52 protein-coding genes (1 of these 52 only partly in view) are annotated in these 56577 nt (G+C 64.2%); 26 read left to right on the plus strand and 26 right to left on the minus strand.

Features of this window, described 5'->3' with window-relative positions:
• Positions 1-146: 146 nt before the first annotated feature.
• The 9 genes from C6A77_RS07970 to pilM all read right to left on the minus strand — a co-directional run bounded on the left by C6A77_RS07970 (position 147) and on the right by pilM (position 13490).
• Positions 147-1565 (minus strand): FAD-dependent oxidoreductase, encoded by a 1419-nt coding sequence (locus C6A77_RS07970; protein WP_019098286.1) that lies wholly within the window; start codon positions 1563-1565, stop codon positions 147-149.
• A 123-nt stretch (positions 1566-1688) separates the two neighbouring features.
• Positions 1689-6134 (minus strand): glutamate synthase large subunit, encoded by a 4446-nt coding sequence (gene gltB / locus C6A77_RS07975; protein WP_114168960.1) that lies wholly within the window; start codon positions 6132-6134, stop codon positions 1689-1691.
• Between the two features lie 372 nt (positions 6135-6506).
• Positions 6507-8138 (minus strand): AAA family ATPase, encoded by a 1632-nt coding sequence (locus tag C6A77_RS07980; RefSeq protein WP_114168961.1) that lies wholly within the window; start codon positions 8136-8138, stop codon positions 6507-6509.
• Between the two features lie 15 nt (positions 8139-8153).
• Positions 8154-9251 (minus strand): 3-dehydroquinate synthase, encoded by a 1098-nt coding sequence (gene aroB / locus C6A77_RS07985; protein ID WP_114168962.1) that lies wholly within the window; start codon positions 9249-9251, stop codon positions 8154-8156.
• Positions 9252-9347: 96 nt separating this feature from the next.
• Complete coding sequence (gene aroK, locus C6A77_RS07990; protein ID WP_025340956.1) at positions 9348-9866, minus strand: shikimate kinase AroK; 519 nt, start codon at positions 9864-9866, stop codon at positions 9348-9350.
• 4 nt (positions 9867-9870) lie between these two features.
• Positions 9871-11139 carry a secretin N-terminal domain-containing protein gene (locus C6A77_RS07995; protein ID WP_114168963.1) on the minus strand — a complete coding sequence of 423 codons (1269 nt, stop codon included), beginning with the start codon at positions 11137-11139 and terminating at the stop codon, positions 9871-9873.
• Positions 11063-12079: a pilus assembly protein PilP gene (locus tag C6A77_RS08000; RefSeq protein WP_114168964.1), complete on the minus strand. Its 1017-nt coding sequence runs from the start codon at positions 12077-12079 to the stop codon at positions 11063-11065. The genes C6A77_RS07995 and C6A77_RS08000 overlap by 77 nt, the downstream gene beginning before the upstream one ends.
• Positions 12076-12612 (minus strand): PilN domain-containing protein, encoded by a 537-nt coding sequence (locus C6A77_RS08005; RefSeq protein ID WP_114168965.1) that lies wholly within the window; start codon positions 12610-12612, stop codon positions 12076-12078. Before C6A77_RS08005 ends, C6A77_RS08000 begins: the two co-directional genes overlap by 4 nt.
• Entirely contained in the window at positions 12612-13490 is an 879-nt protein-coding gene (gene pilM / locus C6A77_RS08010) for a pilus assembly protein PilM (protein WP_114168966.1), read from the minus strand. Before pilM ends, C6A77_RS08005 begins: the two co-directional genes overlap by 1 nt.
• A 204-nt stretch (positions 13491-13694) precedes the next feature.
• Between pilM and C6A77_RS08015 the strand changes: the two genes are divergently transcribed.
• Positions 13695-16148, plus strand: a complete 2454-nt coding sequence (locus C6A77_RS08015) for a penicillin-binding protein 1A (RefSeq protein ID WP_114168967.1) — start codon at positions 13695-13697, stop codon at positions 16146-16148.
• 214 nt (positions 16149-16362) lie between these two features.
• On the opposite strand, the gene C6A77_RS08020 is transcribed toward C6A77_RS08015, so the two are convergent.
• From C6A77_RS08020 to rpmE, 3 genes are all read right to left on the minus strand, one after another.
• A complete protein-coding gene (locus C6A77_RS08020; protein ID WP_114168968.1) occupies positions 16363-17631 on the minus strand; it encodes a malic enzyme-like NAD(P)-binding protein in 1269 nt (422 codons plus the stop codon).
• A gap of 178 nt (positions 17632-17809) precedes the next feature.
• Positions 17810-18631 carry a thermonuclease family protein gene (locus C6A77_RS08025; protein WP_114168969.1) on the minus strand — a complete coding sequence of 274 codons (822 nt, stop codon included), beginning with the start codon at positions 18629-18631 and terminating at the stop codon, positions 17810-17812.
• 2 nt (positions 18632-18633) lie between these two features.
• Entirely contained in the window at positions 18634-18849 is a 216-nt protein-coding gene (gene rpmE, locus C6A77_RS08030) for a 50S ribosomal protein L31 (protein ID WP_027920990.1), read from the minus strand.
• Positions 18850-19016: 167 nt separating this feature from the next.
• Between rpmE and C6A77_RS08035 the strand changes: the two genes are divergently transcribed.
• From C6A77_RS08035 to C6A77_RS08045, 3 genes are all read left to right on the plus strand, one after another.
• On the plus strand, positions 19017-21236 hold the full coding sequence (locus tag C6A77_RS08035; RefSeq protein ID WP_114168970.1) for a primosomal protein N': 2220 nt from the start codon (positions 19017-19019) through the stop codon (positions 21234-21236).
• A 120-nt stretch (positions 21237-21356) separates the two neighbouring features.
• The gene (gene argS, locus C6A77_RS08040; RefSeq protein WP_114168971.1) at positions 21357-23093 is read left to right on the plus strand and encodes an arginine--tRNA ligase; all 1737 of its coding nucleotides are present in this window, start codon (positions 21357-21359) and stop codon (positions 23091-23093) included.
• 1 nt (position 23094) lies between these two features.
• Positions 23095-23793 carry an SPOR domain-containing protein gene (locus C6A77_RS08045; protein ID WP_114168972.1) on the plus strand — a complete coding sequence of 233 codons (699 nt, stop codon included), beginning with the start codon at positions 23095-23097 and terminating at the stop codon, positions 23791-23793.
• 55 nt (positions 23794-23848) lie between these two features.
• Here C6A77_RS08045 and C6A77_RS08050 read toward each other — a convergent pair whose 3' ends face one another.
• Positions 23849-24268 (minus strand): TM2 domain-containing protein, encoded by a 420-nt coding sequence (locus tag C6A77_RS08050; RefSeq protein ID WP_114168973.1) that lies wholly within the window; start codon positions 24266-24268, stop codon positions 23849-23851.
• Positions 24269-24432: 164 nt separating this feature from the next.
• On the opposite strand from C6A77_RS08050, the gene C6A77_RS08055 reads away from it, so the two are divergent.
• Complete coding sequence (locus C6A77_RS08055; protein ID WP_114168974.1) at positions 24433-25062, plus strand: C40 family peptidase; 630 nt, start codon at positions 24433-24435, stop codon at positions 25060-25062.
• A gap of 126 nt (positions 25063-25188) precedes the next feature.
• Here C6A77_RS08055 and C6A77_RS08060 read toward each other — a convergent pair whose 3' ends face one another.
• On the minus strand, positions 25189-26187 hold the full coding sequence (locus tag C6A77_RS08060; protein WP_114168975.1) for a PilT/PilU family type 4a pilus ATPase: 999 nt from the start codon (positions 26185-26187) through the stop codon (positions 25189-25191).
• A gap of 65 nt (positions 26188-26252) precedes the next feature.
• On the opposite strand from C6A77_RS08060, the gene C6A77_RS08065 reads away from it, so the two are divergent.
• From C6A77_RS08065 to C6A77_RS08105, 9 genes are all read left to right on the plus strand, one after another.
• Positions 26253-26939, plus strand: a complete 687-nt coding sequence (locus C6A77_RS08065; protein ID WP_114168976.1) for a YggS family pyridoxal phosphate-dependent enzyme — start codon at positions 26253-26255, stop codon at positions 26937-26939.
• Between the two features lie 38 nt (positions 26940-26977).
• Positions 26978-27796, plus strand: coding sequence for a pyrroline-5-carboxylate reductase (proC, locus tag C6A77_RS08070; RefSeq protein ID WP_114168977.1), 819 nt, complete (start codon positions 26978-26980; stop codon positions 27794-27796).
• 10 nt (positions 27797-27806) lie between these two features.
• Complete coding sequence (locus tag C6A77_RS08075; protein ID WP_114168978.1) at positions 27807-28397, plus strand: YggT family protein; 591 nt, start codon at positions 27807-27809, stop codon at positions 28395-28397.
• 88 nt (positions 28398-28485) lie between these two features.
• Positions 28486-29625: a homoserine O-acetyltransferase gene (locus tag C6A77_RS08080; protein WP_013974620.1), complete on the plus strand. Its 1140-nt coding sequence runs from the start codon at positions 28486-28488 to the stop codon at positions 29623-29625.
• 7 nt (positions 29626-29632) lie between these two features.
• Complete coding sequence (gene metW / locus C6A77_RS08085) at positions 29633-30253, plus strand: methionine biosynthesis protein MetW (protein ID WP_003249106.1); 621 nt, start codon at positions 29633-29635, stop codon at positions 30251-30253.
• A 22-nt stretch (positions 30254-30275) separates the two neighbouring features.
• The gene (locus C6A77_RS08090) at positions 30276-30713 is read left to right on the plus strand and encodes a DUF4426 domain-containing protein (RefSeq protein ID WP_114168979.1); all 438 of its coding nucleotides are present in this window, start codon (positions 30276-30278) and stop codon (positions 30711-30713) included.
• Entirely contained in the window at positions 30710-31303 is a 594-nt protein-coding gene (gene rdgB / locus C6A77_RS08095) for an RdgB/HAM1 family non-canonical purine NTP pyrophosphatase (RefSeq protein WP_114168980.1), read from the plus strand. Before C6A77_RS08090 ends, rdgB begins: the two co-directional genes overlap by 4 nt.
• A complete protein-coding gene (gene hemW / locus C6A77_RS08100; RefSeq protein ID WP_114168981.1) occupies positions 31300-32475 on the plus strand; it encodes a radical SAM family heme chaperone HemW in 1176 nt (391 codons plus the stop codon). Before rdgB ends, hemW begins: the two co-directional genes overlap by 4 nt.
• A gap of 9 nt (positions 32476-32484) precedes the next feature.
• A complete protein-coding gene (locus C6A77_RS08105) occupies positions 32485-32811 on the plus strand; it encodes a DUF3392 family protein (protein WP_114168982.1) in 327 nt (108 codons plus the stop codon).
• 427 nt (positions 32812-33238) lie between these two features.
• Here the strand turns inward: C6A77_RS08105 and trmB are convergent, their stop codons facing one another.
• The 4 genes from trmB to C6A77_RS08125 form a co-directional block, all read right to left on the minus strand.
• Entirely contained in the window at positions 33239-33961 is a 723-nt protein-coding gene (trmB, locus tag C6A77_RS08110) for a tRNA (guanosine(46)-N7)-methyltransferase TrmB (protein ID WP_114168983.1), read from the minus strand.
• A 9-nt stretch (positions 33962-33970) separates the two neighbouring features.
• Positions 33971-34765, minus strand: a complete 795-nt coding sequence (locus C6A77_RS08115) for a thiazole synthase (RefSeq protein ID WP_013974625.1) — start codon at positions 34763-34765, stop codon at positions 33971-33973.
• Positions 34766-34818: 53 nt separating this feature from the next.
• Positions 34819-35019 (minus strand): sulfur carrier protein ThiS, encoded by a 201-nt coding sequence (gene thiS / locus C6A77_RS08120; RefSeq protein WP_114169036.1) that lies wholly within the window; start codon positions 35017-35019, stop codon positions 34819-34821.
• A 103-nt stretch (positions 35020-35122) separates the two neighbouring features.
• Positions 35123-35494, minus strand: a complete 372-nt coding sequence (locus C6A77_RS08125; protein ID WP_114168984.1) for a DUF423 domain-containing protein — start codon at positions 35492-35494, stop codon at positions 35123-35125.
• 64 nt (positions 35495-35558) lie between these two features.
• Here C6A77_RS08125 and mtgA point away from each other — a divergent pair, with 64 nt between their 5' ends.
• Complete coding sequence (gene mtgA, locus C6A77_RS08130) at positions 35559-36269, plus strand: monofunctional biosynthetic peptidoglycan transglycosylase (RefSeq protein WP_114168985.1); 711 nt, start codon at positions 35559-35561, stop codon at positions 36267-36269.
• 180 nt (positions 36270-36449) lie between these two features.
• On the opposite strand, the gene rpoH is transcribed toward mtgA, so the two are convergent.
• The 4 genes from rpoH to ftsY all read right to left on the minus strand — a co-directional run bounded on the left by rpoH (position 36450) and on the right by ftsY (position 40573).
• The gene (gene rpoH, locus C6A77_RS08140; protein ID WP_003249083.1) at positions 36450-37304 is read right to left on the minus strand and encodes an RNA polymerase sigma factor RpoH; all 855 of its coding nucleotides are present in this window, start codon (positions 37302-37304) and stop codon (positions 36450-36452) included.
• A 112-nt stretch (positions 37305-37416) separates the two neighbouring features.
• Positions 37417-38442, minus strand: coding sequence for a permease-like cell division protein FtsX (ftsX, locus tag C6A77_RS08145; protein ID WP_114168986.1), 1026 nt, complete (start codon positions 38440-38442; stop codon positions 37417-37419).
• Positions 38439-39110 (minus strand): cell division ATP-binding protein FtsE, encoded by a 672-nt coding sequence (gene ftsE, locus C6A77_RS08150; protein WP_013974630.1) that lies wholly within the window; start codon positions 39108-39110, stop codon positions 38439-38441. The genes ftsX and ftsE overlap by 4 nt, the downstream gene beginning before the upstream one ends.
• A 2-nt stretch (positions 39111-39112) precedes the next feature.
• Complete coding sequence (gene ftsY / locus C6A77_RS08155; protein ID WP_114168987.1) at positions 39113-40573, minus strand: signal recognition particle-docking protein FtsY; 1461 nt, start codon at positions 40571-40573, stop codon at positions 39113-39115.
• Positions 40574-40804: 231 nt separating this feature from the next.
• On the opposite strand from ftsY, the gene C6A77_RS08165 reads away from it, so the two are divergent.
• The 6 genes from C6A77_RS08165 to C6A77_RS08190 all read left to right on the plus strand — a co-directional run bounded on the left by C6A77_RS08165 (position 40805) and on the right by C6A77_RS08190 (position 48064).
• A complete protein-coding gene (locus C6A77_RS08165) occupies positions 40805-42160 on the plus strand; it encodes a pitrilysin family protein (protein WP_114168989.1) in 1356 nt (451 codons plus the stop codon).
• On the plus strand, positions 42153-43652 hold the full coding sequence (locus C6A77_RS08170; RefSeq protein ID WP_114168990.1) for a pitrilysin family protein: 1500 nt from the start codon (positions 42153-42155) through the stop codon (positions 43650-43652). Before C6A77_RS08165 ends, C6A77_RS08170 begins: the two co-directional genes overlap by 8 nt.
• Positions 43652-44254 (plus strand): 16S rRNA (guanine(966)-N(2))-methyltransferase RsmD, encoded by a 603-nt coding sequence (gene rsmD / locus C6A77_RS08175; protein WP_114168991.1) that lies wholly within the window; start codon positions 43652-43654, stop codon positions 44252-44254. The genes C6A77_RS08170 and rsmD overlap by 1 nt, the downstream gene beginning before the upstream one ends.
• A 95-nt stretch (positions 44255-44349) precedes the next feature.
• On the plus strand, positions 44350-45642 hold the full coding sequence (locus tag C6A77_RS08180) for a pitrilysin family protein (RefSeq protein ID WP_114168992.1): 1293 nt from the start codon (positions 44350-44352) through the stop codon (positions 45640-45642).
• Positions 45635-47011 carry a pitrilysin family protein gene (locus C6A77_RS08185; RefSeq protein WP_114168993.1) on the plus strand — a complete coding sequence of 459 codons (1377 nt, stop codon included), beginning with the start codon at positions 45635-45637 and terminating at the stop codon, positions 47009-47011. Before C6A77_RS08180 ends, C6A77_RS08185 begins: the two co-directional genes overlap by 8 nt.
• A gap of 60 nt (positions 47012-47071) precedes the next feature.
• Complete coding sequence (locus C6A77_RS08190) at positions 47072-48064, plus strand: hydrolase (protein WP_114168994.1); 993 nt, start codon at positions 47072-47074, stop codon at positions 48062-48064.
• A gap of 152 nt (positions 48065-48216) precedes the next feature.
• Here C6A77_RS08190 and C6A77_RS08200 read toward each other — a convergent pair whose 3' ends face one another.
• On the minus strand, positions 48217-49071 hold the full coding sequence (locus C6A77_RS08200; protein WP_114168995.1) for a sulfurtransferase: 855 nt from the start codon (positions 49069-49071) through the stop codon (positions 48217-48219).
• 35 nt (positions 49072-49106) lie between these two features.
• Entirely contained in the window at positions 49107-49772 is a 666-nt protein-coding gene (locus C6A77_RS08205) for a TetR/AcrR family transcriptional regulator (RefSeq protein ID WP_114169037.1), read from the minus strand.
• A 151-nt stretch (positions 49773-49923) separates the two neighbouring features.
• Here C6A77_RS08205 and coaD point away from each other — a divergent pair, with 151 nt between their 5' ends.
• Together coaD and C6A77_RS08215 are read left to right on the plus strand one after the other, a co-directional pair.
• Positions 49924-50403: a pantetheine-phosphate adenylyltransferase gene (gene coaD / locus C6A77_RS08210; protein WP_114168996.1), complete on the plus strand. Its 480-nt coding sequence runs from the start codon at positions 49924-49926 to the stop codon at positions 50401-50403.
• 108 nt (positions 50404-50511) lie between these two features.
• Positions 50512-50763, plus strand: a complete 252-nt coding sequence (locus C6A77_RS08215; protein WP_009683359.1) for a YfhL family 4Fe-4S dicluster ferredoxin — start codon at positions 50512-50514, stop codon at positions 50761-50763.
• 132 nt (positions 50764-50895) lie between these two features.
• Here the strand turns inward: C6A77_RS08215 and mutM are convergent, their stop codons facing one another.
• Complete coding sequence (mutM, locus tag C6A77_RS08220; protein WP_114168997.1) at positions 50896-51708, minus strand: bifunctional DNA-formamidopyrimidine glycosylase/DNA-(apurinic or apyrimidinic site) lyase; 813 nt, start codon at positions 51706-51708, stop codon at positions 50896-50898.
• A 3-nt stretch (positions 51709-51711) separates the two neighbouring features.
• Positions 51712-52530 (minus strand): HDOD domain-containing protein, encoded by an 819-nt coding sequence (locus C6A77_RS08225; protein ID WP_178082381.1) that lies wholly within the window; start codon positions 52528-52530, stop codon positions 51712-51714.
• Positions 52531-52721: 191 nt separating this feature from the next.
• On the opposite strand from C6A77_RS08225, the gene C6A77_RS08230 reads away from it, so the two are divergent.
• The 3 genes from C6A77_RS08230 to ilvD all read left to right on the plus strand — a co-directional run.
• A complete protein-coding gene (locus tag C6A77_RS08230; protein WP_114168999.1) occupies positions 52722-53261 on the plus strand; it encodes a type 1 glutamine amidotransferase domain-containing protein in 540 nt (179 codons plus the stop codon).
• Between the two features lie 98 nt (positions 53262-53359).
• Positions 53360-54556, plus strand: a complete 1197-nt coding sequence (locus C6A77_RS08235; RefSeq protein ID WP_114169000.1) for a class I SAM-dependent rRNA methyltransferase — start codon at positions 53360-53362, stop codon at positions 54554-54556.
• A gap of 339 nt (positions 54557-54895) precedes the next feature.
• Positions 54896-56577 carry the 5' portion of a dihydroxy-acid dehydratase gene (ilvD, locus tag C6A77_RS08240; RefSeq protein ID WP_114169001.1) on the plus strand. Its footprint extends 160 nt past the window's final position, so only the first 1682 of its 1842 coding nucleotides appear in the window; its start codon is at positions 54896-54898; its stop codon lies off the right edge, out of view.

The raw sequence follows: 56577 nt of genomic DNA on the forward strand, positions 1-56577 counted from the left end.
TTTCCAGGCCCGGGCCCCCCCCGGCCAAAAAAAAACCGGGGGCAACGCGGGGCTTTTTTACCCACCCGCCCCCGTGGGGCCCCCCCCCCCCCCCCGGCCCCGCGCGGCCCCGGGGGGGGGGGGGCGTGCCCGCGAATGTTCGAAATTCAGACTTCGAGGTAGTCCAGGATACCTTCAGCGGCAGTACGCCCCTCGAAGATCGCCGTCACCACCAGGTCCGAACCGCGCACCATGTCGCCACCGGCAAACACTTTCGGGTTGCTGGTCTGGTGCTTGAACTTGCCCTTCTCCGGAGCCACCACGCGGCCCTGGCTGTCCAGCTGGATACCATGCTGCTCGAACCACGGCGCCGGGCTAGGGCGGAAGCCGAAGGCGATCACCACGGCATCCGCCGGCAGAATCTCTTCAGACCCCGGAATCGGTTCGGGGCTGCGGCGGCCACGGGCATCCGGCTCGCCCAGACGGGTCTCGACCACTTTCACGCCTTCGACCTTGTCCTCGCCGACAATGGCGATGGGCTGGCGGTTGTAGAGGAACTTCACGCCTTCTTCCTTGGCGTTCTTCACCTCTTTGCGCGAACCCGGCATGTTGGCTTCGTCACGGCGATAGGCGCAGGTCACCGACTTGGCGCCCTGGCGGATCGAAGTGCGGTTGCAGTCCATCGCGGTGTCACCACCGCCGAGCACCACCACCTTCTTGCCCTGCATGTCGACGAAGTCTTCCGGCGACTTCTCGAAGCCCAGGTTGCGGTTGACGTTGGCGATCAGGAAGTCCAGCGCGTCATGCACGCCCGGCAGGTCCTCGCCCGGGAAGCCGCCCTTCATGTAGGTGTAGGTGCCCATGCCCATGAACACCGCGTCGTATTCGGCGAGCAGCTGCTCCATGGTCACGTCCTTGCCCACCTCGGTGTTCAGGCGGAACTCGATACCCATGCCGGTGAAGACTTCGCGGCGGTTGCTGAGCACGGTCTTTTCCAGCTTGAACTCGGGGATGCCGAAGGTCAGCAGGCCGCCGATCTCAGGGTTCTTGTCGAACACCACCGGGGTCACCCCGGCACGCACCAGCACATCGGCGCAGCCCAGCCCGGCCGGGCCGGCACCGATGATGGCGACGCGCTTGCCGGTCGGCTTGACCTTGGACATGTCCGGGCGCCAGCCCATGGCGAAGGCGGTGTCGGTGATGTACTTCTCCACCGAACCGATGGTCACCGCACCAAAGCCGTCGTTGAGGGTACAGGCACCCTCGCACAGGCGGTCCTGCGGGCACACCCGGCCACACACTTCCGGCAAGGTGTTGGTCTGGTGCGACAGTTCCGCCGCCGCCAGGATGTTGCCTTCGGAGACCAGCTTCAGCCAGTTGGGGATGAAGTTGTGTACCGGGCATTTCCATTCGCAATACGGGTTACCGCAGCCCAGGCAGCGGTGCGCCTGCTCCACGGACTGCTGCGGCTTGAACGGCTCGTAGATTTCCACGAACTCCTTCTTGCGCTGGCGCAGCAGCTTTTTCTTCGGGTCCTTGCGGCCCACTTCGATGAACTGGAAGTCGTTGTTCAGACGTTCAGCCATTTTTCAAAACCTCTTTACAGCAGCTGCAAGCTACAAGCTGCAAGCCGCAAGACGATCACTTAAGCCGGGCAAACCTCGTACTGCTTTCACTTGCAGCTTGAGGCTTGCCACTTGCAGCTGTTTTTACTGCGGGTTGGCACGGGTGCTGGACAGCAATTGCTTCAGGTTGGCTGCCTTCGGCTTGACCAGCCAGAAGCGCCGCACGTAGTCGTCCAGGTTCTCCGAGAGCTCACGCCCCCACTCGCTGCCGGTCTCTTCCACGTACTCGGCAAGGACCCGCGCCAGGTGGCTGCGGTAGGCCTCCATCGCTTCACCACTGATACGCTGGATTTCCACCAGTTCGTGGTTGAGCTTGTCGACGAAGGTATTGTCCATGTCGAGCACGTAGGCGAAGCCGCCAGTCATGCCAGAACCGAAGTTGTAACCGGTCTTGCCCAGCACGCAGACAAAGCCGCCGGTCATGTATTCACAGCAGTGATCGCCAGTGCCCTCGACAACAGCGTGGGCGCCGGAGTTACGCACAGCGAAGCGCTCGCCCGCTGTACCGGCGGCGAACAGCTTGCCGCCGGTGGCGCCGTACAGGCAGGTGTTGCCGACGATGGCGCTGTGCTGGGTTTCGAACGGGCTGCCGGCAGGCGGCACGATGGTCAGCTTGCCACCGGTCATGCCCTTGCCGACGTAGTCGTTGGCATCGCCTTCCAGGTGCAGGTTCAGGCCACCGGCGTTCCACACGCCAAAGCTCTGACCGGCAGTGCCCTTGAAGCGGAAGGTGATCGGCGCCGCAGCCATGCCCTGGTTGCCGTGCAGGCGGGCGATCTCGCCCGACACGCGTGCACCGATGGAGCGGTCGCAGTTGCAGATGTCGAGGCTGAACGCGCCACCGGCCTGGTCGCGGATGGCCGGCATGGCCATCTCCACCATTTTCTCGGCCAATTCGCCCTGGTCGAACGGCGGGTTCTTGTCGACTTCACAGAACTGCGGCTTGTCTGCCGGGATATGCGAGCTGCCCAGCAGCGGGGTCAGGTCCAGGTAGTGCTGGCGCTCGGTGTCGCCTGGCAATACCTCGAGCAGGTCGGTGCGGCCGATCAGCTCGCCGAGGCTGCGCACGCCCAGCTTGGCCAGCCACTCACGGGTCTCTTCGGCGACGAAGGTGAAGAAGTTGATCACCATGTCGACGGTGCCGATGTAGTGGTCCTTGCGCAGCTTGTCATTCTGGGTGGCCACGCCGGTGGCGCAGTTGTTCAGGTGGCAGATGCGCAGGTACTTGCAGCCCAGGGCGATCATGGGCGCGGTGCCGAAGCCGAAGCTTTCGGCGCCGAGGATGGCCGCCTTGATCACGTCGAGGCCGGTTTTCAGGCCGCCGTCGGTCTGTACCCGGACCTTGCCGCGCAGGTCGTTGCCGCGCAGGGTCTGGTGGGTTTCGGCCAGGCCCAGTTCCCATGGGGCGCCGGCGTACTTGATCGAGGTCAGCGGCGAGGCGCCGGTACCACCGTCGTAGCCCGAGATGGTGATCAGGTCGGCATAGGCCTTGGCCACGCCAGCGGCGATGGTGCCGACGCCCGCTTCTGCCACCAGCTTGACCGAAACCAGGGCCTGCGGGTTGACCTGCTTGAGGTCGTAGATCAGCTGGGCCAGGTCTTCGATCGAATAGATGTCGTGGTGTGGCGGTGGCGAGATCAGGGTCACGCCGGGCACCGCGTAACGCAGCTTGGCGATCAGGCCGTTGACCTTGCCGCCCGGCAGCTGGCCGCCCTCGCCGGGCTTGGCGCCCTGGGCAACCTTGATCTGCAGCACTTCGGCGTTGACCAGGTATTCCGGGGTCACGCCAAAGCGGCCGGTGGCCACCTGCTTGATCTTCGAGCTCTTGATGGTGCCGTAACGCGACGGGTCTTCACCGCCCTCGCCCGAGTTGGAACGCGCACCCAGGCGGTTCATCGCTTCGGCCAGCGCTTCATGGGCCTCCGGCGACAGTGCACCCAGCGAGATGCCGGCAGAGTCGAAGCGCTTGAGGATGGCCTCCAGCGGCTCGATCTGCTCCAGCGCCAGCGGCTGCTCGGCCACTTTCACCTTCAGCAGGTCGCGAATCATCGATACCGGGCGCTGGTCGACCAGCGTGGTGTATTCCTTGAACTTGGCGTAGTCGCCCTGCTGCACGGCGGCCTGCAGGGTATTGACCACATCCGGGTTGTAGGCGTGATATTCGCCACCGTGGACGAACTTCAACAGGCCACCTTGCTGGATCGGCTTGCGCGCGCTCCAGGCTTCGGCCGCCAACAGCTTCTGGTCGCTTTCCAGGTCGGCGAAGCGCGCACCCTTGATGCGGCTGGACACGCCCTTGAAGCTCAGGCCGACCACTTCCTCGGCAAGGCCGATGGTTTCGAACAGCTGTGCGCCACGGTACGAGGCGATGGTGGAGATGCCCATCTTCGACAGGATCTTCAGCAGGCCCTTGGAGATGCCTTTGCGGTAATACTTGAACACTTCATCCAGGTCGCCCAGCACTTCGCCGGTGCGGATCAGGTCGGCCAGCACTTCATAGGCCAGGTACGGGTACACGGCCGAAGCACCGAAGCCCAGCAGCACGGCGAAGTGGTGCGGGTCGCGGGCGGTGGCGGTTTCCACCAGGATGTTGCTATCGCAACGCAGGCCCTGCTCGGTCAGGCGGTGGTGCACCGCACCAACGGCCAGCGAGGCGTGCACCGGCAGCTTGCCCGGGGCGATGTAGCGGTCGCTCAGCACCAGCTGGGTCTTGCCTGCGCGCACCGCTTCTTCAGCCTGGTCGGCAATGTTGCGGATCGCCGCTTCCAGGCCGACGCTCTCTTCATAGTTGAGGTCGATCAGCTGACGCTCGAAGCCTTCGCGCTCCAGGTTCATCAGCGAGCGCCACTTGGCGGGCGAGATGACCGGCGAGCTGAGGATGACCCGCGAAGCATGCTCCGGGGATTCCTGGAAGATGTTGCGCTCGGCGCCCAGGCAGATTTCCAGTGACATGACGATCGCTTCGCGCAGCGGGTCGATCGGCGGGTTGGTCACCTGGGCGAACTGCTGGCGGAAGAAGTCGTATGGCGAACGCACGCGCTGCGACAGCACCGCCATCGGCGTGTCGTCACCCATCGAACCGACCGCTTCCTGGCCCTGCTCACCGAGCGGGCGCAGCACCTGGTCACGCTCTTCGAAGGTGACCTGGAACATCTTCATGTATTGCTTGAGCTGGTCAGCGTCGTAGCTGGCCACACCCTGGTCGTCAGTCAGCGTCGCCTGGATGCGCGTGGCGTGCTGACGCAGCCAGCGCTTGTACGGGTGGCGCGACTTCAGGCGGTTGTCGATGGCATCGGTGTCGAGGATCTGGCCGGTCTCGGTGTCCACAGCCAGGATCTGGCCCGGCCCGACACGGCCCTTGGCCAGCACTTCCTCAGGCTGGTAACCCCATACGCCGATTTCCGAAGCGATGGTGATGTAGCCATTGGTGGTGGTCACCCAGCGCGCCGGGCGCAGGCCGTTACGGTCGAGCAGGCACACCGCATGGCGGCCTTCGGTCATGACGATACCGGCCGGGCCATCCCACGGTTCCATGTGCATGGAGTTGTATTCGTAGAAGGCGCGCAGGTCGGCGTCCATGGTCTCGACGTTCTGCCAGGCTGGCGGTACCAGCATGCGCACGCCGCGGAACAGGTCGATACCGCCGGTGACCATCAGCTCCAGCATGTTGTCCATGCTCGACGAGTCGGAACCGACGCGGTTGACCAGCGGGCCGAGCTCTTCGAGGTCGGGGATCAGGTCGTTGGCGAACTTGGTGCGCCGGGCCATGGCCCAGTTGCGGTTGCCGGTGATGGTGTTGATCTCGCCGTTGTGGGCAAGAAAGCGGAACGGCTGCGCCAGCGGCCATTTCGGCAGGGTATTGGTGGAGAAGCGCTGGTGGAACACGCAGATCGCGGTTTGCAGGCGCTCGTCGCCCAGGTCCGGGTAGAACGCCGCCAGATCGCGCGGCATCATCAGGCCTTTGTAGATGATGGTCTTGTGCGAGAAGCTGCAGATGTAGTGGTCGGCGTCGTGGGCGTTGGCCACGGACGAACGGCGACGGGCACTGAACAGCTTGATGGCGAATTCCTGATCGCTCAGGCCTTCACCGCCGATGAACACCTGCTCGATCTGCGGCAGGCGCTCCAGGGCCAGGCGGCCAAGCACGCTGGTATCGATCGGCACCTTGCGCCAGCCCACCAGCTTCAGGCCGGCAGCGAGGATTTCGCGGTCCATGTTGGCGCGGGCGGCTTCGGCTTTGACCGGGTCCTGGTTGAAGAACACCATGCCGACAGCGTATTGCCGGGGCAACTCGGCAGCGAAGTGCTCGTGGGCCACGGCACGCAGGAACTGATCGGGCTTCTGCATGAGCAGACCGCAACCGTCACCGGTCTTGCCGTCGGCGTTGATGCCGCCGCGGTGGGTCATGCAGGTCAATGCCTGCATGGCGGTTTGCAGAAGGTGGTGGCTGGGTTCGCCCGTCATATGGGCGATCAGGCCAAAACCACAGTTGTCCTTGAATTCTTCGGGATGGTACAGACCTGTTTTCATAGACACATTCTCACCAGGTTCACCTCTCAACGGAGGCAAATCTCTTTTTTAACAACCACTTACCATCCACGCCGATCAAACGCCAGCTTTTTGCGGTGGCCATGGAAAACCATTGTTGCACAGCGACAGCGACGCCCACAAATTTTCATGTCTCACCATTGAAAATTTATGTCGCAATTTTGAATGTTTTTACGCCGCGCGCCGTGATAGCGGCTTGGCTTGAGTCTGAAGCGTTTCAGCCATGACTGCAAGGTAGGCTTGTGGCCGGCAGTCTGGGACAGAAAAGCCTGCCGCGCTCGAGCGCAGCAGGCTAGTCGAAGTTCAGTAATCGCTCAGCAACTGGGCAGCGGGGTGATGCCGCCCGGAAGGTATTCAGCGAGCCGTGGCGAGCTCTTGTTGGACGCTGCCGACGGTACGTGGCCAAGGTTTACCAGCCTGGACCTTGGCTGGCAAGTTCTTGATTGCCGCAACCGCAGCGTCGCGGTTGGCGAAACTGCCGTAAGTCACGACGTACAGCGGCTTGCCCTGCAGGTTTTTCTTGAAGTAGCGATAGTCGCCACCCTGCGCCTTGACGAACGCCTGGGCCGACGCCTCGGAGCTGGTACCGAGGATCTGCACCACGTAATTGCCCGGTTTCTGCCCGGCGTACCAGCCGCTATTGCCGCTGCCACCCGCTGCTGGCTTGGCGGCTGGCTTGGCCATGGCGACCTGGGTCGGGGCTGGGGCAGGCTTGGCAGGCGCAACCGGTTTGGCGGGCTGGGTTGCGACAGATTTTTGCGCAGGCGCAACCGGCTGTGGTTGTGGCTGCACCGCCGGGGCCGGCTGGGCTGGCGCCGTGGCTACCGGCTGCGCAGGTACCGCCGCCGGGCCTGCCGGCACGCCTTGTGGTGGTGCGATGGTGGTCACGGTTGGCGGCGGGTTGCCAGGCTGCAGGGCGGTATCACCCGCCGGGCTGCCTTCTTCACCTTCGCCCATGCCGGCAGCCTGGGCCAGCGGCTCGCGCATTACTGGCTGCGACTGGCCAACCAGCGGCAGCGGCATCGGCTGCGACGACCCCGAGAACTCGATGGCCGGGTTGCCACCGTTGCCCTGGCCTTCACCAAGCGGCAACTGGGCCTGGGCTGCCGGCGCTTCGGCGGGCGCCTTGTCACCTTTCTTCGGCATCAACACCGCGGCCGCAACGGCGACCACAACCACAGCGGAGAGCGCGAGCACATGTTTTTTAGGCATCTTGAACCCCATGGATGGTCGCTTGGCCGTCGAACGGCTGGCGATCATGGCTTCGATCAAAGTGTCACGGGCGACCTGGTTGATGTTGCCAGGCCAACCGTCAGAGTTTTCATGGATATCGACGATCTGTTCGCGGGTGAACACCTCGATGCCCCGGCCAGCCCCTTCCAGGCGCTGTTCCAGGTACTCGCGGGTTTCTTCTTCACTGTAGGGGGCGAGCTCGATGATGTGGAAGCGCTCTTCCTCGATATTCAGCTCATCCAGCCCGGCAATCAGCGAAGGCTCACCGAACAGGAACACATGCGGGCGCCCTTCCGGTACGCCAGCGGCCAGTTCCAGCAACGCTTGGAGTGCCGACTCGTCGAGTTGTTCCGCATCGTCCACCAGCAGATACACTTCCTGGCCGGTCAGGGCCAACTGCACCACCTTGGCCAGGATCGCCTGCACTTCGGCCTGCGCTACATCCAGGCTCTGCGCGACCTGGCCGAGCACGCTGGCGGCATCGCTGGCACCACGGGCGGATACCACCACGCTCTGCACCGCCTGCTTGTTGGTGCTGGCCACCAGGGCCTGGCGCAGCAGGGTCTTGCCGCTGCCCAACGGGCCGCTGACAACCAGCATCAACTGGCTGTAGCGCGCCAGGTGGTGCAACTGGCCGAGCACCGGCTTGCGCTGGGCCGGGAAGAACTTGAAGCCGGGCACGCGGGGCGCGAACGGATCGTGGCTCAACTGGTAATGGTCGAGAAAGGCCTCATCGGCATGCAAACTGGTCATTGCGCTGTCACAACCTCAAAGCTGGGCCACGATCGCGCGGTAATCCGCCGACAGCGTGGCCTGTAGAATCTCTTTCGGATAGTCGTCGGTCACCACGGCCTCGCCCATCTGGCGCAGCAGCACCAGACGCAGGCGGCCATCGAGCACCTTCTTGTCGACCGCCATGTGCTCCATGAAATGCGCCGGGGTCATTTCCTGTGGTGGCACCACCGGCAAACCTGCGTCCTGCAACAGGCGGATACCGCGATCGCGCTCGGCCTGGTCGATCCAGCCAAGGCGCATGGACATCTCCAGGGCCATCACCGTGCCCGCCGCCACGGCTTCGCCGTGCAGCCACACGCCATAGCCCATGTGGGTCTCGATGGCATGGCCGAAGGTATGCCCCAGGTTCAACGTGGCGCGCACGCCGGATTCGCGCTCGTCAGCCCCGACCACGGCAGCCTTGGCCGCGCAGGAACGGCGAATGGCTTCGGTCAGCGCTACCGGGTCGAGGGCGCGCAGGGCCTGCATATTATCTTCGAGCCAGGCGAGGAACGGCTTGTCGCAGATCAGGCCGTACTTGATCACTTCCGCCAGCCCGGCAGACAGCTCGCGCGCCGGCAGGGTCTGCAGCGTGGTGGTGTCGATCAGCACCGCGTTCGGCTGGTAGAAGGCACCGACCATGTTCTTGCCCAGCGGGTGGTTGATGCCGGTCTTGCCGCCTACCGAGGAATCGACCTGGGACAACAGCGTGGTCGGTACCTGGATGAAGTCGACGCCGCGCTGGTAGCAGGCGGCGGCGAAGCCGGCCATGTCACCGATCACGCCGCCGCCCAAGGCGACCACGGTGGTGCGGCGGTCGTGCCGGGCGCTGAGCAGGCCGTCGAAGATCAGCTGCAGGGTTTCCCAGTTCTTGTGGGCCTCGCCATCGGGCAGCACCACCGGCAGCACCGAATAGGCGCCCAGGGTCTTGCTCAGGCGTTCCAGATACAGGGGCGCGACGGTCTCGTTGGAAACGATGGCAACCTGCCGCCCGGCGATGTGCGGCGCCAGCAGCTCGGGCTGGCCCAGCAGGCCTTCGCCAATGTAGATCGGGTAGCTACGCTCGCCCAGGTCGACCTTTAGTGTCTGCATGTATCCCCACAATGTACTTGAGCGCGGCGCCGCTCGGGCGCCCACGCGCTAACGTTGAACCTCGCCTCGGCGCAGGTGGCCGAGAATAGTCCCGGGCTAACGGGGCGGCAACTGCTGCAAGCGCTCGAGAATATCGATCACCACCATGCGTGGCGGCCGCTCGTCGGTTTCCACCACCAGGTCGGCGATCTCGCGGTAGAGCGGGTCGCGGGTTTCCAGCAGGGCGCGCAAGGTCGCCTCGGGATTGGCAGTGCGCAGCAGCGGGCGATTGCGGTCACGCGCGGTGCGGCCGACCTGCTGTTCCACCGATGCATGCAGGTAGATCACCCGGCCACCCTGGTGCAGTGCCTGGCGGTTGGCTTCGCGCATCACCGCGCCCCCACCGGTCGCCAGGACCACCCCGTCGAGTGCGCACAGTTCGGCGATCATCGCCTGTTCGCGGTCACGGAAACCCGGCTCGCCTTCCTTGTCGAAAATCCACGGGATGTTGGCGCCGCATCGCAGTTCGATTTCCTTGTCGGAATCCTTGAACAGCAGGCGCAGCTCTTTGGCCAATAGGCGACCGATGGTGCTTTTACCAGCACCCATGGGCCCAACAAGTATCAAATTTCGCACAGAATCAACGACTCACAGCAATCGCCTGGTCACTCATGATACGCGGAGTCAGGAAGACCAGCAGCTCGGATTTTTTCTCTTGTAATGCATCGCGTCGAAACAGCCGCCCAACATACGGCAGATCGCCGAAAAATGGCACCTTGTCGACCACATTGTTTTGCGAAGTCGAGTACACGCCACCGATCACGATGGTTTCGCCGTCCGCCACGCGAACCTTGGCATTGACCTCGTTCTTGCGGATTGGCGGTACGTTGTTCAAGGCATTGACGTAATCCGGCTCGTCCTTGGTCACCCTGACGGTCATGATCACCTTGTTGTCCGGGGTAATCTGCGGGGTCACCTCGAGCGACAGCGAGGCTTCGCGAAAGGCGACCGAGGTGGCGCCGCTCTGGCTGGTTTCCTGGTACGGCACCTCGGTGCCCTTGAGGATCCTGGCGGTTTCCTTGTCAGCGGTGACCACCTTGGGCTGCGAGATGATCTCGCCGTTGCCGCTCTTTTCCATGGCACTGAGCTCCAGATCAAGCAGCACATCACCGCGCAGCAAGCCCAGGCCGATGCTGCCACCCACGCGCTCTACGCCCAGGTCGACGAACAGATCCTTGCCCAGTCGCGGAGTCTCGACGTACAGCGGCCCACCCCAGCGTACCCCCAGGCTTTTCTCGTAATCGACATTGGCTTCGACGATACGCGCCTCTATCGCCACCTGGCGCACCGGCACATCCAGCTGCGCCACCAGTTGCCGCAACTCGGCAAGCCGGTCGGCAGGCTGGTGTACCACCAGGGTATTGGTGCGCGCATCGACACTCACGCTTCCCCGACCGGCCGGGATGCCGTCATCCGCCAGGCTTGCCAGCAGCAACTCGGCCAGTTCGGCGGCCTGGGCGTGATGGATGGGCAGCAGTTCGCGGCGCAGCGGCTGCAACTGCGCATCCAGCGCCTGGCCCACGCGGGCGTCGACCGACTGCGCGGCAAACTCGGCCGCAGGCGCCACCAGCAGTACATTGCCCTCCTGGCGCCGGGCCAGGCCCTTGCTGCGCAGCACCAGGTCCAGGGCCTGGTCCCACGGGACATCCTGCAAGCGCAAAGTGACACTGCCCTGCACGGTATCACTGGCGACCAGGTTGACACCGGCATAGTCCGCCAGTACCTGTAGCACCGCACGCACCTCCACCTCCTGGAAGTTCAGCGACAGCGGTTCACCCTGATAAGGCGTCGCTGAGGCCAGCGGGATCGGCAACAGGGCTGCCAGCGCCCATTTCTTCATTCGTTTCATCTTGGTCCGGGGCCTCCTTGCCCAGGGGTTTTGCAAGGGTGATGAACGCTGTGCGGTCATGCCACGCCCCTGCCATGAACAGCCGTTCGCGTACTTCCACCTGGCCGTGATCGACCCGTGCCACCACCCCCTGATCACGCCCGACCCGGTCGCCCGCGCGCACGCGATAGAGCCTGCCGGCGGCCATCAGCAGTGCTTCGTGGGTTACCCCGCGCGACAGGCTGCCAACCATTTCCAGTTGCGCCAGCGGCACGCTGACCAAGCCGTTGCCCGTCATTCGCGCCGTCCCAGGGGCAAACGGGTCGGTTGTCGGCGCTGCCGTCACGGCCCTGGCCGGCATGTGCGCAAGCACGGCAGCGGCCGGCGTGGGCGCCAGCGCCTGGTAGGCATCCACCCGCAAGCGCAGGCGCAACAGGCCAGGCTGGGCATCGCTTGCAGCCAGCTGCAAGTCACCGCTGCGCAGCACACGCGCCTGGCCCAACCAGTCGCCCAACCACTGCCGCAAGGCCGCGTAACGCCCGACCACCTGCAACGCCAGCGGTACCTTGCGAAAACCGGTCTGTTGTTCCTCTTCGAGTACATCGAAGCGCTCGATGAGCAGACCATGCGCGTGCCCTGACACCGCCAGGCGATCGACCAGGTCGCTCATGCTCTCCCCAGCCGCCAGGTGCCAGTACGCCTCCTGCAGACGTTGCCCGGCGACGGCGACGGACGCCCGCAGCTGTTCCAGTTCGACCTGTTGCGCCGCGCGGGCTGCCTGCTGTGCGTTCAGTTCGGTGTGCCGGGCCTGCTCCAGCGCCTGCTGCTGCCATACCGCCGGCAGGCGAAGGGCACAGCCCATGCCGAACACCGCCACCGTCACCAGCACTGGCGCCAGCTGCCTGAAGCGGCTGGAGCGCTCGGCCATGGCCAACCAGCCAAGCACCTGCGCAGCATTCATGACCAGAACGCCGAAACACGCGCACTGAGCAGGAATTCATCAGCGCCTGCCTGGCTGCTGATGTGCCTGAGTTGTAAATCGAGCAGCGCGCTCGAGCGGCCCAGGTCGCGCATGAACTGCGCGATCGCCGCACCGGACGTGGCCTGCCCGGTCATTTGCAGACGGCCATCTTCGAGGCTGAGGTCGAGCAGTTGCACACCCACCGGCAAGGCGTTTTCGAGGTCGGTGAACAAGCCGTTCAGCACATCCTGATGGGCACGCAGGCCTTCCAGTGCTGCCGTGCGCTCCAGTAGCGCCTCATGCTGCGCACGCAGTTCGGCCAACGACGACACCTGCTCGCCCGACACTTCAAGAGCCGCCTGGCGCTGAGTGTTGGCCAATGTCTGCTGCTGACTGCGCTGGCGGGCGAACTGATCGACCAGCATCACGGCGCACAAGGCCAGCAGAGCACCGCCGACCAGTTGCCTGCGAAACCGCCGTAACGCCGCCTGACGCTGTAGTTCGCGCCAAGGCAGAAGGTTCAGCCGCATCATCAGCGCATCCCTCCGCGTGCCAGGGCGCACGCCAGAAGCATGGCACCGTCGATCTGCTCCAGACCCAGCAGACCCGGCAGCAGCCGACACGGCAGGTTCACGCGGGCGGCAAGCTCACCCAACTGAGCCGCCTCGAGAGGCGCACAACCGGCGATCAACAGGCCATCGGGCAAGGGCTCTTCGGTCAGCAGCGCCTGCAGGCGCTCTGGCAGCGCAGCGGTTATCGTCGACATGCCCAGGCCCAGCTCGCAGCGTTGCTGCGGCCGCCCCGATTGCCAGCCATAAAGGGTGGCGCTGTGCGCCTCGATGCGCAGCAGCGCCATGCCCTGCTGACCGCCCTGCGGCAGCATGCGAGCCAAGGCAATGCTGTCGACCTCCACCGCTTCCAGCTGCAAACCGGCCTCCTCGATGAGCACCTCGAGCGGCGCCAGCACACTCTGCCGACACGCGGCCACCATCACCTCGGCGCAGCCTGGCTGGACACGTGATGGCTCCAGTACCTGAAAGTCCAGGGCCAGGTCTTCCAACGGAAACGGAAACAGCCGTTCGGCGTCAGCCAGCAACTGCGCTTCCATTTCCGCCCCGCCCTGCTCCATGGGTAAATGGCACAATTTGCAGATCACTTGGTTGGCCGGCAGCGCCAGCGCGACCCGGCGCTGGCGCAGGCCACTACGGCGGTAGGCACACCTCAAGGCAGCCGCCACGGCGGCGGGTTCGGCCGCCCAGTCACTGCCGGCCGGTGCTTCGAACGGCTCTTGTACCGAGGCAAGCAGCCGCCAGCGCCGGCCCCGGCGCTGCAGTTGCACAAGCCGAACGGTGTCAGGGGCAATTTCCACCCCCACGAGTGAACCGGCATCCTTGCCGAAGCGTCCCAGCATCGTGACCTCCCTGTTGTGTGCCGCCGCCATGGTTCCCGGCCGCCAGCCTCAAGCCCGCGCCAACACTGGGCCGGGCCGGCCCATCGAGGCGACGGACCGCCTGGCCGGTAACCCGGAGAGGCGAAAAAATGCTTATAATGCCCTGCGTTTTTGGGTCCGCCGGACCTGCGTGCAATCCATTCCCAACCTGGACACCAAAAAGCCTTGATACGTCTGCTGAAGTTCTTCTGGTGGTCTTCCGTCGCAGTCATCTGCGCGCTCGTACTCGGTGTGAGCGGTGCGTTTCTGTATCTTAGCCCCAGCCTGCCCTCGGTCGAGTCGCTGCGAAGCATCCAGTTGCAGATCCCCCTGAGGGTGTACAGCAGCGATGGCAAGCTGATCGCCGAGTTTGGCGAAATGCGCCGCTCGCCGATTCGCTTCGCGGAAATTCCCCCACAGTTCATCCAGGCGCTTCTGTCAGCCGAGGACGACAACTTCCTCAACCACTACGGTGTCGACCCCAGCAGCCTGATGCGCGCGGCGACCCAGCTGGTGAAAACCGGGCATATCCAGACCGGCGGCAGCACCATCACCATGCAGGTGGCGAAGAACTTCTTCCTTACCAGCGAGCGCAGCTTCTCGCGCAAGACCAACGAGATCTTGCTGGCCCTGCAGATCGAGCGTGAGCTGACCAAGGACGAGATCCTCGAGCTGTACGTGAACAAGATCTACCTGGGCAACCGTGCCTACGGTATCGACGCCGCCGCGCAGGTGTATTACGGCAAGTCGATCCGCGATGTGAGCCTGGCGCAGATGGCGATGATCGCCGGCCTGCCCAAGGCACCGTCGCGCTTCAACCCGCTGGCCAACCCGGTACGCGCCAAAGAGCGCCGCGACTGGATCCTCGGCCGCATGTACAAGCTGGGCAAGATCGACGAAGCCAGCTATCAGGCAGCCCTGGCCGAGCCGCTCAACGCCAGCTACCACGTGCCCACACCGGAAGTTAACGCACCTTACATCGCCGAAATGGCCCGCGCCGAAATGGTCGGCCGTTACGGCAGCGACGCCTACACCGAAGGCTTCCGCGTCACCACCACGGTGCCCAGCGACATGCAGGAAATGGCCAACAAGGCCATCCTCAACGGCCTTTCCGAATACGACGAACGCCACGGCTACCGCGGCCCTGAAGCTCGCTTCCCGGGCCGCACCCAGGCCGCCTGGCTGCAGGAACTGGGCAAGCAACGCGCCCTTGGCGGCCTGGAGCCTGCCATCGTCACCCAAGTGGAAAAAACCGGCCTCAAGGTGCTGACCCGCAGCGGCCAGGAAGAGCTGGTGGCCTGGGACACCATGAAATGGGCGCGCCCGTTCATCAACAGCAATGCACAGGGCCGGGCGCCGCAATCGCCGGCGGACGTGGCCCAGGTTGGCGACCTGGTACGCCTGCAGCGCCTGGAGGATGGCACGCTCAAGTTCAGCCAGGTACCTGGCGCGCAGAGTGCGCTGGTCACCCTCGACCCTTACAACGGCGCCATTCGCGCGCTGGTCGGCGGCTTCTCGTTCGAGCAGAGCAACTACAACCGCGCCATGCAGGCCAAGCGTCAGCCGGGTTCCAGCTTCAAGCCGTTCGTCTACAGCGCCGCCCTGGACAGCGGCTACACCGCGTCCAGCCTGGTCAACGATGCACCGATCGTGTTCGTCGACGAATACCTGGACAAGGTCTGGCGACCGAAGAACGACACCAACACCTTCCTTGGCCCGATCCGTATGCGCGAAGCGCTGTACAAGTCGCGCAACCTGGTGTCGATCCGCCTGCTGCAGGCCATGGGCGTGGACCGCACCATCGACTACATCGCCAAGTTCGGCTTCAACAAGCAGGACCTGCCACGCAACCTGTCGCTGGCACTGGGTACCGCCACCCTGACTCCGATGGAGATCGCCACCGGCTGGAGCACCTTTGCCAATGGCGGTTACAAGATCACCCCATACCTGATCGAGCGTATCGAAAGCCGCAGCGGCGAGACCCTGTTCACCGCCAACCCGGCACGGGTACCGCAAGGTGCCGAGGACCAGGCTGGCCTGGCCGCACCCGAACAGCCGATCAGCACCGCAGCCATGCCGGGCGAGGCACCCGTTGCCGTCAACCAGGCTACCCCTGTAGCGCAAGCGCCGGCGGTGGCCGAGCAGATCATCGATGGGCGCACCACCTACATCCTCACCAGCATGTTGCAGGATGTGATCAAGCGCGGCACTGGCCGCCGGGCACTGGCGCTGGGCCGCACTGACCTGGCCGGCAAGACCGGCACCACCAACGAGTCCAAGGACGCCTGGTTCTCCGGCTACAACGCTGACTATGTGACCACCGTGTGGGTCGGTTTCGACCAGCCCGAAACCCTGGGCCGTCGCGAATACGGCGGAACCGTGGCATTGCCGATCTGGATGAGCTTCATGGGCGCGGCGCTCAAGGACAAGCCCAACCACGCACCGGCAGAACCGGAAGGCATTCTCAGCCTGCGCGTGGACCCGGTCAGCGGCCGCGCTGCTTCGCCAAGCACGCCGAATGCCTACTTCGAGCTGTTCAAGGCCGAAGACTCTCCGCCGTCGGTGGATGAGCTGGGCAACGGCGCGGCACCGGGTAGCCCGCTGCCGGCCGATGAAGCGGCGCCGATGGACCTGTTCTGACCTGATGAAAAGCCGGGGGCGCTTTGCGCCCCTATCGCGACACAAGGCCGCTCCCACAGGAAACGCGTAATCCTTGTGGGAGCGGCCTTGTGTCGCGACGGGCTGCAAAGCAGCCCAGAATCCGGCAGGCAAAAAAAGGCAGCATGGAACACCGGCAAAAACAAAAAGCCCCAGCTCATGCGAGCCGGGGCTTTTTTGTGTCGCTCGGCAGCAATCAGCCGTTGAACACGTCATCCACGCTGGTCAGCGGGTAGTGCTTCGGATACGGCAGGGTAGCCACGCCGGATTCGATGGCAGCCTTGGCCACAGCGTCGGAAACGACGGTGATCAGGCGGGCGTCCAGCGGCTTCGGAATGATGTACTCACGGCCGAACTCGAGGCCCTGAACGCCGTAGGCTTCGCAAACTTCCTTCGGCACTGGCAGCTTGGCCAGGTCTTTCAGGGCGATGGCGGCAGCGATCTTCATTTCTTCGTTGATGCGCTTGGCGCGAACGTCCAGGGCACCACGGAAGATGAACGGGAAGCCCAGCACGTTGTTGACCTGGTTCGGGTAGTCGGAACGACCGGTTGCCATGATCACATCGTTGCGGGTGGCGTGCGCCAGCTCTGGCGAGATTTCCGGGTCCGGGTTCGAGCAGGCGAACACGATCGGGTTGGCAGCCATCGACTTCAGGCCTTCGGCGCTCAGCAGGTTCGGGCCGGACAGGCCGACGAACACATCGGCACCGTCGAGGGCGTCAGCCAGGGTGCGCTTGTCGGTAGCGTGGGCGAACTGCGCCTTGTACTGGTTCAGGTCGTCACGGCCAGCGTGGATCACGCCGCTGCGGTCGATCATGTAGATGTTCTCGACCTTGGCACCCATGCTCACCAGCAACTTCATACAGGAGATGGCGGCAGCGCCGGCACCCAGGCAGACGATCTTGGCGTCTTCCAGCTTCTTGCCGGCGATTTCCAGGGCGTTGATCATGCCGGCGGCGGTCACGATGGCGGTACCGTGCTGGTCATCGTGGAATACCGGGATGTCGCACTGTTCGATCAGGGTGCGCTCGATTTCGAAGCACTCAGGCGCCTTGATGTCTTCGAGGTTGATGCCACCGAAGGTGATCGAGATGCGGCGAACGGTGTCGATGAATGCTTGCGGGCTTTCCGATTCGACTTCGATGTCGAACACGTCGATGCCAGCGAAACGCTTGAACAGAACACCCTTGCCTTCCATGACCGGCTTGGAAGCCAGTGGGCCGAGGTCGCCCAGACCGAGGATGGCGGTGCCATCGGAAATCACCGCAACCAGGTTGCCTTTGCCGGTGTATTTGTAAGCCAGCTCTGGGTCACGGCCGATTTCACGCACGGGCTCAGCAACACCTGGGCTGTAGGCCAGGGCGAGGTCACGGGCGGTGGCAGTGGGCTTGGAAAGTTCGACGCTCAGTTTCCCCGGACGAGGTTGAGCGTGATATTCGAGAGCGGCGGTTTTCAGGTCTGACATGGTGGGCATTCCGCTATTTACTGTTCTGACGGACCGCCGAGGATACGCAAAGAGCCGGGGAGCCACAAGACTGGTCAGTCACTTGTGTCAAGGCCTTTGGCCTACGACTTTACGCTATAACCCACGGGGGCATACGGCTAACAGTGTGTACAATCCGATGGCGAACTGTCTACATCTTTTAGCCTGAAATGCGCTCCAGCATGCTCGGATCGGTCAATGGCAACACCCAGCGTCGCTGCCCAGGCTTGAGGGCGCCCTTGCGGGAACGATCCAGCACCCAGCCACGCGCCTCGACCTGGCGTCCCTTGAGGTTATCGAAGAAGCTGGCGGGGAAGTTGCGTTGCAGACGAGCGGGAACCTGCAGCACCAAGGCGTCACCCAGGTTCAGCCAGACCCCACCCCGATTGCGCTCGATGCCTTCGATACGGCCCCTGACAACCGCGAAACCTGACTGCCTGATAGCAGCCGCAGGCACCACCGGTGAGCGCCGCCACAGGCCGAGGGCAGCCTGACGGGCAGCCTGCTCGGCAAGCTGCTGGCAGCCGCTGAGGCGCACATTGGGGGCCACTGCCACGCGATAACCCAGGCCCTCGCTGAGCAGTTGTGCTTCCAGATTGTCGCCATTGCGCCCGTAGATATGCGCCAGCGTGCGGCCGTATCTGTCTTTACCTTCCACCCCAGGCACCAGCCCGAGACGCCCGCCACTGGCCTCGACCAACGCCTGCAAACGCCGCTTGGCCGCCTCGGCAAAGGGCTCGCTTGCGCGCCCTTTGCGGCCCATTTCCGGTGCATTGATACCAATCAGCCGCACGCTGCGGCCATCGGCCAGGCGCAAGGTGTCACCATCGACCACCTGCCGCACCACTACCGGTTGCGGCTGCTGTGGCAGCGGGCAGAACGCCAGTGCCGGCAAGTGCCAGATTGCGCCCACAAAAAAGGCGCCCACAAGGGGCGCCTTTTTCAGCAGCAATGCGAAGCCCGAAGGACTCGCCATGCGCATGATTACTTCTTGGTACCGAACATACCGAAGCGATCGGCGAACTTCTGTACGCGACCACCGGTGTCCAGGACTTTCTGCTTACCGGTGTAGAACGGGTGGCACAGGTTGCAAACGTCGATCGCCAGGGTGTTGCCCAGGGTCGAACGCGTTTCGAACTTGTTGCCGCAGCTGCAGGTGACTGCAACTACTTCGTAGTTCGGGTGGATACCTTCTTTCATGGTCACTTCCTCGAGCTGCGTGCCGCCACCCAACACCAATTGTTGAATACCGCACGTAATTAGGCGGCGAATAATACCAGAGCACGGCGCCAGCGCAAGTTGTCGCTTGCACCGACCGTCGTCTGCTAGGCTCGCCACTCCCCGTTACGCCCACCGAGACTTTCCGCGTGTCCGACGTCATCCTGCGCCTTGCCCTGCCCTCCCCGCTGCGGCGCCTGTTCGACTACAAGGCGCCGGCGAGCATGGCACGCCAGACCCTGACCCCTGGCATGCGCATCCGCGTGCCGTTCGGCCGCCGCGAAATGATCGGCGTGCTGGTGGAGGTCTGCGAGCAGAGCGAAGTGCCTGCCGACAAGCTCAAACCCGCCAGCGCCCTGCTCGACCCGGTGTCGCCGATTCCGCCTTCGCTGTTCAAGCTGTGCCTGTGGACCGCCCAGTACTACCAACACAGCCTGGGCGACACCCTGAGCTGGGCCCTGCCGACCCTGCTGCGCCAGGGCGAAGCCGCCGAAATGCGCCAGGAGCGCTTCTGGCACGTGGCCCCCGGCGCCCGTCTGGAAGACCCGCGCATCGCCCGCGCCCCGCGCCAGCGCGACGCCCTCAAGACCTTGGCCCAGCACCCGCATGGCGTGGCCCACAGCCTGCTGGCCAAGCTCAACCTGAACAAGGACAGCCTCGACCTGCTGCTGGCCAAGGAGCTGGTGCAGATCGAAGTGCGCCGCCATCTGCCGGCGCTGCGCCACGAGCACTGGCTGGCCCAGCCGGAACTGCCGCTCAACGAAGAGCAGCGCGCCGCCTTCGAGGCCGTACGCGAAGGCTTTGGCAGCTTCGCCGCCTTTCTGCTGGCCGGTGTTACCGGCAGCGGCAAGACCGAGGTGTACCTGCAGCTGATTCGCGAAACCCTCGAAGCCGGCAAGCAAGCCCTGGTGCTGATCCCGGAAATCAACCTCGGCCCGCAGACCCTGGCGCGCTTCGAGCAACGCTTCAACGCCCGTATCGCCCTGCTGCATTCGGCGGTCAACGACCGTGAGCGCCTGGACGCCTGGCTGGCCGCCCGTGACGGCGAGGCCGACATCATCATCGGCACCCGCTCGGCGCTGTTCACGCCAATGAAGAACCCCGGCCTGATCATCATCGACGAGGAGCACGACGGCTCCTATAAACAGCAGGAGGGCCTGCGCTACCACGCCCGCGACCTGGCGCTGGTGCGCGCGCACCAGGAAAACATCCCGATCCTGCTCGGTTCTGCCACGCCATCGCTGGAAACCTTGCACAATGCCCTGACCGGCCGCTATCGCCTGTTGCGCATGAACCAGCGCGCCGGCGGCGCCCGCCCGCCGCGCATGCTGCGCCTGGATGTGAAAAGCCTGCCGCTGGACAGCGGCATCAGCGGCCCGCTGCAGCAAGCCATCCGTCAGACCCTGGAGGCCGGCCAGCAGGTGCTGGTGTTCCTCAACCGCCGCGGCTTCGCGCCGACCTTGCTGTGCCACGATTGCGGCTGGCTGTCCGAGTGCCCGCGCTGCGATGCACGCATGACCGTGCACCAGCGCTCCAGCGTGCTGCGCTGCCACCACTGTGGTTATGACGAACGCCTGCCCCACCAGTGCCCGCAATGCAACCATGTCGACCTGCGCCCGGTCGGCGCCGGCACCGAGCGTGCCGAGGAACGCCTGAAGGTGCTGTTCCCCGACTACCCGGTGCTGCGTGTGGACCGCGACAGCACGGCGCGCAAGGACGCCATGCACAACCTGTTCAGCACCATCCAGCGCGGCCAGCCGAGCATCCTCGTCGGCACGCAGATGCTCGCCAAAGGCCACCACTTCCCACGGGTGACCCTGGTGGCCATTCTCGATGCCGATGGCGGGCTGTTCTCTGGCGACTTCCGCGCCAGCGAGCGCATGGCGCAGCTGATCGTGCAGGTGGCCGGGCGTGCCGGGCGCGCCGAGGAACCCGGCAAGGTCATCATCCAGACCCACCTGGCCGATCACCCCTTGCTGGTGCAATTGACCGAGCAGGGCTACTTCGCCTTTGCCGAACAAGCCCTGGAAGAGCGCCGCGCCGCCGGCCTGCCGCCCTACTCGCACCTGGCCTTGCTGCGCGCCGAAGCGCACCGGCCAGGGCAGGCCGAAGGCTTCCTCGACGAGGCCTGTGCCGCCGCCGAGCGCCTGGTGGCCGAGCAGCGCCTGCCGGGCATCGAGCTGCTGGGCCCCGTGCCGGCACCGATGGAGCGCCGCGCCGGGCGCTTCCGCGCACAACTGTTGATACAGGCCAACACCCGGGCACCCTTGCATCGACTGATCAGCGCCTGGTTGCTAGTGTTGGAGCAGATGCCGAGCGGGCGCCAGGTGCGCTGGTCGCTGGATGTCGACCCGGTTGACCTTTATTGATATCGGGGCCGCAAAGCGGCCCTAAAGGTTGGCAACCTGCTCCCGGCAACGGATAATGCCCAGTTTTTCCACCTGCGCATCCAAGCGCTCCACCGCGCTTGCGGTCGAAAAGAGATCCCCATGAAAGACACCATTCGCCAGCTGATCCAGCAAGCCCTCACCCAACTCGTCACCGACGGTGTGCTGCCTGAAGGGCTGTCGCCGGCGATCCAGGTGGAAAACGCCCGGGACAAGACCCACGGCGATTTCGCCAGCAACATCGCCATGATGCTGGCCAAGCCGGCCGGCATGAAGCCGCGCGATCTGGCAGAGAAACTGATCACCGCCCTGCCGGCTAGCGCCGACATCAGCAAGGTCGAAATCGCCGGCCCTGGCTTCCTCAATTTCTTCCAGAACACCGATGCCCTGGCCAACCGCCTGGATGCAGCCCTGGCCGACGCCCATCTGGGCGCGCGCAAGGCCGGCCCGGCGCAAAAGGTGGTGATCGATATGTCGGCACCGAACCTGGCCAAGGAGATGCACGTCGGCCACCTGCGCTCGACCATCATCGGTGACAGCGTGGCGCGGGTGCTGGAGTTTCTCGGCGACACGGTGATCCGCCAGAACCACGTGGGCGACTGGGGCACCCAGTTCGGCATGTTGATGGCCTACCTGCAGGAAAACCCGATCACCAGCGACGAGCTGTCGGACCTGGAAAACTTCTACCGCGCGGCCAAGAAGCGCTTCGACGAGTCCGAAGAATTCGCCACCCGTGCCCGCGGCCTGGTGGTCAAGCTGCAAGCCGGCGACCCGGACTGCATGGCCCTGTGGACGCGCTTCAAGGACATCTCGCTGTCGCACTGCCAGAAGACCTACGAGCTGCTCAACGTCAAGCTGACCATGGCCGATGTGATGGGCGAAAGTGCCTACAACGCCGACCTGGCCAACGTGGTAGCCGACCTCAAGGCCAAAGGCCTGCTGGTCGAAGACCAGGGCGCCCAGTGCGTGTTCCTCGAAGAGTTCAAGAACAGCGAAGGCGAGCCCCTGCCGGTGATCGTGCAGAAGGCTGATGGCGGCTATCTGTATGCCACCACCGACCTGGCTGCCGTGCGTTACCGCAGCAACGTGCTCAAGGCCGACCGCGCCCTGTACTTCGTCGACCAGCGCCAGGCCCTGCACTTCAACCAGGTGTTCGAAGTCGCGCGCCGCGCTGGTTTCGTCGGCCACCCGATGCAGATGGAACACATGGGCTTCGGCACCATGAATGGCGCCGATGGCCGCCCGTTCAAGACCCGTGACGGCGGCACCGTGAAGCTGATCGACCTGCTCACCGAGGCCAAGGAGCGCGCCTATGCGCTGGTCAAGGAAAAGAACCCGAGCCTGGCCGACGAAGACCTGCGCCACATCGGCGAAGTGGTGGGCATCGGCGCGGTGAAGTACGCCGACCTGTCCAAACACCGCACCAGCGACTACAGCTTCAACTTCGAGCTGATGCTCAACTTCGAAGGCAACACCGCGCCTTACCTGCTGTACGCCTACACCCGTGTGGCCGGCGTGTTCCGCAAGCTGGGCAAGGGCTTCGATGAAGTCGAAGGCAACATCGTGCTGCAGGCCGCCCATGAGCAGGACCTGGCTGCGCGCCTGGCGCAGTTTGGCGAAATCCTCAACAACGTCGCCGACAAGGGCACGCCACACGTGCTGTGCAGCTACCTGTACGACCTGGCCGGGCTGTTCTCCAGCTTCTACGAGAACTGCCCGATTCTTGCCGCCGAAACCCCGCAACAGCAGCAGAGCCGCCTGCGCCTGGCAGCCCTGACCGGCCGCACCCTCAAGCAAGGTCTCGAACTGCTCGGCCTGGAAACCCTGGAGCGCATGTAAGTTGGCTGCCAAGAAAAAACCCGCACCCAAACGCGGCGCCAGCCGCCAGACGGCGCCGGCCAAGCAACCGATTCCCGGTTGGGTATGGCTGGCGGTCGGCCTGACCGTCGGCGCGTTCATCGTGTTCCTGATGAAGCTGGAGCCAGGTGGCGAGGACATCAAGCGCACCAAGCCCGAGCAGCAGAAATCGGAGAAGGTGACCGAGGCCGGCAAGTCGACCCAGGCCACCCCACAGCAGCCGGTGAAGCCCAAGTACGACTTCTACACGCTGCTGCCGGAGTCCGAGGTGATCGTGCCGCCAGAGGCCGTGCCAGAGAAGACGCCACCGGTTCCGGCCCAGCCGGTCACCCCGGTGACCCCGGCCGAAGCGGCGAAGATCGACACGGCGCGGGCCCAGGCGGCATTGCTGGGCCAGACCCCGCCACCGGCACCGCCGGTGATCAAGCCGGCGGCGACCACACTGTTCTTCCTGCAGGCCGGCTCGTTCCGCAAGCAGGCCGATGCCGACAAGGTGCGGGCGCAGATCATCCTGCTGGGCCAGTCGGTGAAGGTGGAGTCGGGCACGGTCAAGGACGAAACCTGGTACCGCGTTCTGGTCGGCCCGTTCAGCAACCGTGAACAGCTGACCGGGGCACAGAAACAACTGGCCGGGGCTGGGTTCAGCAACCTGCTGCTGCAACAGCGGCAGACCCGTCAGTAATCTGCAGCTGCGGCCCTGTGGGAGCGGCCTTGCGTCGCTCCCATATGGGCTTGCGTCAACCGCGGCCGGCATTGCGCTCGGAAACCTGGCTGTTCAGCGTCCAGAAGTCATACAGCACCCCCACCAGGAACAGCCCGCCGGTAAAGAAGTAGATGATCGCGCTGATCCACTTGCCCTGATACAGCCGGTGCAGGCCGAATACGCCGAGGAAGGTCAGCAGGATCCAGGCGATGTTGTAGTCGATGCGCCCGGACTGGAAGCGCAGGTCGGCTTCACGGTCCATCGACGGGATCAGGAACAGGTCGATCAACCAGCCGATACCCAGCAGCCCCAGGGTGAAGAACCAGATGGTGCCGGTGACCGGCTTGCCGTAATAGAAACGGTGCGACCCGGTAAAGCCGAAAATCCACAGCAGGTAACCGATGGTCTTGCTGTGGGTGTCGTGAAACGGCGCTCCCTGTTGATAACTGTTCATGTATAGCCCCCGTGGGTTATCCGAAAATTTTCTAAAAAAAATGTGACTTTCTTGCCGCAGGCCGACGTACGGCACCCGGGCAATCGACCAACGGATCAAGGATTGATCAAAAAGCTGTTATAAAGTTGCGCGCCCAACACATTACATTCATAAGAGCTTCATCTATGCCGCCTTTACTCAAGACATGGCTGACCCTCTGCCTATTATTGCCCCTGGCCGCCCACGCCACCAATCGTGAGCAACGTCTTCCCAACGGTTTCACCGGCTACACCAGCAACGCCTCGGTGAGACACACCCCAATCAAGCAGACTGCGCTGCGTGCCCGCCCAGGCAATGCCACCAGCAGCAGCCGCGGCGTGCCGGTCACCGCCATGTCGCCAAAGCAGAGCAGCGATGTGCTCAGCCGGGCCGTGAACGTACTCGGTACCCCCTACGTCTGGGGCGGCAGCAGCCCGAAAAAAGGCTTCGACTGCAGCGGGTTGGTCAAATACGCCTTCAACGACGTCGCCGATGTCGACCTGCCGCGCACCTCCAACGCCATGGCCCAGGGCCACGGGGTGAAAGTGGCCAAGGGCGACCTGAAGCCAGGCGACCTGATCTTCTTCAACATCAAGAGCCGTCGGGTGAACCACGTTGCCATCTACCTGGGCAACGACCGCTTCATCCATGCGCCACGCCGTGGTAAGCGGGTGAGCATCGACACCCTGAGCAAGCCTTACTGGCAGAAGCACTATGTAGTGGCCAAGCGGGTGTTGCCGAAAGAACAGCAGCAGTTGAACCTGGCCAAGCGCTGAGCGGACCGGCTCTTTCTGTGCTGGCCTCTTCGCGGGTAAACCCGCTCCCACAGGTACACCACAGCATTCGAAGGCTGGGTTATCCCTGTGGGAGCGGGTTTACCCGCGAAAGGGCCGGCACAGGCACTACAGCTCCCCGATCAATCCTTTCTCCCTCAACCCCCGCATCGCCCCCTCCATCGTCCGCATCCCTTCTGCACCACCCGCCTGCATCACCGAACACAACTGTGCCATCCGCCCCTCCCGCACCAGATTACGTACCGCCGGCGTAGCCACCAGCACCTCCCGCGCCGCAACCCGCCCACCGCCCACCCGCCGAACCAGCACCTGCGCCACCACCAGGCGCAACGACTCGGCCAGCATCGCCCGCACCAGCGGCTTTTCTTCAGCGGCGAACACCTCCACCAAGCGGTCGATGCTGCTCGCCGCTGAACGGGTGTGCACGGTCGCCAGCACCAGGTGCCCGGTCTCGGCCGCGCGCAGGGCCAGACGGATGCTTTCAAGATCGCGCAGCTCGCCGATCATGATCACATCCGGGTCCTGGCGCAGCGCGCTGCGCAGCCCCTGGGCAAAGCCACTGCAATCGCGGCCTACCTCACGCTGGTTGACCAGGCTGCGCTGGCTGCTGTGGATAACTTCGACCGGGTCTTCCAGGGTGATGATGTGCAGCGCCCGTTCGCGGTTCAGCTGGTCAAGCAATGTCGCCAGGGTGCTGGACTTGCCGCTGCCGGTCGGCCCGCCTACCACGACCAGGCCATCGGCGCACTGCGCAACAGCCTGAAATACCTCCCTGAGGTCGAGCTCATCGAGCGTGGCGATACGCCCCGGGATCAAGCGCAAGGTGGCCGCAGGGCCGTTCAACTGGCGAAACAGGTTCAGCCGGAAGCGCCCCAGAACAGGCAGCTGCAGTGCCAGGTCCAGTTCATCGCCCGCGGCCCACTGCCGCTGTTGGTCGTCGTCCAGCACGCCAGCCATACCCTCGACCAGCGCATCCGCAGCCAGCGGCGGCAACTCCATACGCTGCAATGCGCCATCCACGCGCAGCATCGGTACCTGCCCCGCCGCCAGGTGCAGGTCGGACGCGCCCGCGTCCACCGCGCGGGTCAACAGGTCGGTCACATCCATGAGACTCCCCAAAGGCCTTCAAGTAGGTAGAATGCCGCAAACCCTCCAGCCGTCGGCATCAGTCCATGTCCACCCTAGCAGACAACCTTTCCGCCATTTGTGCCCGTATCGCCAGCGCTGCCCAGGCTGCCGGGCGTGAGCCGGCCAGCGTTCAGCTACTGGCCGTGAGCAAGACCAAGCCAGCCAGCGCCATCCGCGAGATCCACGCCGCCGGCGTGCGCGATGTCGGTGAAAATTACCTACAGGAAGCGCTGACAAAGCAGCAGGCGCTCAGCGACCTGCCCTTGATCTGGCACTTCATCGGCCCCATTCAGTCGAACAAGACCAAAGCCATTGCCGAGCATTTCGACTGGGTACATTCCGTGGACCGCCTGAAGATCGCCCAACGCCTGTCGGAGCAGCGCCCGGCCGGGCTGGCGCCGCTGAATATCTGCCTGCAAGTGAACGTCAGCGGCGAAGACAGCAAGTCCGGCTGTGCCCCTGCCGACCTGCCGGCCCTGGCCCAGGCGGTAGCCGCACTGCCCAATCTGCGCCTGCGCGGGCTGATGGCCATCCCCGAACCGACTGATGACCGCGCAGCCCAAGAGGCCGCCTTCGCCACCCTGCGCCGTTTGCAGCAAGGCCTGGGCCTTGGCCTGGACACCTTGTCGATGGGCATGAGCCACGACCTGGAGGCGGCGATTGCCCAGGGAGCGACCTGGGTGCGTATCGGTACCGCCCTGTTCGGCGCCCGCGACTACGGTCACAACTGATTGCATGCTTTACTCACTCTTTCCCACAAGGACCTGACATGAGCAAGACTCGTATTGCCTTCATCGGCGCCGGCAACATGGCCGCCAGCCTGATCGGTGGTCTGCGTGCCCAGGGCCTGGACGCCTCGCAGATCCGCGCCAGCGACCCGGGCGCCGAGACCCGCAGCCGCATCCAGGCCGAGCACGGCATCGAAACCTTCGAGCACAACGCCCAGGCAATCGCTGACGCCGACGTCATCGTGCTGGCGGTAAAGCCGCAGGTCATGAAAACCGTGTGCCAGGCCCTGCAACCGAACCTGCAGGACGGCCAGCTGATCGTTTCCATCGCCGCCGGCATCACCTGCGCCAGCCTGCAGAGCTGGGTTGGCGCCCGCCCGGTGGTGCGCTGCATGCCCAACACCCCGGCGCTGCTGCGACAGGGCGTGAGCGGCCTGTATGCCACCGTCGAAGTGTCTGCCGCACAGCGCCAGCAAGCCGAACAACTGCTGTCGGCCGTGGGCACCGCCCTGTGGCTGGAACAGGAGCAGCAACTGGACGCTGTGACGGCTGTCTCCGGCAGCGGCCCGGCGTACTTCTTCCTGCTGATCGAAGCCATGACCGCAGCCGGCGAAAAGCTTGGCCTGCCACGCGAAACCGCCTCGCAGCTGACCCTGCAAACGGCCCTGGGTGCCGCGCGCATGGCAGTCGCCAGCGATGTCGATGCCGCCGAGCTGCGCCGCCGTGTCACCTCGCCCGCCGGCACCACCGAAGCGGCCATCAAGTCGTTCCAGGCCAGCGGCTTCGAAGCCATTGTCGAACAGGCGCTGCAAGCTGCGGCCACACGCTCCGCAGAGCTGGCCGAACAACTGGGCAAATAAGGAGCCTTAAATGAATGCACTGTCCGGTGCCGCGATCTTCGTGGTGCAAACCCTGGTCAGCCTGTACCTGGTGATCGTCCTGCTGCGCTTCGTGCTGCAGCTGGTAAAGGCCAACTTCTACAACCCGCTGTGCCAGTTCGCAGTGCGCGCCACCCAGCCACTGCTCAAGCCAATCCGCCGGGTCATTCCCAGCGTCGGCGGGCTGGACACCTCGTCGCTGCTGCTGTCGGTAGTGATCCAGGCCCTGTTGATGGGCTTCGTTCTGATGGTCACCTACGGCACCTTCGGCGACATCCTGCACCTGCTGATGTGGGCGATCATCGGCATCACCTCGCTGTTCCTGAAGATTTTCTGGGTGGCGATGATCGTCATGGTGATCGTCTCCTGGGTTGCGCCCAACAGCCACAACCCTGCTGCCGAACTGGCCTACCAGATCAGCGAGCCGGTGCTGGCACCGTTTCGCCGCATCGTGCCGAACCTGGGCGGCATGGATATCTCGCCGATCTTCGCCTTCCTGGCGATCCAGGTGATCCAGTCGTTCGTCATGCCGCCGCTGGCCGCCTACGCCGGCATGCCACAAGAGCTGTGGCGGATGATCTGACCCGGCTTGCCCCCGACGGCAAGCCTTTGCTTGCCGCTGGGGGTAGCGCTCTTTAGACTTACGCCTCCGTCAAGCGTGAGCAGGGTCGATGTCCACTGTCTTTCCCGAAGATTCCGTCGGTCTGGTAGTACCGCAAACCGCCCGGTTCGATGAACCGCTGGCCTTGGCTTGTGGCCGCTCCCTGGCCAGTTACGAACTGGTCTACGAGACCTATGGCACCCTCAACGCCAGCGCGAGCAACGCCGTGCTGATCTGCCATGCCCTGTCCGGCCACCACCATGCCGCTGGCTACCATGCCGCCACCGACCGCAAGCCGGGCTGGTGGGACAGCTGCATCGGCCCGGGCAAGCCGATCGACACCAACCGCTTCTTCGTGGTCAGCCTGAACAACCTCGGTGGCTGCAACGGCAGCACCGGCCCCAGCAGTATCAACCCGGCCACCGGCAAGCCCTATGGCGCCGACTTCCCGGTGCTGACCGTGGAAGACTGGGTCCACAGCCAGGTGCGCCTGGCCGAGCGCCTGGGCATCCAGCAGTGGGCCGCCGTGGTCGGTGGCAGCCTGGGCGGCATGCAGGCGCTGCAATGGACCATCAGCTACCCCGAGCGCGTGCGCCATTGCGTCGACATCGCCTCGGCACCCAAACTGTCGGCACAGAACATCGCCTTCAACGAAGTGGCACGCCAGGCCATCCTCACCGACCCCGAATTCCATGGCGGCTCGTTCCAGGACCAGGGCGTGATCCCCAAGCGCGGGCTGATGCTGGCGCGCATGGTTGGCCACATCACCTACCTGTCGGATGACTCGATGGGTGAAAAATTCGGCCGTGAGCTGAAGAGCGACAAGCTCAACTACGACTTCCACAGCGTCGAGTTCCAGGTCGAAAGCTACCTGCGCTACCAGGGCGAGGAGTTTTCCGGCCGTTTCGACGCCAATACCTACCTGCTGATGACCAAGGCGCTGGACTACTTCGACCCGGCCGCCGCCCAGGGCGGCGACTTGGCGGCGACCCTGGCCCACGTCAAGGCGGATTACTGCATCATGTCGTTCACCACCGACTGGCGCTTCTCCCCGGCCCGTTCGCGCGAGATCGTCGATGCCCTGATGGCCGCGCGCAAGAACGTCTGTTATCTGGAGATCGACTCGCCTTACGGCCACGATGCCTTCCTGATCCCCACGCCTCGCTACATGCAGGGTTTCTCGAACTACATGAACCGCATTGCCATCTGAGGACAGCATGAGAGCCGATCTGGAAATCATCCACGACTGGATCCCCGCCGGCAGCCGGGTACTCGACCTGGGCTGCGGCAGCGGCGAACTGCTGGCCTCGCTGCGTGACCGCAAGCAGGTCACCGGCTATGGCCTGGAAATCGACGCCGACAACATCGCCGCCTGCGTGGCCAAGGGTGTCAACGTGATCGAGCAGGACCTGGACAAGGGCCTGGGCAACTTCGCCAGCAACAGCTTCGATGTGGTGATCATGACCCAGGCCCTGCAGGCCGTGGAGTATCCCGACCGCATCCTCGACGAGATGCTGCGCGTGGGCCGCCAGTGCATCATCACGTTCCCCAATTTCGGCCACTGGCGCTGCCGCTGGTACCTGGCGACCAAAGGCCGCATGCCGGTCTCGGACTTCATGCCGTACACCTGGTACAACACGCCGAACATCCACTTCTGCACCTTCGCCGACTTCGAAGAACTGGTGCACGAGCGCCGCGCCAAGGTGCTCGATCGCCTGGCGGTCGACCATTTGCACCGCAACGGGTGGGGTGGCCGGCTTTGGCCTAATCTTCTAGGTGAAATCGGCATTTACCGCGTCAGCAGCCCGGGCCTGCAAGAGCACCAGCTCGCCGTCTGACGCCCAGCGGAGGAAACACCCCATGCGTCGCCTAGCCCTGTTCCTGATCAGCCTGTGCCTGGCCTTGCCGGTCATGGCTGCCGATGCCGCCCGCCCCGAGCGCAAGGAAGTGTTTGGCGATGTGACGGTGCATTACAGCGCGTTCACCTCGAGCATGCTGACCCCGGAGGTGGCCGCAGCCACCGGCCTGGTGCGCAGCAAGAATCAGGGCGTGCTCAATATTGCCGTGCTCAAGGCCAACAAGCCCGCCATGGCGGTAATCAGCGGCACGGTCAAGGACCTGACCGGGCGCAGCAGCCCGCTGTCGTTCAAGCAGATCACCGAACAGGGCGCGGTGTACTACATTGCCCAGTTCAAGATCGACCAGCCAGAAACCGTCACCTTCGACCTGAATATCGAAACCGGCGGCATCAGCAACTCCCTCAGCTTCAACCAGGAAGTGTTCCCAGGCGACTTATGAATTTTCAGCAACTCGTATTGGCCAGCCACAACGCCGGCAAACTCAAGGAACTCCAGGCCATGCTCGGCCAGTCGGTGCAGCTGCGCTCGATCGGCGAGTTCAGCCAGGTCGAACCGGAAGAGACCGGCCTTTCGTTCGTCGAGAACGCCATCCTCAAGGCGCGTAACGCCGCACGCATTTCCGGCCTGCCGGCGCTGGCCGACGATTCCGGCCTGGCGGTGGACTTCCTCGGCGGCGCCCCGGGTATCTACTCGGCGCGCTATGCCGACGGCCAAGGTGACGCGGCGAACAACGCCAAGCTGCTCGAAGCGCTGAAGGATGTGCCTGAAGCCGAACGCGGGGCGCAGTTCGTCTGCGTCCTGGCGCTGGTGCGCCATGCCGACGACCCGCTGCCGATCCTCTGCGAAGGCTTGTGGCACGGGCGCATCCTGTTCGAAGCCAGCGGCGATCACGGCTTTGGCTACGACCCGCTGTTCTGGGTCCCCGAACGCAACTGCTCCAGCGCCGACCTGGCCCCGGTGGACAAGAACCAGCTCAGCCACCGCGCCCGCGCCATGGCCCTGCTGCGCCAACGTCTGGGCCTGGCATGAGCGAAACGCTGTCCACCCCCGGCGCGGCGGGCTTCACCAGCCTGCCGCCGCTGGCGCTGTACATCCATATCCCATGGTGTGTACGCAAATGCCCGTACTGCGACTTCAACTCGCACGCTGCCGGCCCTGAGCTGCCGGAAGATGCCTACGTCGCCGCCTTGCTGACCGATCTCGACCAGGAGCTGGCCGCCGTGCAAGGCCGGCCGATCAGCTCGATCTTCTTCGGCGGCGGCACTCCCAGCCTGTTCAGTGCCGACGCCCTTGGCCGATTGCTGCGTGGCGTGGAGCAACGTATCCCGTTTGCGCCGGACATCGAAATCACCCTGGAGGCCAACCCGGGCACCTTCGAGCAGGACAAGTTCAAGGCCTACCGGCAAACCGGCATCAACCGCTTGTCCATCGGTGTGCAGAGCTTCCAGCCTGCCAAACTGCAGGCGCTGGGACGTATCCACAACGGTGATGAAGCAGTTCGCGCTGCCGGTATGGCGCGCGCCGCCGGCTTCGACAACTTCAACATGGACCTGATGCACGGCCTGCCCGACCAGTCGCTGGACGACGCGTTGGGCGACCTGCGCCAGGCCATCGACCTGGGGCCGACGCACCTGTCCTGGTACCAGTTGACCGTGGAGCCGAACACGGTGTTCTGGAACCAGCCACCCGAGCTGCCCGAGGACGATATCCTCTGGGACATCCAGGAAGCCGGCCAAACGCTGATGGCCGAGCACGGCTTTCGCCAGTACGAGGTTTCGGCCTATGCCCAGGCGGGCCGCGCAGCGCGGCACAACCTCAACTACTGGCGCTTTGGCGACTTCATCGGCATCGGTGCCGGTGCCCACGGCAAGCTGACTTTCGCCGACGGCCGTATCCTGCGTACCTGGAAGACCCGCCTGCCCAAGGACTACCTGAACCTGGCCAAGCCGTTCAAGGCCGGCGAGAAGCTGCTGCCAGTCGACGAGCTGCCGTTCGAGTTCCTGATGAACGCCCTGCGCCTCACCGAAGGTGTGGAAGCCGAGTTGTTCACCCAACGCACCGGTTTGCCGCTGGCACAGCTGCGCGAGGCACGCCGTGCGGCAGAACAAAAGGGCCTTTTGCAGGTCGAAGCGGATCGGCTGGTGGCGACACCCAGAGGCCAGTTGTTCCTCAATGACCTGCTGCAGTATTTCTTGAACTAAGGATGACCCATGGATCTGGTACTCGATCTGCTCGCAACGGTTTCGCGCTGGAGCCGCAGCAACCTGTCGGAGATTTCACTGGCCCTGGTAGGCTGCCTGCTGGTGCTGTTCGGCACTGATCTCAAGGGCTGGGTGGAACAGCGCCTGGGCGGCCTGGCGGGCGCCCTGCGCGTTCCGTTCATGGCGTTGCTGGTGATGATCGGCAGCGGTGCGGCGCTGATCTACGCCACGCCTTGGGTGGTGAAGGGGCTGAGCCAGTTCAACAACTACGCCCTGGCACCAGTGCTGCTGGTGGTGCTGGTGCTGATCGGCGTGGTGGCGGATCGACGGGGCTGAGCCACAGTCTTGGGCTGAACACTTGTGGGAGCGGCCTTGTGTCGCGATTGGGCCGCAAAGCGGCTCCGGCATTTTCTGCGTCACCGCCGAGCCCCAGGGGCTTGCGCAATCTTTGTGGGAGCGGGCATGCCCGCGAACACCGGCAAAGCCGGTGCCATCCACCGCGTCGCCTGTTTCGCGGGCACGCCCGCTCCCACAGAAGTCCCGAACGGTCTTGAGCACAATCAGTATCCGCACAAGCGGGCCAATCTTCCAGCATCTAACCGGTACTTCGATGCCTTCGAAAGCTATGTAGAGCTTTCAGTGAAGCCTCAGAGCGAGGGATACTCAGTCCTGTCGCTCACATAAAAAACCGCCCTTCTCAAGGCGGTTTTTTTTCGCCTGCATTTCTGCAGGCACCAGCACATCGAAAGGCCGTATCAGCCGGTCAATCCACCTTCTCGAACTTCAAGTCCCAAACCCCATGCCCAAGCCGCTCGCCACGGCGTTCGAACTTGGTGATCGGGCGTTCTTCCGGACGCGGCACGTAGGTGCCGTCGGCCGCACGGTTGCGATAACCCGGGGCCGCGCTCATCACTTCCAGCATGTACTCGGCATACGGCTCCCAGTCGGTAGCCATGTGGAACACACCACCCGGCTTGAGCTTGCGCCGTACCAGTTCGGCGAACTCCAGCTGGACGATGCGGCGCTTGTGGTGACGCGCCTTGTGCCATGGGTCGGGGAAGAACAGCATCAGGCGGTCGAGGCTGTTGTCTGCCACGCAGCGGTTCAGCACTTCGATGGCATCGCAGTCATATACCCGCAGGTTCTTCAGGCCCTGAGTCAGCACGCCGTTCAGCAGCGCGCCAACACCCGGGCGGTGTACTTCCACACCGATGAAGTCCTGCTCAGGTGCGGCAGCAGCCATTTCCAGCAGGGAATGGCCCATGCCGAAACCGATCTCCAGAGTGCGCGGCGCCGAACGGCCGAACACCTGGTCGTAATCCACCGGGCTGTCAGCCAGCGGCAGGATGAACAGCGGGCCGCCCTGGTCCAGGCCGCGTTGCTGGCCTTCGGTCATGCGCCCGGCGCGCATCACGAAACTCTTGATGCGGCGGTGCGGGCGCTGGTCGCCGTCGGCGGAGATCGGCGTATCTTGCGAGTCAGTCATCTGGGGCTCTTACTTGATCAGACCATCCAGCGGCGAAGAGGCGCTGGCGTAGAGTTTTTTCGGCATACGGCCGGCCAGGTAGGCCATGCGACCGGCGACGATGGCGTGTTTCATGGCTTCGGCCATCAGCACCGGCTGCTGGGCATGGGCGATAGCCGAGTTCATCAGCACCGCTTCGCAGCCCATTTCCATGGCGATGGTGGCGTCGGACGCGGTGCCCACACCGGCATCGACCAGCACCGGTACCTTGGATTCCTCGAGGATGATCTGCAGGTTGTAGGGGTTGCAGATACCCAGGCCGGTACCGATCAGGCCAGCCAGCGGCATGACCGCGATGCAGCCGGCTTCGGCCAGCTGGCGGGCAATGATCGGGTCGTCGCTGGTGTAGACCATCACATCGAAACCGTCCTTGACCAGCACTTCGGCGGCCTTGAGGGTTTCGATCACGTTGGGGAACAGGGTCTTCTGGTCGGCCAGTACTTCCAGCTTGACCAGATTGTGGCCGTCCAGCAGTTCGCGAGCCAGGCGGCAGGTGCGCACGGCTTCGACCGCGTCATAGCAACCGGCGGTGTTAGGCAGGATGGTGTAGCGGTCCGGCGGCAATACGTCGAGCAGGTTCGGTTCGCCCGGGTTCTGGCCGATGTTGGTGCGGCGCACGGCAACGGTGACGATTTCGGCACCCGAAGCCTCGATGGCCAGGCGGGTTTCTTCCATGTCACGGTATTTGCCGGTGCCCACCAGCAGGCGCGACTGGAAGGTACGCCCGGCCAGGGTGAAGGGCTTGTCGCTACGAACGTTGCTCATCGTTGTTCCTCGGGAAAAGGTTGCTGGGCTTGCAGGTGAATTGCCGGTGAAATTCAGCCTCCACCGATGGCGTGGACCACTTCGACCTGGTCGCCGTCGTTCAACAGCGTGTTGTCGTGCTGGCTACGCGGCACGATATCCAGGTTCAGTTCCACCGCGACGCGGCGCCCGGTCAGCTCCAGGCGGGCCAGCAGGGCCGCGACGGTTTCGCCAGCGGGCAATTCGTAAGGTTCACCGTTCAGTTGAATGCGCATGCGCACGGCCACCATTGTTCTTTGGGGGCCCGCATTCTAGCGCCGAACCGCCCTGCAACCCAAGGGCGCTGCACGCCATTAGTCGCGATTGTGGACCACCCGGTCAGCCCAGCCGCCAGGCTGCCAGGCCCAGGCACAGCCAGCCGGCGAGGAAGCACAGGCCACCCAGCGGGGTAATGATGCCGAGCTTGCCCAGGCCACTGAGGGTCAGCAGGTACAGGCTACCGGAGAACAGCACGATGCCCAGCGCAAACAGGCCGCCAGCCCAGCCGACCAACCGCCCGGGCAGGTGCACCGAAAGCACGGCGACGGCCAGGATCGCCAGGGCATGCACCAGCTGGTAGGTCACGCCGGTCTGGAAGATCGCCAGGTAGTCGGCGGTCAACCGGCTTTTCAGACCGTGGGCAGCGAAAGCGCCCAAGGCGACGCCGGTGAAGCCGAAAAAGGCGGCAAGCATCAGGAAGCTGCGAAGCATGGGACGACTCCTTGTATCGGGTCTGTATAATGGCCCCTTCCACCCGTACGGCCAAGCCATCGCCATGCTGCCAACCCTTCTCCGTCGCCTTTTCCGCGCCCTGCTCTGGTTCGCTGCCGGCAGCATCGTGCTGGTACTGGTGTTCCGCTGGGTGCCACCGCCCGGTACGGCGCTGATGGTCGAGCGCAAGGTGCAGTCCTGGGTGAATGGCGAGCCGATCGACCTGCAGCGCGACTGGGAGCCGTGGGAGAACATCTCCGACGACCTCAAGGTCGCGGTCATTGCCGGCGAGGACCAGAAGTTCGCCAACCACTGGGGCTTCGACATCCCGGCCATCCAGGCAGCGCTGGCCTACAACGAGCGCGGTGGCAGCATTCGTGGCGCCAGCACGCTGACCCAGCAGGTGGCCAAGAACCTGTTCCTGTGGTCCGGCCGCAGCTGGTTGCGCAAAGGGCTGGAGGCTTGGTTCACCGCGCTGATCGAACTGTTCTGGTCGAAGGAACGGATTCTCGAGGTCTATCTGAACAGCGCCGAGTGGGGCAAGGGCGTGTTTGGCGCCCAGGCGGCGGCGCGCTACCACTTTGGCGTCGATGCCAGCCGGCTCAGCCGCCAGCAGGCTGCCCAGTTGGCGGCAGTACTGCCCAGCCCGATCAAGTGGAGCGCCAGCCGGCCGAGCGCTTATGTAGCCAGCCGGGCCGGGTGGATTCGCCGGCAGATGAGCCAGCTGGGCGGGCCCAGCTACCTGATGCAGCTCGACTCGTCTCGAAAGCTTTGAATGCCGTGCCGGCCTCTTCGCGGGTAAACCCGCTCCCACAGGTTCGGCACTGTCCCTGAGACTTGTGCAGTACCTGTGGGAGCGGGTTTACCCGCGAAAGGGCCAGATAAGCCAACACAAACAAAAAAAGCCGCTCACCCGATCAGGGGCCAGCGGCTTTTCTGTGCAACCAAGGCCTGATCAGGCAGCTATCAATGCCTTGACCTTGTTCATCGCATTCTTCTCCAGCTGGCGAATACGCTCAGCCGAAACGCTGTATTTGTCTGCCAGCTCATGCAGCGTGGCCTTCTCTTCGGCCAACCAGCGCTGGTAAAGAATGTCACGGCTACGCTCGTCCAGGCCTTGCAGCGCTTCGTGCAGGTTGCTGGTGGAGTTGTCGCTCCAGTCGGCATCCTCCAGCTGCACCGCCGGGTCGTAACGGTGGTCTTCCAGGTAATGCGCAGGCGACTGGAAGGCGCTGTCGTCGTCAGCTTCCGCTGCCGGGTCGAAGGCCATGTCCTGGCCGCTGAGGCGGCTCTCCATCTCGCGCACTTCACGCGGCTCCACCCCGAGGCTTTCCGCCACGCGGTGCACTTCGTCGTTGTTCAGCCAGGCCAGACGTTTCTTCTGGCTACGCAGGTTGAAGAACAGCTTGCGCTGCGCCTTGGTGGTCGCCACTTTGACGATGCGCCAGTTGCGCAGGATGAACTCGTGGATCTCTGCCTTGATCCAGTGCACGGCGAACGACACCAGGCGCACGCCCATTTCCGGGTTGAAGCGCTTGACGGCTTTCATCAGGCCGACGTTGCCTTCCTGGATCAGGTCGGCCTGGGCCAGACCGTAGCCGGCATAGCTACGGGCGATATGTACGACAAAACGCAGGTGGGCCATCACCATTTGACGAGCGGCCTCGACATCCTGCTCATAATAGAGACGCTCGCCCAGATCACGCTCCTGCTCGACCGTCAGCAGCGGGATGCTGTTGACCGTGTGCACGTAGGCTTCCAGGTTTGCACCGGGTACCAGGGCATAGGCAGGTTGCAACGATGTGGTCATTCAAGAACCTCCGACTTACAAAACTCACGCCTTGTGGGCGCTGCCAACATTGACCTGGAACGACGGTACAAGTTCCGAAGTGAACAAAATGTCAATGCTGGCACTGAAAAAACTATCGCGGCGCCAGCTCGTTCAGGTGGCGGGCCACTGCAATCCATGCACCGATATACCCCAACAGTACCGCTCCGATCAAGAGCGACAGACCATCGGACGCCGGCACCCCACCCAGGGCGAAGTCACTGCCGTACAGCCCGGACAGCCCTACCACCGCCTCGTTCAGCCAGTTCAGGCCGAACGCCAGGATGCCCCATGCCAGCAGGCCTGCACCCAGGCCGTACAGGGCGCCCATGTACAGGAAAGGCCGGCGCACATAGGCGTCGGTGCCACCCACCAGCTTGATCACTTCGATCTCGACACGGCGGTTCTCGATGTGTAGACGAATTGTGTTACCGATTACTAACAGCAGTGCAGAAATCAGCATCACCGCCAAACCGAAGACGAAGCGGTCACCCAGCTTGAGGATCGCCGCCAGGCGTTCGACCCATACCAGGTCAAGCTGCGCCACTTCAACCCGTGGCAGCTCCGACAAGCGTTGACGCAAGGCTTCCAGCGCCGGTTTGTCGACCTCGGTCGGGGTTACCACGACCACACCCGGCAGCGGGTTGTCGGGCAGTTCGCGCAGGGCTTCGCCCAGGCCGGATTGCTGCTGGAATTCCTCCAGTGCCTGCTCGCGGCTGACGAACTGCGCATCCGCTACCCCGGGCATGCCTTTGATCTCGTCGCGCAACGCCTCGCCATCGCGGCCGCCGGCATCGAGCTTGAGGTACAGCGAAATCTGCGCTGCACGCTGCCACGAACCGCCAAGCTGCTCGACGTTCTTCAGCAGCAACGACAGGCCCATTGGCATGCTCAGCGCCACCGCCATCACCAGGCAGGTGAAGAAGCTGCCGATCGGCTGCTTGCCCAGGCGGCGCAGGCTGTCGGCCATGCTGGCGCGGTGGCTTTCCAGCCAGGCATGCAGCAGCGTGCGAAAATCCGGGCCGTCATCGTCCTCGTTGCGTTTTTTCTTCGCCGGTTGCGGGTCGGCCGGTTTCGGCGCAACCCGCTCGGAAACCTTCGGTGTACGTGTAGTGCTCATTGCCCGGCCTCCCCATCGCCGATCAAGCGGCCGCGCTGCAAGGTCAGCATGCGGTGGCGCATGCGCGCGATCAGTGCCAGGTCGTGGCTGGCGATCAATACCGTGGTGCCCAGGCGGTTGATGTCCTCGAACACGCCCATGATCTCGGCGGCCAGCCGCGGGTCGAGGTTACCGGTAGGCTCGTCGGCCAGCAGCAGGGCTGGCTGGTGAACGATGGCACGGGCGATACCCACCCGCTGCTGCTGCCCGGTGGACAGGTCAGCCGGGAACAGCTCGCCCTTGTCGGCCAGCGACACACGCTCCAGCGCCGAATCCACGCGCTTGGCGACCTCGGCCTTGGACAGGCCGAGAATCTGCAGCGGCAAGGCGATGTTGTTGAACACCGTACGGTCGAACAACAGCTGGTGGTTCTGGAACACCACGCCGATCTGCCGGCGCAGGAACGGGATCTGCGAGTTGCTGATCTGCCCCAGGTCCTGGCCGGCCAGCATCAGCTTGCCGCTGGTCGGGCGTTCCATGGCCAGCAGCAGGCGCAGCAAGGTGCTCTTGCCTGCCCCCGAATGGCCGGTGACGAACAGGAATTCGCCCCGGCGCGCCCGGAAACTCAGCTCATGCAAACCCACATGACCATTGGGGTAGCGCTTGGCAACCTGTTCGAATCGGATCATGGTCAGTCTCGCTCGGCGAACAGAGCCTTGACGAACGGCTCGGCTTCGAAGGTACGCAGGTCGTCGATGCCTTCACCCACACCGATGAAGCGGATCGGCAGCTTGAACTGCTTGGCCAGGGCAAAGATCACCCCACCCTTGGCGGTGCCGTCCAGCTTGGTCAGGGCCAGGCCGGTCAGTTCGACGCTCTGGTTGAAGTACTTGGCCTGGCTGATGGCGTTCTGGCCGGTGCCGGCGTCGAGCACCAGCAACACCTCGTGCGGCGCATCAGCGTCAAGCTTGCCGATGACCCGGCGGACCTTCTTCAGCTCTTCCATCAGGTTGTCTTTGGTGTGCAGGCGGCCGGCGGTGTCGGCGATCAGCACATCGACGTTACGGGCCTTGGCGGCCTGCACCGCATCGAAGATCACCGAGGCGGAATCGGCACCGGTGTGCTGGGCAATCACCGGGATCTGGTTGCGCTCGCCCCACACCTGCAACTGCTCGACCGCAGCGGCACGGAAGGTGTCACCCGCCGCCAGCATGACTTTCTTGCCTTCGAGCTGCAGCTTCTTGGCCAGCTTGCCGATAGTGGTGGTCTTGCCGGCACCGTTCACGCCGACCACCAGGATCACGTAGGGCTTGTTCTGCGCCTGAACCACCATCGGCTGCTCGACCGGGCGCAGCAGCGCGGCCAGTTCTTCCTGCAGCGACTTGTACAGGGCATCGGCGTCGGCCAGCTGCTTGCGGGCGACCTTCTGGGTCAGGTTCTGAACGATGGTCGAAGTGGCTTCGACACCTACGTCGGCCGTCAGCAGGCGGGTCTCGATCTCGTCGAGCAGGTCGTCATCGATGACTTTCTTGCCCAGGAACAGGCTGGCCATGCCCTCGCCGATGCTGGCGCTGGTCTTCGACAAGCCCTGCTTGAGGCGGGCGAAGAAGCCAGGCTTGGCCTGCTCGGTCGTCGAGGAGGCTGGCGCAGCTTCGTCAGCTACAGGTGCAGCAACCACAGCCGCAGGCGCAGCGGGTTCCGCTGCCGGGCGGTCCGGGATTGCCGGCGGCGCTTTCGGCTCCAGGTCCGGCACCAGTGCCACGGGTTCTTCCGCGACTGGCAGCACTAGGTTGCTGACTGGCGCGACAGGCTCCACGACCGGGGCCTGTTCGACACGGGCGACCTCGACCGGAGCAGCTTGCAGCGGCGCGGAAGCGACGGGCTCGGGTTCGGGAGCCTGCAATGGCTGGGAGGCAACCGGCTCCGCGGCAGGCGCTTCAACTACCGGCGCTTGCGCGGGTTCGGCAGGCTGTGGCGCTGCAACCGCGGGGGCCTCGACCGGAGCGACTGCAGGTTGCTCGACGGCGGGAGCTTCAGGCGCGGGCGAGCCCGCGTCCGCAGGTTGTTGCGGCTTCTTGCGAAACCAGCTGAACAGGCCTTTCTTCTCGCCAGCCTCGGCTGGCGCTTTTTTGTCGTCGTTGGAACCAAACATGGAAGACGGCTATCTCAGGGTAGCGATGGGCCAGCTATGGCGCATCGGGAATTCTCTCTACGCAGAACAGACTATCTTGAAGCCGGCTGGTTCATGCGCAACGTTTTGTCTTGATGTCCTGTGGGCCAGAACGGCGACAGGCATGGTCGCCAGGCAACCGGATCAGTATCCTAGCACCTCCTGGCCTGCCGACGCTAAACCCAGCGGGCCGCCGAACAGGTTAAACACCGTATGAATGCTCTAGCCCGCCGCGCCGCAGGCCTGTTGCTCGGCACGCTGTGCCTGCCGTTCGCGGCCTTTGCCGCCGATGTGCAACCCACCCACGAGTTCATCCTCGACAATGGCCTGAAAGTGGTGGTGCGCGAAGACCATCGCGCCCCGGTGGTGGTGTCGCAGATCTGGTACAAGGTTGGCTCCAGCTACGAAACCCCGGGCCAGACCGGCTTGTCCCATGCCCTGGAACACATGATGTTCAAGGGTAGCGCCAAGGTCGGCCCCGGCGAGGCCTCGCGCATCCTGCGTGACATCGGCGCCGACGAGAACGCCTTCACCAGCGACGACTACACCGCCTATTACCAGGTACTGGCCCGCGATCGCCTGCCGGTGGCACTGGAGCTGGAGGCCGACCGCCTGGCCAGCCTGCGCCTGCCGGCCGACGAGTTCAGCCGCGAAATCGAGGTCATCAAGGAAGAGCGCCGCCTGCGCACCGACGACCAGCCCAACGCCAAGGCGTTCGAGTTGTTCCGCGCGATGGCCTACCCGGCCAGCGGCTACCACACGCCGACCATCGGCTGGATGGCCGACCTGGAACGCATGAAGGTCGAAGAGCTGCGCCACTGGTACGAATCCTGGTATGCGCCGAACAACGCCACCCTGGTGGTGGTCGGCGATGTCACCGCCGATGAGGTCAAAGGCCTGGCACAGAAGTACTTCGGCAGCATTCCCAAACGCGCCGTGCCGCCGGCCAAACTGCCGCTGGAGCTGGCCGAACCAGGCCAGCGCCAGCTGACCCTGCACGTACGCACTCAGCTGCCCAGCCTCATTTACGGCTTCAACGTGCCCGGCCTGGCCACCGCCAAGGACCCGCGCACCGTGCATGCCCTGCGGCTGATCTCGGCGCTGCTCGACGGCGGCTACAGCGCCCGCATGCCGGCCCGCCTGGAGCGTGGCCAGGAGCTGGTGGCCGGTGCATCGTCCAGTTACAACGCCTTCACCCGTGGCGACAGCCTGTTCCTGGTCTCGGCGACGCCGAACGTGCAGAAGCAGAAAACCCTCGCTGATGTCGAGAAAGGCGTGTGGCAGCTGCTGGACGAACTCAAGACCACCCCGCCCAGCGCCGAAGAGCTGGAACGCGTGCGCGCCCAGGTCATCGCCGGCCTGGTCTATGACCGCGATTCCATCAGCAGCCAGGCCACCACCATCGGCCAGCTGGAAACCGTCGGCCTGTCGTGGAAGCTGATCGACAGCGAACTGGACGAGCTCAAGCGCGTCACCCCGCAGGACATCCAGAACGCCGCGCGCACCTACTTCACCCGCGAACGCCTGAGCGTTGCCCATGTACTGCCCGAGGAGTCCGCTCATGAGTGACCGCCGCGCACCACGCCCAAGCCTGCTGGCCACGGGCATCCGCGCCCTGACGCTGGCCGCCGTGCTGGCCGCCCCGGCGCTGGCCGACAGCAACACCCCGGCCGCCAAGGCCGACAGCAGCGCGGCCCGCCCGGCCAACACCCTGCAGTCGCTGGCCGAGCTGGATGGCAAGGCGCCCAGCCGGCGCCAGCTGAACATCCAGCACTGGAGCACCGCCGAAGGCGCCCGGGTACTGTTCGTCGAAGCCCGCGAACTGCCGATGTTCGACCTGCGCGTCACCTTCGCCGCCGGCAGCAGCCAGGATGGCGACACCCCAGGCCTGGCCGCCCTGACCAACGCCATGCTCAACGAGGGCGTGGCCGGCAAGGATGTGACCGCCATCGCCGAAGGCTTCGAGGGCCTGGGTGCAGATTTTGGCAACGGTTCCTACCGCGACATGGCCGTGACCTCGCTGCGCAGCCTCAGTGCCAAAGACAAGCGCGAACCGGCCCTCAAGCTGTTCACCGAGGTGGCCGGCAAGCCGACCTTCCCCGAGGACGCCCTCGAGCGCATCAAGAACCAGATGCTGGCTGGCTTCGAGTACGAAAAGCAGAACCCCGGAAAGATCGCTGGCAAGGCGTTGTTCGGCAAACTCTACGGCGACCACCCCTACGCCCACCCAAGCGACGGCACCGCCGAGAGCATTACCGGTATCACCCTGGCACAACTGCGCGCTTTCCATGCCAAGGCCTATACCGGCGGCAACGCGGTCATCGCCCTGGTCGGCGACCTCAGCCGTGCCGAGGCCCAGGCCATCGCCGCCCAGGTGTCCGCCGGCCTGCCCAAGGGCCCGGCACTGGCCGCACCGGCCCAGCCCGGCGAAGCCAAGCCCGGCCTGACCCACATCGACTTCCCCTCCAAGCAGACCCACCTGATGCTCGCCGAGCTCGGTATCGATCGCCAGGACCCGGACTGGCCGGCGCTGTCACTGGGCAACCAGATTCTTGGCGGCGGGGCGTTCGGCACCCGCCTGATGAGCGAAGTGCGTGAAAAACGCGGCCTGACCTACGGCGTGTACTCCGCGTTCAGCCCGATGCAGGTGCGCGGCCCGTTCATGATCAACCTGCAGACCCGCGCCGAACTCAGCGAAGGCACGCTCAAGCTGGTGCAGGGCATTCTTGCCGACTACCTGAAGAGCGGCCCGACCCAGCAGGAACTGGACGATGCCAAGCGCGAACTGGCCGGCAGCTTCCCGCTGTCCAATGCCAGCAACGCCAGCATCGTCGGCCAACTGGGCGCCATCGGCTTCTACAACCTGCCGCTGACCTGGCTGGAGGACTTCATGCAGCAGTCCCAGGCCCTCACCGTCGAGCAGGTCAAGGCGGCCATGAACAAACACCTGTCAGCCGATAAACTGGTGATCGTCACCGCTGGCCCGAAAGTGCCACAAAAACCGCTGCCAGCACCCACGGACAAGCCTGCCGAGCAACCGCTCGGCGTACCGGAGCACTAATGCCTAGATCCACCCCTCCCGCCCGCCCGCAAACGGGCCAAAGCAAGGGCCAGGGCCACCTGCGCATCATCGCCGGCGAATGGCGCAGCCGCCGCCTGTCGGTGCCGGACGGCGAGGGCCTGCGGCCAACGCCCGACCGCGTGCGCGAAACCGTGTTCAACTGGCTGGCGCCATACATCGAGGGCGCCCGCGTGCTGGACGCCTTCACCGGCAGCGGCGCACTGGTGCTGGAAGCCCTGTCCCGCGGGGCCGAGGACGCCGTGGCGCTGGACAGCAATCCGGCGGCCATCGCCAACCTGAAGAACAACCTCGAGATCCTGCGCTGCCCGCGCGGGCAGATCCTGCAGACCGACGCCCTGCGTTACCTGCAGGGCCCGGCCAAGCAGCAGTTCGACGTAGTGTTTCTCGACCCGCCGTTCCATCAGGACCTGCTGGCCGACACCTGCAACCTGCTGGAGCACAACCAGTGGCTGTGCGAACAGGCCTGGGTCTACACCGAAAGCGAGGCGGCGCCGTCGGCCTTGCAGCTACCGGGCAACTGGCGCCTGCACCGAGAGAAAAAGACTGGTCAGGTGTACTACGCGCTTTGGCAACGGGGCTGATCCCGTAACCTAAGGGTGGCGTACTTAGTTACCGCGCCCCCGTCACGAGCATGATTGAAGCTGCTCCTTCGCATCTTTGCAGGAGCACTTCAGCCATGACCGAACATTCCTCCCCGACAAACGCGCTACACACCTTTACCCTCGACAACGGCATGCGCGTCTACCTGCGTGAGGACCACCGCGCCCCGTTGGTCAGTGTGCAGCTTTGGTACCACGTCGGGTCCAGTTACGAACCACCGGGCCATACTGGCCTGTCTCACGCACTGGAACATCTGCTTTTCGAAGGCAGCAGCAAACTGGCAGCCGGCGAATACTCAACACTCATGACCCGCTTGGGTGGTGACCCGAATGCGTTCACGCAATCGGATGCCACGGTGTTCCCGCTCACCTTACCGGCCAGCCGCCTGGAAATAGCCCTGGAAGCCATGGCCGATGTCATGGCCAGCGCCGCCCTCTGCGATACGCCTTTTGCCAGGGAACTGTCGGTCGTCATGGCCGAGCGGCGGGAAAATGTCGACAACAGCCCGATCGCGCTCGCACTGGAACATCACCAGTCGTTGACCTATGGCCATTCCGGCTACGGCACGCCAGTCATCGGCCACCAGATCGATCTTGAGCACATAACCCCGGCGGCGGCACGCACCTGGCACCAGACCTGGTATTACCCCAATAACGCCACCCTCGCGGTGGCGGGCGACATGACCCTGCCACAGCTACAAGCCCTGGTTATGCGGCATTTCGCGCCGATACCAGCTAAACGCCTGCCCATGCGCGAGGCCCCGATGGCGCCTACCAACCTGGTCAGGCGCCAGCAGACCCTGCGCCTGCCAGGCCTGTACAACGGCGCGATCCTCGGTTTCAACCTGCCCAGCCAATGCACCGCCGCGTCGGATGCACAAGCCTATGCGTTGCGGTTACTGCCAGACATTCTTGCCGATGGCCAGGCTAGCAGGCTGCAGCGGCTGCTGGTGCAGGATGAGCCGCTGTTGCAGGCGCTGCGAGGGGTCTATGAACCTTGGCAACGCGGCGACAGCATGTTTGCCCTTTACACATTCAGCAGCCCACACATCACACCCGAAGCCGCAGCCGAGCGACTGATGCGCGAGATAGAAGCGTTTCGCCAGGCGGGCCCCACCCGGCAAGACCTTGAACGCGCCAAGGCCCGCCTGCTGGCCAGGCAACTGTTCGAAAGAGATGACATTGCCAAACAGGCTCACGCCATCGGTAAACAGGCCTGCTGCGGGCTCGACCCGGTTGCCCTGGATGACGAGCGCCAAGCCATAGAGGCGGTGACTGCCGAGGAGCTCGGCCAGACGGCCTACGACTACCTTATCGAATCCCGGGCAACCATGACCTTCATGCACGCCAAGGAGAACGCTCATGCCTGACATCACTTCGACCGCGCATCAACCCGATGTAGCCTGCAGCATCGGCAAGAGTCGCTTGCAGTCCACTCAAGGGCTCGACCTGGACCAGTTCGAAACCTTGCACACGCCAGTCCAGGCCTGGACCACGATGGCCGGTACAGGCGTGAAATTCGTCGAGGCTCACGGGCTACCGATTGTCGACGTGGTACTGCGTTTCAAGGCTGGTACCAGCCAGGACACCGATCAGCTTGGCCTGGCAGCCCTGACCCTTTACATGCTTGACGAGGGCAGCCAGCGACATACCGCGACCCAGCACGCAGAGCAACTGGAACGCCTGGGCGCAATCACGCAAAAAGAGATACGCCTGGAGCATGCCACGCTCTGTCTGCGCAGCCTCAGCAACCAGGCAAGGCTCGATGCGGCCCTTGAACTGTTCATGGACCTTGCCGCAAATCCCGCATTTCCCGCCCTTGCACTGGAAAAGATAAAACAGCAGCTACAAAGCCTGAACGCCTCGCGCGAACGGCAGCCTGTCTTGAGAGCACGCAAGGAAGCATACCGCCATCTGTTCAACGGCCATCCTTATGGCACAAGCCTGGGAAGCACCCGGCAGGGCATTGAAGCCATCACTGTCGATGACCTGCGCAGGTTCCATCAACGCGCCTACGCTGCCAGCAACCTTGAAATGGTGCTGGTAGGGGACCTTTCCTTGAGCGAAGCCCAAGCGATCGCTCAACGGATAAGCGAGGCCCTGCCACAGGGCTGGGCTGCCGCTGAACTGCCCTCGCCACCCATGACCACCAGCGCAACGATCAATATCGACCAGCCCGGTGCAAGCAGCGCAGCGTTGCTTGCACTGCCCATGAATGTGCCGGCCAATGATCCCGAATTTCTGGCCCTGATACTGGGCAGCGAAGTACTCGGAGGGGGCTTCGAGTCCCGCTTGATGACGGAGCTACGCCAGCGCCGCGGTCTTACCTACGGCATCTACAGCCGGGTGAAGCCCCTGAGTGCAGGAGGGTTGTTCGCTGTTGAATGGGAAATCGCGCCCCATTACGTGCAAGGCTCGCAGGCCTTGGTAGAGGCGCAGATGCGCGAATTCATCGACAAAGGACCAACCCCGGCGCAATTGCAGTTCGCCCGCAAGCAGCTGGTGGGGGATTTGCTGCGCGCCGTTGCGCAAAACCAGAGCCTGGCGGCGTTGCTTACCGAGGTCACCCAGCAACGTCAGCCTGCCGACCACCTGAACACCTACATCGAGCGCATCAGCGCCATCACTCCGGCAGATGTGCGCCGGGTCATGCAACGTCGGCTGAACCTGGACGGCAAAGTTCTGGTCAGCGTCGGCCCCCGTGCCGACCAGCAAGCGTTGCCAGCCACCGACCAATAGCGCAGGTACAGTGGCGCTGTTTCGTGGCACTCTAGGCAGGCACACCAAGAGCCACCCAGCATGCCCAGCCCCAGCGCCACTTTCCGCCCGGCCATCGGCCTTTCCAACCCCCACCTGCAAACCCTGTGGGGACCACTGTGGCGCAAGCTGCCCGACCTCAAGCGCAACCGCGAGCGGCTATGGCTGGCCGATGGCGATTTCATCGACCTCGACTGGCACGGCCCGCACCAGCCGCATGCGCCGCTGGTGCTGGTGTTGCACGGCTTGACCGGCTCGTCCCATTCGCCCTATGTCAAAGGCCTGCAGCAAGCGCTGCAGGACCGTGGCTGGGCCAGTGTGGCAGCGAACTGGCGTGGTTGTTCGGGCGAGCCCAACCTGCTGCCACGCAGCTACCATTCCGGCGCCAGCGAAGACCTGGCCGAAATCGTCAGCCACCTGCGCGCCCAGCGCCCGTTGGCACCGTTGTATGCGGTGGGTTACTCGCTGGGCGGCAACGTGCTGCTGAAATACCTGGGCGAAAGCGGCATCGCCAGCCAGCTGCAAGCAGCGGTGGCGGTGTCGGTGCCGTTTCGTCTGGATCACTGCGCCGACCGCATCGGCCAAGGTTTTTCCAAGGTGTATCAGGCGCATTTCATGCGTGAGATGCTGGCGTATGTGCAGCGCAAACAACGGCAGTTCCACGCCAGCGGCCAGCATGAACGCCTGGCCACGCTGGAGCGCCTGGGGCCATTGACCAAGCTGCGCACGTTCTGGGACTTCGACGGCAGGGTCACCGCACCCTTGAACGGCTTTCGCGATGTGCACGACTACTACCGCCGTTCATCAAGCCATTTCTTCCTCGGCCAGAACCGTACGCCGACGCTGATCATCCACTCCAGCGATGACCCGTTCGTCTCCGGCCACAGCCTGCCAACCGCGCGGGAACTGGCCCCCCAGACCCGCCTCGAGCTGCACAGCAGCGGCGGCCATGTCGGCTTCGTCGAGGGCAGCCTGCGCAACCCGGGCTATTACCTGGAACGGCGCATCCCGCAGTGGTTGGTCGAGGGCACATGACCGCTTGAGCCAGCACAGGCTCGGTTTGAGCGGGCGCGATTCCTGTGGGAGCGGGCGTGCCCGCGAACACCGGCGCAGCCGGTGCCGGGCAGCGCGCTGGATTCTTCGCGGGCACGCCCGCTCCCACAGGTTCCTGCAAACCGCAGATAGTTCTATTCGCCAGTGGCTACGCCGTGCTGCGGATCATTGATCCACTCGCTCCACGACCCGGCATACAGCTTGCCCAGCGGGTAACCCGCCAGCGCCAGGGCAAACAGGTTGTGGCAAGCGGTCACCCCCGAGCCACAATAGGACACCAGTTGCTCCGGCGCCCGCCCGGCCAGTTTCCCGGCGAAGCGCTGCTTGAGCTGCTCCGCCGGCAGAAAGCGCCCGTCAGCGTCCAGGTTGTCGGTAAAGGCCGCACATTGGGCGCCCGGAATGTGCCCCGCGACCGGGTCGATCGGCTCCACTTCGCCACGAAAACGCGGCAAGGCACGCGCATCGAGCAGCGTCAGCTCGGCGTTGCCCAGGCGCTTGGCCAGGTGCTCGGCATCGATCAGCAGCTTGCCGTCCGGCTCACCGTCGAAGGTGCCTTCCCGCTTGAGCGGCGGGTCCAGGCTCAGCGGTAGGTGCGCCGCATGCCAGGCCTTCAGGCCCCCATCGAGGATCGCCACGCCGCTGCGCTTGCCCAGCCAGGCCAGCAGCCACCAGGCGCGAGCAGCAAAAGCACCCGGGCCGTCGTCGTACAGCACCACCTCGCTGTCGTTGTCCAGGCCCCACTCACGCAGGCGCTCGACCAACCGGTGCGCTTCCGGCAACGGGTGGCGGCCGGTGCGGCCCTTGCTCACCGGCCCGCTGAGGTCACGCTCCAGGTCGGCAAAATGCGCCCCGGCAATATGCCCCTGGGCATAGCTGCGTTGGCCATAGTCCACATCCTCGAGGGCAAAGCGGCAGTCGAGGATCACCAATTTGGGCGAGCCCAGCCGCTCGGCCAACTGTTGCGGGGTGATCAATTGCGCAAGGGGCATGACAATCTCCTGATCGATGGCGCCAGAGCCTTGGGCTACTGCTCCAGGGCCTGGTTGAACGGTACATGAAATTCCTGGCACAGGGCATCCACGGCATTGCGGGCGTTGTCGGTGACGAAGCCAAGCTCCAGCACCAGTACCTGGTAGACACCACGCTTGAAGGCTTCTTCACCCAGGTGCGCGGAATGTTCACGGGTGGTGCTGAGAAAACGCACCCACGATGTCAACACGATCCAGGCATTGATGGTCAGCGATTCGATCTGCGCCGGGGCCATGGCCAGGATGCCCGCCTCGACGAAACCGCGGTAGATCGCCTGGCCCTGGCACAGGCAACGCGCGGAAAAGCGCCGGTAACGGGCGGCCAGCTCCGGGTCGCTGTCCAGCAGGTGCTCGAGGTCGCGGTGCAGGAAGCGGTAGTTCCACATCGCCGCCAGCAGGGCCTTGAGGTAAAAGCGTTTGTCTTCCACGGTTGGCGCGCGGCCTTGTGGCGGGCGCAGGAAGCTGTCTACCAGTGCTTCGTACTGGCTGAACAACAGGGCGATGATCGCCTGTTTGTTGGGGAAGTGGTAGTACAGGTTGCCAGGCGAAATTTCCATGTGCGCGGCAATGTGGTTGGTGCTGACACTGCGTTCGCCCTGTTGGTTGAACAGCTCCAGGCTGTTCTGCACGATGCGCTCTCGGGTCTTTATCCGCGGGGCCATGCTCAGCTCCCAGTCTGCGGCCTTCATGAAGGCTCATCTTACGGTGTATTGGCAGGGGAATGCACCGCGTGACAGCCCGGAGATACTTGGCCGCGGCGCCGTCGCTGCGCTACCATCCGACTCCCCAACGCACTCCAGCCAGGATGACGCGATGAACCGAGTGTTGTACCCGGGTACTTTTGACCCCATTACCAAAGGCCATGGCGACCTGGTCGAGCGCGCTTCGCGGCTGTTCGATCACGTGATCATCGCGGTGGCGGCCAGCCCCAAGAAAAACCCGCTGTTCCCGCTGGAGCAACGGGTGGAGCTCGCCCGTGAGGTCACCAGTCACCTGCCCAATGTCGAAGTCATCGGCTTCTCTTCGCTGCTGGCGCATTTCGCCAAGGAACAGGGCGCCAATGTGTTCCTGCGCGGCCTGCGGGCGGTATCGGACTTCGAGTACGAGTTCCAGCTGGCGAACATGAACCGGCAACTGGCCCCTGATGTCGAGAGCCTGTTCCTCACGCCTTCGGAGCGTTATTCGTTCATTTCCTCGACCCTGGTCCGGGAAATCGCCGCCCTGGGCGGTGATATCAGCAAGTTCGTCCACCCGGCGGTGGCCGACGCGCTGACCGAACGTTTCAAGAAATGACCTTTAGCGGCTGATCATCGCGCCCGCGTGCACTGCGGGCGCGAATGCGGCACAATTGTGCCCACTGCGTTGAACATGCCCGGGCGCTGAGCCCCGGCCGGAGTCCCCATGTCCCTGATCATCACCGACGATTGCATCAACTGCGACGTCTGCGAACCCGAGTGCCCGAACGAGGCCATCTCCCAAGGCGAAGAGATCTACGTGATCGACCCTAACCTGTGCACCCAGTGCGTGGGCCATTACGACGAGCCGCAATGCCAGCAGGTTTGCCCGGTTGACTGCATCCCGCTGGATGAAGCGCACCCGGAAACCGAAGAACAGCTGATGGCCAAGTACCGGCGGATTACCGGCAAGGCCTGATCGCGGCTTGGCAAGGGCTTTGCCCTTGTTCGCGGATGAACCCGCTCCCACAGGTACGGCACAGGCCTTGAAGGCAGTCCAATCTGTGGGAGCGGGTTCACCCGCGTATGGGGCCGCACAGCGGCCCCCGCCTCAGCGCTGGCAGCGCGGGCAGTACACGCTGGCCCGCTGCCCCAGTTTCACCTCGCGCAGCTGCGTGCCGCACACCTTGCACGGCTGCCCACCGCGCCCATAGACGAACAGTTCCTGCTGGAAGTACCCCGGCTGCCCGTCGCCACCGATGAAGTCGCGCAGGGTGGTCCCGCCCTGCTCGATCGCCGCCGCCAGCACGCGCTTGATCTCGATCGACAGCTTCAGGTAACGCGCCCGTGAAATCCCGCCCGCTTCACGCCGCGGGTCGATGCCGGCGGCGAACAGCGCTTCGGTGGCGTAGATGTTGCCCACCCCCACCACCACCGCGTTGTCCATGATGAACGGCTTGACCGCCATAGACCGCCCACGGGACAGCTGGAACAGTCGCTCACCATCGAACAGGTCGGTCAGCGGCTCCGGCCCCAGGCGCAGCAGCAGTTCGTGGTTCAGCGGGTCCAGGCTCCAGAGCATCGCGCCAAAGCGGCGCGGATCGGTGTAGCGCAGCATCAGCCCCGACTCCAGCTCGATATCCACGTGCTCGTGCTTGGCCGCGGGCAAACCCAGCTCGACCAGGCGCAGGTTACCCGACATGCCCAGGTGGCTGATCAGGGTGCCGACCTCGGCATTGATCAACAGGTACTTGGCGCGCCGCTCGACACTGACGATACGCTGCCCCGACAGGCGTACGTCCAGGTCCTCGGGGATGGGCCAGCGCAAGCGCCGGTCACGCACCACCACGCGGCTGACGCGCTGGCCTTCGAGGTGGGGCGCGATACCGCGCCGGGTGGTTTCGACTTCTGGCAATTCCGGCATCGGTCAGTGCCCGCCCAACTCGCGAATGTTCTGCTTGAGGTTTTCGAAATCGTATTCCGACAAACCGATGTAATCGAGCACCAGCGGGCCGACCACGCTCCATTCGTGGTCCACGGTCTGGTTGCCCAGCACCCGGTACGACGCGCAGATGTGCTCCGCCATTTTCAACACCGCCAACAGGTTTTTCAGCTGGCTCTGGGTATTGCGCGAGCTTTCGTCGCGGAACACCGCCAGGGCGTTGTGATGGTTGGCGATGGCCGCGCCGAGGTGTTCGGGCAGGCGCCAGGACTTGGCGGTGAAATAGCCGACCACCGAATGGTTGGTGTTGAACGCACGGTTTTCGGTGTCGACCACGCGGGTTTCCTCACCCGCCTTGGCGTACGCCTCCTCCAGCACCTCCATGTAGTCGGGGAAGCGCTTGAGCATCAGCGGCACGCCGCAGTCATGGAACAGGCCCAGGGTATAGGCCTCGTCCGCCGGCTGGATGCCGGTGCGCTTGGCCAGCGTCAGGCAGGTCATCGCCACATCCTGGGCGGTGTCCCAGAAGCGGTTGAGGGTGACGATGGTCTCGTCGCTCATCTCGCCCTTGATCGACTGGGCGTTGATCAGGTTGATGATCGAACGGCTGCCCAGCAGGTTCACCGCGCGCTGAATCGAGCCGATCTTGTTGGAAAGGCCGAAATGTGGGGAGTTGACCAGCTTGAGCAAGGCGCCCGAGAGGCCCGGGTCCTGGGATATCAGCTTGGCGATGGTTTCCAGGTCCGGGTCAGGCATGTACTGCTCGAACTGCAGGTCGACCATGATCTGCGGTTGCGGCGGGATGGTGATGCCTTGCAAGGCTTGCTGGATCTGTTCGGCGCTGAGTTCTTGGGACATACGTGCACACTCGTTCGGGGTCGGCGATTTTAACCCTGTAAGCCGGAAAGGGACCAACCACTGAATCGTAACGCCGGAACTTTACCGGCCTGATACGGGCCTCTTTCTCACATTCATCGAGAAAAGGAGCACGGACCATGAGTGCACAATTGAACGGCAAGCGCGTGGCCTTTCTGGTCACCGACGGCTTCGAGCAAGTGGAACTGACCGGTCCCCGCGAAGCCCTGGAACAGAGCGGCGCAGTGGTAGATATTCTCAGTGACAAAGAGGGCACGGTACGGGGTTGGAACCATGACCAGCCAGCCGATGAATTCGCCGTGGATGCCACGTTCGAAGGCGCCCACCTGGACCTCTACGATGCCCTGGTGCTGCCCGGCGGCGTGCAAAATTCTGACACGATTCGGCTGATTGCGGCTGCGCAGAAGCTGGTGAAAAGCCACGATGCGGCTGGCAGGCCGCTGGCCGTGATCTGCCATGGCGGCTGGCTACTGGTGTCGTGCGGGTTGGTCAAGGGCAAGCGGCTGACCAGCTACAAGACCCTGCAGGACGATATTCGCAATGCCGGCGGTGACTGGGTGGATGAAGAAGTGGTAGTCGATGGCAACCTGATCAGCAGCCGCCAGCCCGATGACATTCCGGCATTCAACCGGGAATTGACCAAGGCATTGGCGGCGTGATTGCCGGCACCAGGCGATGAGGCCAGCAGTTTGTCGAGCCTGACACCGCCAGCTGGGCAGACAGGCTATAATCCCGCTCTTTTTTCCGGAGCGACGTCATGTCCCTGCCCAGCCTTCGCCTCAAAGCCAATGCCGACCGCCGCCTGCGCGCCGGCCACCTGTGGGTCTACAGCAACGAAGTCGACGTCAGCGCGACCCCGCTGCAAGGCTTCCAGGCCGGCCAGCAGGCGGTTCTCGAGGCGGCCAACGGCAAGCCGCTGGGCATCGTCGCGCTGAGCCCGAACAACCTGATCTGCGCCCGCCTGCTGTCGCGTGATATCAAGCTGCCGCTGGACAAATCGCTGCTGGTGCACCGCCTCAACGTCGCCCTGTCGCTGCGCGAGCGCCTGTTCGAACAGCCGTGCTACCGCCTGGTCTACGGCGACTCCGACCTGCTGCCAGGCCTGGTGGTCGACCGCTTCTTCGACATCCTAGTGGTGCAACTGGCCTCGGCCACCATGGAAGCGCACAAGGACGATGTGATTGCAGCCTTGGTCCAGGTGCTCAAGCCAAGCGGCATCCTGTTCAAGAACGACTCCGCCGCGCGTGACGCCGAGGGCCTGCAGCGCTACGTCGAGACCGTTTACGGTGAAGTACCGGACTGGGTGCCGCTGGAAGAGAACGGCGTCAAGTTCGAAGCCCCGGTACGTGAAGGCCAGAAGACCGGCTGGTTCTACGACCACCGCATGAACCGAGCGCGCCTGGCGCCGTACGTGAAGGGCAAGCGGGTGCTCGACCTGTTCAGCTACATCGGTGGCTGGGGCGTGCAGGCCGGCGCGTTCGGTGCCAGCGAAGTGTTCTGCGTGGATGCCTCGGGCTTCGCCCTGGACGGTGTCGAGCGCAACGCCGCGCTGAACGGCATCAGCGAGAAGCTGACCTGCATCGAAGGTGATGTGTTCGAAGCCCTGCGCGAGCTCAAGGCCGCCGAAGAGCGCTTCGATGTGATCATTGCCGACCCACCCGCCTTCATCAAGCGCAAGAAGGACCTGAAGAACGGCGAAGCGGCCTACCGCCGCCTGAACGAACAGGCCATGCGCATGCTCAGCAAGGACGGCATCCTCGTCAGCGCTTCGTGCTCGATGCACCTGCCCGAGGACGACCTGCACAACATCCTGCTGACCAGCGCCCGCCACCTGGACCGCAACCTGCAGCTGCTCGAACGCGGCGGCCAGGGCCCGGACCACCCGGTGCACCCGGCCATCGCCGAAACCCGCTACATCAAGAGCATCACCTGCCGCTTGCTGCCGAACAGCTGACAGACCAGGCAACTCTGACCCTGTGGGAGCGGGTTTACCCGCGAATGCGATGGCGTGGCTACCGCCGTCTTCGCGGGTGAACCCGCTCCCACAGAGTCCCCTCAGGCTTCAAAAGGGCCAACTATCCACATCTGCATTCCCTCGCCGCGCCAGCGGTGTAGAATCGGCCTATTCATCGCCAGTCATCCCCGGCGGGTTTATGAGCTCTGGCCAAGCACGCGGCGATCCCGCGCGGTCTTCGGCCCCATCCGTGCCAGTGGCAACCGGCCTGCGGCGCAAAGGACATAGAGAAGCTCACTCCCCTTATTAGTGACCTGATTAAGCCGCCAGGAGTGTTTCATGCCTGATTACCGTTCCAAGACTTCCACCCAGGGCCGCAACATGGCCGGCGCCCGTGCCCTGTGGCGCGCCACCGGGATGAAGGACGAAGACTTCAAGAAACCGATCATCGCCATCGCCAACTCGTTCACCCAGTTCGTCCCCGGCCACGTGCACCTGAAGGACCTGGGCCAGCTGGTCGCCCGCGAAATCGAACGCGCCGGTGGCGTGGCCAAGGAATTCAACACCATCGCGGTCGATGACGGCATCGCCATGGGCCACGACGGCATGCTGTACTCGCTGCCAAGCCGCGAAATCATCGCCGACGCCGTCGAATACATGGTCAACGCCCACTGCGCCGACGCCATCGTGTGCATCTCCAACTGTGACAAGATCACCCCCGGCATGCTGATGGCCGCCCTGCGCCTGAACATCCCGGTGATCTTCGTTTCCGGCGGCCCGATGGAAGCCGGCAAGACCAAGCTGGCCAGCCACGGCCTGGACCTGGTCGACGCCATGGTCATCGCCGCCGACTCTTCCGCTTCCGACGAGAAAGTCGCCGAATACGAGCGTAGCGCCTGCCCGACCTGCGGCTCGTGCTCCGGCATGTTCACCGCCAACTCGATGAACTGCCTGACCGAAGCCCTGGGCCTGGCCCTGCCGGGCAACGGCTCGACCCTGGCCACCCACGCCGACCGCGAGCAGCTGTTCCTCACCGCCGGCCGCACCATCGTCGAGCTGTGCAAGCGTTACTACGGCGAGAACGACGAGTCGGTACTGCCGCGCAACATCGCCAACTTCAAGGCGTTCGAGAACGCCATGATGCTGGACATCGCCATGGGCGGCTCGACCAACACCATCCTGCACCTGCTGGCCGCTGCCCAGGAAGCCGAAGTGGCGTTCGACCTGCGCGACATCGACCGCCTGTCGCGCAAGGTGCCGCAGCTGTGCAAGGTGGCGCCGAACATCCAGAAGTACCACATGGAGGATGTGCACCGCGCTGGCGGCATCTTCAGCATCCTCGGTTCGCTGGCCCGTGGCGGCCTGCTGCACACCGACCTGCCGACCGTGCACAGCCGCAGCATGGAAGAAGCCATCGCCAAGTGGGACATCACCCAGACCGATGACGAGGCCGTGCACACCTTCTTCAAGGCAGGCCCTGCCGGCATCCCGACCCAGACCGCGTTCAGCCAGTCGACCCGCTGGCCGAGCCTGGACCTGGACCGCGCCGAAGGCTGCATCCGCAGTGTCGAGCACGCCTACTCGCAGGAAGGCGGCCTGGCCGTGCTGTACGGCAACATCGCGCTGGACGGCTGCGTGGTGAAAACCGCGGGCGTCGACGAGTCGATCCACGTATTCGAAGGCACCGCGAAGATCTTCGAGAGCCAGGACAGCGCCGTGCGCGGCATCCTTGCCGATGAAGTGAAGGCCGGCGACATCGTGATCATCCGCTACGAAGGCCCGAAAGGCGGCCCGGGCATGCAGGAAATGCTTTACCCGACCTCGTACCTGAAGTCCAAGGGCCTGGGCAAGGCCTGCGCCCTGCTCACCGACGGCCGCTTCTCGGGCGGTACCTCGGGCCTGTCGATCGGCCACGCCTCGCCGGAGGCCGCTGCTGGCGGCGCCATCGGCCTGGTGCGTGACGGTGACAAGGTGCTGATCGACATCCCGAATCGTTCGATCAACCTGCAGGTCAGCGACGA

Origin of the sequence: Pseudomonas sp. AFG_SD02_1510_Pfu_092, assembly GCF_003331055.1 — a bacterium.
Taxonomy (GTDB): Bacteria; Pseudomonadota; Gammaproteobacteria; order Pseudomonadales; family Pseudomonadaceae; genus Aquipseudomonas.

Coding starts and splice junctions, on each gene's coding strand:
- C6A77_RS07970 (WP_019098286.1), bottom strand. CDS start 1,565: ATGGCTGAACGTCTGAACAACGACTTCCAGTTCATCGAAGTGGGCCGC.
- gltB (WP_114168960.1), bottom strand. CDS start 6,134: ATGAAAACAGGTCTGTACCATCCCGAAGAATTCAAGGACAACTGTGGT.
- C6A77_RS07980 (WP_114168961.1), bottom strand. CDS start 8,138: ATGACCAGTTTGCATGCCGATGAGGCCTTTCTCGACCATTACCAGTTG.
- aroB (WP_114168962.1), bottom strand. CDS start 9,251: ATGCAGACACTAAAGGTCGACCTGGGCGAGCGTAGCTACCCGATCTAC.
- C6A77_RS07995 (WP_114168963.1), bottom strand. CDS start 11,139: ATGAAACGAATGAAGAAATGGGCGCTGGCAGCCCTGTTGCCGATCCCG.
- C6A77_RS08000 (WP_114168964.1), bottom strand. CDS start 12,079: ATGAATGCTGCGCAGGTGCTTGGCTGGTTGGCCATGGCCGAGCGCTCC.
- C6A77_RS08005 (WP_114168965.1), bottom strand. CDS start 12,612: ATGATGCGGCTGAACCTTCTGCCTTGGCGCGAACTACAGCGTCAGGCG.
- pilM (WP_114168966.1), bottom strand. CDS start 13,490: ATGCTGGGACGCTTCGGCAAGGATGCCGGTTCACTCGTGGGGGTGGAA.
- C6A77_RS08020 (WP_114168968.1), bottom strand. CDS start 17,631: ATGTCAGACCTGAAAACCGCCGCTCTCGAATATCACGCTCAACCTCGT.
- C6A77_RS08025 (WP_114168969.1), bottom strand. CDS start 18,631: ATGCGCATGGCGAGTCCTTCGGGCTTCGCATTGCTGCTGAAAAAGGCG.
- rpmE (WP_027920990.1), bottom strand. CDS start 18,849: ATGAAAGAAGGTATCCACCCGAACTACGAAGTAGTTGCAGTCACCTGC.
- argS (WP_114168971.1), top strand. CDS start 21,357: ATGAAAGACACCATTCGCCAGCTGATCCAGCAAGCCCTCACCCAACTC.
- C6A77_RS08050 (WP_114168973.1), bottom strand. CDS start 24,268: ATGAACAGTTATCAACAGGGAGCGCCGTTTCACGACACCCACAGCAAG.
- C6A77_RS08055 (WP_114168974.1), top strand. CDS start 24,433: ATGCCGCCTTTACTCAAGACATGGCTGACCCTCTGCCTATTATTGCCC.
- C6A77_RS08060 (WP_114168975.1), bottom strand. CDS start 26,187: ATGGATGTGACCGACCTGTTGACCCGCGCGGTGGACGCGGGCGCGTCC.
- C6A77_RS08065 (WP_114168976.1), top strand. CDS start 26,253: ATGTCCACCCTAGCAGACAACCTTTCCGCCATTTGTGCCCGTATCGCC.
- proC (WP_114168977.1), top strand. CDS start 26,978: ATGAGCAAGACTCGTATTGCCTTCATCGGCGCCGGCAACATGGCCGCC.
- C6A77_RS08075 (WP_114168978.1), top strand. CDS start 27,807: ATGAATGCACTGTCCGGTGCCGCGATCTTCGTGGTGCAAACCCTGGTC.
- C6A77_RS08080 (WP_013974620.1), top strand. CDS start 28,486: ATGTCCACTGTCTTTCCCGAAGATTCCGTCGGTCTGGTAGTACCGCAA.
- metW (WP_003249106.1), top strand. CDS start 29,633: ATGAGAGCCGATCTGGAAATCATCCACGACTGGATCCCCGCCGGCAGC.
- C6A77_RS08090 (WP_114168979.1), top strand. CDS start 30,276: ATGCGTCGCCTAGCCCTGTTCCTGATCAGCCTGTGCCTGGCCTTGCCG.
- rdgB (WP_114168980.1), top strand. CDS start 30,710: ATGAATTTTCAGCAACTCGTATTGGCCAGCCACAACGCCGGCAAACTC.
- hemW (WP_114168981.1), top strand. CDS start 31,300: ATGAGCGAAACGCTGTCCACCCCCGGCGCGGCGGGCTTCACCAGCCTG.
- C6A77_RS08105 (WP_114168982.1), top strand. CDS start 32,485: ATGGATCTGGTACTCGATCTGCTCGCAACGGTTTCGCGCTGGAGCCGC.
- trmB (WP_114168983.1), bottom strand. CDS start 33,961: ATGACTGACTCGCAAGATACGCCGATCTCCGCCGACGGCGACCAGCGC.
- C6A77_RS08115 (WP_013974625.1), bottom strand. CDS start 34,765: ATGAGCAACGTTCGTAGCGACAAGCCCTTCACCCTGGCCGGGCGTACC.
- thiS (WP_114169036.1), bottom strand. CDS start 35,019: ATGCGCATTCAACTGAACGGTGAACCTTACGAATTGCCCGCTGGCGAA.
- C6A77_RS08125 (WP_114168984.1), bottom strand. CDS start 35,494: ATGCTTCGCAGCTTCCTGATGCTTGCCGCCTTTTTCGGCTTCACCGGC.
- mtgA (WP_114168985.1), top strand. CDS start 35,559: ATGCTGCCAACCCTTCTCCGTCGCCTTTTCCGCGCCCTGCTCTGGTTC.
- rpoH (WP_003249083.1), bottom strand. CDS start 37,304: ATGACCACATCGTTGCAACCTGCCTATGCCCTGGTACCCGGTGCAAAC.
- ftsX (WP_114168986.1), bottom strand. CDS start 38,442: ATGAGCACTACACGTACACCGAAGGTTTCCGAGCGGGTTGCGCCGAAA.
- ftsE (WP_013974630.1), bottom strand. CDS start 39,110: ATGATCCGATTCGAACAGGTTGCCAAGCGCTACCCCAATGGTCATGTG.
- ftsY (WP_114168987.1), bottom strand. CDS start 40,573: ATGTTTGGTTCCAACGACGACAAAAAAGCGCCAGCCGAGGCTGGCGAG.
- C6A77_RS08165 (WP_114168989.1), top strand. CDS start 40,805: ATGAATGCTCTAGCCCGCCGCGCCGCAGGCCTGTTGCTCGGCACGCTG.
- C6A77_RS08170 (WP_114168990.1), top strand. CDS start 42,153: ATGAGTGACCGCCGCGCACCACGCCCAAGCCTGCTGGCCACGGGCATC.
- rsmD (WP_114168991.1), top strand. CDS start 43,652: ATGCCTAGATCCACCCCTCCCGCCCGCCCGCAAACGGGCCAAAGCAAG.
- C6A77_RS08180 (WP_114168992.1), top strand. CDS start 44,350: ATGACCGAACATTCCTCCCCGACAAACGCGCTACACACCTTTACCCTC.
- C6A77_RS08185 (WP_114168993.1), top strand. CDS start 45,635: ATGCCTGACATCACTTCGACCGCGCATCAACCCGATGTAGCCTGCAGC.
- C6A77_RS08190 (WP_114168994.1), top strand. CDS start 47,072: ATGCCCAGCCCCAGCGCCACTTTCCGCCCGGCCATCGGCCTTTCCAAC.
- C6A77_RS08200 (WP_114168995.1), bottom strand. CDS start 49,071: ATGCCCCTTGCGCAATTGATCACCCCGCAACAGTTGGCCGAGCGGCTG.
- C6A77_RS08205 (WP_114169037.1), bottom strand. CDS start 49,772: ATGGCCCCGCGGATAAAGACCCGAGAGCGCATCGTGCAGAACAGCCTG.
- coaD (WP_114168996.1), top strand. CDS start 49,924: ATGAACCGAGTGTTGTACCCGGGTACTTTTGACCCCATTACCAAAGGC.
- C6A77_RS08215 (WP_009683359.1), top strand. CDS start 50,512: ATGTCCCTGATCATCACCGACGATTGCATCAACTGCGACGTCTGCGAA.
- mutM (WP_114168997.1), bottom strand. CDS start 51,708: ATGCCGGAATTGCCAGAAGTCGAAACCACCCGGCGCGGTATCGCGCCC.
- C6A77_RS08230 (WP_114168999.1), top strand. CDS start 52,722: ATGAGTGCACAATTGAACGGCAAGCGCGTGGCCTTTCTGGTCACCGAC.
- C6A77_RS08235 (WP_114169000.1), top strand. CDS start 53,360: ATGTCCCTGCCCAGCCTTCGCCTCAAAGCCAATGCCGACCGCCGCCTG.